This window comes from Photorhabdus aballayi (genome assembly GCF_026153155.1).
GTDB lineage: Bacteria > Pseudomonadota > Gammaproteobacteria > Enterobacterales > Enterobacteriaceae > Photorhabdus > Photorhabdus luminescens.
Map to the genome: position 1 here is coordinate 1 of NZ_JAPFCD010000043.1, position 41,838 is coordinate 41,838.

A 41,838-nucleotide genomic window follows, 5' to 3' on the forward strand; every position below is an offset into this window, starting at 1 on the left:
CCCGCAGGAAGGAAAGAAAAACATGCGCATACCCCGCATATATCACCCGGAATTACTCTCATCGAATACTGAAATTTATCTGAGTGATGAGGCGGCTAACCATGTTGGGCGGGTACTCAGAATGAGTCATGGTCAACAGTTGCAACTGTTTGACGGCAGCAATCAGATCTTCAACGCTCAGATTACCGAAGCTAGCAAAAAATCTATCAAAGTACATATCAGCAATAGCGAACTTGCCGATAATGAATCACCACTTAATCTCCATTTAGGGCAAGTCATATCCCGCGGTGAGAAAATGGAGTTCACCATTCAAAAATCTGTAGAACTCGGGGTAAATGTTATTACGCCTTTAATTTCTGAACGTTGCGGTGTAAAGCTGGATGGAGAACGGCTGGCTAAAAAACTTCAACAGTGGCAGAAAATTGCTATTGCTGCCTGCGAGCAATGCTGCCGCAACCGTATACCTGAAATTCGCCCAGTGATGCAACTCGAACACTGGTGTGCGGAAGATGATGGCAGTTTAAAATTAAATCTACATCCACGAGCCAGCCAAAGCATCAATACCCTGCCTTTACCTGTAGAAAAAGTGCGCTTACTGATTGGCCCGGAAGGAGGATTATCGATAGATGAAATTGCTATGACAACTAATTACCAATTTACTGATATCCTGTTAGGACCAAGGGTACTGAGAACAGAAACGACAGCGCTCACCGCAATTACTGCATTACAAGTGCGTTTCGGCGATTTGGGTTAAGGAGAAAGAATGATCAAAATCGGCATCGTGATGGACCCCATTTCATCCATCAACATCAAGAAAGACACCAGTTTTGCCATGCTATTAGAAGCACAACGCCGCGGCTGGGAACTCCATTATATGGAGATGAGCGATCTTTATCTGCACCAAGGGGAAGCACGCGCACGTACCCGCTTATTGCAGGTAGAAAACCGTCCACAGCAATGGTATCAATTCGATAGAGAACAAGATCTGGCATTGGAAACATTGGATGTCATCCTGATGCGTAAAGATCCGCCATTTGATACTGAATACATTTACGCCACTTATATTCTGGAGCGCGCAGAAGAGAAAGGCGCTCTCATTGTCAATAAACCACAAAGCCTGCGCGATTGTAACGAGAAACTCTTCACAGCTTGGTTCCCTGATTTAACACCAGATACATTAGTCACTCGCAACGCGGCTCACTTGCGTGAATTCCACCTGAAACATGGCGATGTCATCTTTAAACCACTAGATGGTATGGGCGGTGCATCAATATTCCGCCTGAAAAAAGATGACCCAAACGTTGGCGTAATTATCGAAACCTTGACGGAACATGGCAGTCGCTTCTGCATGGCGCAGAATTTCTTACCGGCCATCAACGAAGGCGATAAACGGGTATTAATTGTCGATGGCGAACCTGTTCCTTATTGCCTGGCTCGTATCCCTGCCCAAGGTGAAACCCGAGGTAACCTTGCTGCGGGCGGCCGTGGTGAAGCTCGCCCGCTTTCAGAAAGTGACTGGGCTATCGCCAGAGCTGTTGCTCCGACTTTAAAAGAAAAAGGGTTAATTTTTGTCGGCCTGGACATCATTGGTGACAAACTGACTGAAATTAATGTCACCAGCCCAACCTGTGCACGCGAGATAGAAGCCGCTTTCCCTGATATTTCAATCATTGGCATGTTAATGAATGCGATTGAACAACGGTTAGAGAAATAAAAAATTCTTTTTGCGAATTTGCCTGTCAGGGTTTGTCATTTATACTTTTAGCCCACATACTGTGGGCTAAATAATCCTTACACAGCAAGGTTAATTACTAGAAATAAAATGAATCTACAGCACCATTTTCTTATCGCCATGCCCTCATTATCTGATCCCTATTTCAAACGCTCAGTTGTTTACATTTGTGAACATAATGAAAATGGGGCAATGGGATTGGTGATAAATAAACCTATTGAGCAAATCTCCGTTCGGAAAGTTTTACAAAAGCTGAAAATATCACCAGAAGATCGGGATGAAAGCATCAGTCTAAACAAACCTGTCATGACTGGCGGCCCACTGGCTGAAGATCATGGTTTTATATTGCACACTCCCAGACCCGGTTTCAGTTCAAGTATTAAAATTTCCGATGACACAATGATCACCACATCCAAAGATGTCCTGGAAACCTTGGGTACACCACGCCAACCAAAACAGATATTGGTCACGTTGGGGTATGCCAGTTGGGAAAAAGGCCAGCTTGAAAAAGAGATAATGGAGAATAGCTGGCTAACAGCAAACGCTGATCCACATATTATTTTCAACTCACCCATTGCGGACCGCTGGCGTGAAGCCGCCTCTTTGCTTGGTATCAATATCTATAATATTGCGCCACAGGCAGGACATGCATAGATGAGTAACCGTACAATAATGGCTTTTGATTTTGGCACTCGCAGCATAGGCGCAGCCATTGGACAAGAAATAACAGGTACCGCCAGAGCATTAACCTCGTTTAAAGCCACAGAGGGTATCCCCAATTGGCAGCAAATCGAAAAATTACTTAAAGAATGGCAACCCGATCTGGTTATCGTTGGTCTTCCCCTTAATATGGATGGCACAGAGCAATTAGTAACAGCGCAAGCTCGTAAATTTGCAAACCGGCTGCATGGCCGGTTTGGCGTACAAGTCCAACTCCAGGATGAACGTCTGACAACCGTTGAAGCCCGCGCTCATCTGTTTGATCGAGGTGGTTATAAGGCCTTAAACAAAGGAAAAGTAGATGCTACTTCCGCTGTTATTATTCTGGAGAGCTGGTTTGAACAGCACTATTAAGCGTTATTAATAGCGATCAACTAACAGTAACAGCAATCAATTAACAGCAACCGTAAACCACGATTCGCGATTAACTGATAGCATTTTCTTTAATCTTCCTTTCCGTTTGCTCTGCCAGTAATCCCTGCAATTTACGCTGCTGCCAGCCCTGCTCATAGGTTTGCATCCCACTGGCAGCACCCGTCTGCATAAGCGTTGTTATTTGATAATTTTTTCCTTCTCGTATCAGATGACTCACAGCCTGATTAACCACCAATACTTCATATACAGCGACTCGCCCACCTCCCTGTGCAGAGACTAATTGCTGTGCTATCACGGCTTTCAAACTGCCTGCTAGCTGACTACGTACCCATCCTTTTTCTTCAGCAGAGAAAATATCTACCAACCGGTCAATTGCTTGTACAGCACCTCTGGTATGCAAAGTCGATAATACCAGATGCCCAGTCTCTGCCGCAGTTAACGCCAAGCGTATTGTCTCCTTATCCCGCAACTCCCCCAACAGTAATACATCAGGATCTTGCCGGAGAGCCCCTTTTAACGCTTCCTGATAACTGGGTGAATCCAATCCAATTTGTCGCTGTTGTATCAGACAATTGCGGCTATGGTGGATAAATTCCACGGGATCTTCCAATGTAATAATGTGCTGACAACTGTGGCTGTTCAGCATATCCACAATGGCCGTTAACGTTGTCGACTTCCCGCTGCCTGTAGCGCCGGTTACCAAGATCAACCCACTTTCTTCCCGCAAAGCCATTTCACGGATAATTTCAGGTGCTTTTAGCTGTTCCAGAGTTGAACACTGAGAGTGAATTAAACGCAAAGCGGCTGACAACCCGGAGTGCTGACGAAAGATATTGCCTCTCAATCGCTGGCCATTTTCTGTTTCCAGCGCAAAATCCACATGTCCACCCGTTAATAGCTGTTGTCGCTGACTTTCTGATAAAAACTGTCTACTCCACTCTTCCAACAATAGATTATTTACCGATGACAGTTGAGTTTGCGGGCAAAGCACTCCATTTATACGTAATACAGGAACTTGTCCAATACAAAGATGCAGATCTGAAGCATTATGCTTTACACTAAGGGCCACTAGCTTATCCATATTCATTTTTTTAATCTCCTGAGTCACCATGAACAATATTGAACAAAATTTACAAGATGTCAGGACCCATATAGCCATTGCCGCACAGAAATGCGAACGCGCTCCAGAAGAAATTACCTTGCTTGCAGTCAGTAAAACCAAACCTGTGGAAGATATCGAAAAAGCAATCGCTGCCGGGCAACGCCAGTTTGGTGAAAATTATGTGCAGGAAGGTGTGGAAAAAATTACTTATTTTGCAAATCGTAACGATTTGATATGGCACTTTATCGGTCCGTTACAGTCTAATAAAAGCCGGTTGGTAGCAGAAAATTTTAACTGGTGCCACACCGTTGACCGCTTCAAAATAGCACAACGCCTGAGCGAACAACGCCCGGAAGGAATGGAACCGCTGAATATTCTTATTCAAATAAATATCAGTGATGAACAGAGCAAATCAGGTATTCGACTTGATGAACTATCAACGCTGGCTGCCGAAGTGAACAAACTGCCGAATGTAAAGCTCCGGGGTTTAATGGCAATCCCGGCACCAGAACCTGACTATGAACGTCAATTGGCGGTTTTCAGGAGAATGGAGCAAGCCTTCCTTAACCTGAAAACTAAATATTCTCAAATAGATACCCTCTCAATGGGGATGACTGATGATATGGCTGCTGCTATTAATTGTGGTTCCACATTAGTACGAATTGGAACAGCCATTTTCGGTGCGCGTCAGTATCACAATTAACCATTTCAACGCTACGAGGTATTTAATGGAAAAACGTAAAATTACCTTTATTGGTGCCGGTAATATGGCTCACGCCATCATCGCCGGATTAATAAAAGGAGGGTACCCTGCCGAGCTAATTAATGTCTGCTCGCCAAGTAATGCCCGTCGTGACGCACTAACAAAAGAGTATGACGTTAACAACAGCAGTGACAATATTCGCTACGCACAAGAAGCCGACGTTATCGTTCTGGCGGTAAAACCGCAAGTGATGGCAGAGGTTTGTCAGCCGCTGAAAGAAAACGTAGATTTCAGTAACAAACTGGTTCTGTCTATCGCCTCAGGTATTTCTGTTGCGCGCTTTGATGCTTTATTACAAGATAAACTCAATATTGTCCGTATCATGCCAAACACTCCGGCATTAATTGGTCAAGGGTTAAGTGGATTATTCGCATCTGAACAAGTCAGCCAGTCTGACCGTGATTTCACTCAAGCATTAATGAACAGTGTCGGTAAAACCTACTGGGTAAAAGATGAAAACGGCATCAATGACATTATCGCCGTAGCAGGTAGTGCGCCCGCTTATTTCTTCCTATTTATGGAATCAATGCAACAGGAAGCGGAACGTTTAGGTTTCGATAGCCAAACAGCCCGTGAAATTGTTTTGCAAACGGCAATAGGTTCTGCGGCACTGGCCGCATCAAATGTAGATCTCCCTTTTGCAACCCTGCGTGAACAGGTAACATCTAAAGGCGGTACTACTGCGGAAGCATTACGTATTTTTTATGAAGGCAAATTGCCGGAAACCATATCCAACGCTATGCAGGCAGCTATTCGCCGGGCACAGGAAATGGAAAAACAATTTTAATTTTATCAAGGCTGCTAAATGCAATTTTTAACTTTTATTCTATTCACAGTTCTGGATTTATACATCGCTGTTTTATTACTTCGTGTATGGATGCAATGGGCTCGTTGTGATTTTTATAACCCGTTCGCCCAATTTATTGTGAAAATGACGCAACCGATCATTCGCCCATTACGCCGAGTTATACCGGCTATTGGCTCGCTCGATACTGCCTCCATTGCTGTCGCTTACGTTCTGGTATTGTTTAAATTAATCATGCAACTTTGGTTCAGTACCGGTACGGTTGCTTTCCTCACACTTTTCATCCCTATCGGGTTAATCGAATTGCTGACAGCAGCAGGTAAATTGGTATTCTGGTTAGTGCTGGCACGTGCTTTACTGAGCTGGATAAGTCAGGGGCGCAATCCGATTGACTATGTTCTGATGCAACTGACAGAACCGTTGATGGCGCCTATCCGCCGTATTATCCCAACAATGGGCGGCCTTGATTTCTCCGCAATGATCGTCATCTTGATCCTCTACGCACTGAACTATCTTCGTGCTGATGTTCTTTCATGGTTGATACAGTAAATAAGAATTAAATTGGATTCAAAATAATGCAAAAAGTCGTTCTGGCAACCGGCAACCCCGGAAAAGTTCGTGAACTGGCGCAATTACTGGCTGATTTTGGTCTGGATATTGTTGCTCAAACTGAATTAGGCGTAGATTCAGCCGAAGAGACTGGGCTGACATTTATTGAAAATGCTATTCTTAAAGCTCGCCACGCCGCGCAAATTACCGGCCTACCGGCGATTGCGGATGACTCTGGTCTATCCGTAGACATCCTTGGCGGCGCTCCAGGCATCTATTCAGCGCGCTATGCAGGTGAAAACAGCACCGATCAGCAAAATCTAGAAAAACTGCTAGATACGATGAAAGATGTTCCTGATGATCAACGTCAAGCTCAGTTTAACTGTGTGCTGGTTTATATGCGCCACGCGGAAGATCCAACACCGCTAGTATTTCACGGCCGCTGGCCGGGGATTATCGCACGTAAACCTGCCGGTAATGGCGGGTTCGGTTATGATCCCATCTTTTACATACCGGAATTAGGTTGTACCGCGGCTGAATTAACTGGTGAACAAAAAAATGCCGTTTCGCACCGTGGTCAGGCACTAAAGATGATGTTGGATACACTAGGTAATGCTTAAACTTCCACCACTAAGTCTTTACATCCATATTCCGTGGTGTGTACAAAAGTGTCCTTACTGTGATTTCAACTCTCATGCATTGAAAGGTGATGTTCCGCACCAGGAGTATGTTGACCATTTATTGGCAGATCTGAAAACGGATCTGCCAATGGTCAATGAACGGGAAATTACCACTATCTTTATTGGCGGCGGAACACCTAGCTTGCTTAGTTCACAGGCAATGCAACAATTGCTGGATGGTGTCCGTGCTCTCCTACCGGTATCGCCGCAAGCTGAAATTACTATGGAAGCCAATCCAGGTACTGTGGAAGCCGACCGCTTTAGTGGTTATCAGCAAGCGGGTATTAACCGAATATCCATTGGCGTGCAAAGTTTCAGCCCGGATAAACTAGCACGCCTTGGTCGTATTCACGGGCCGGATGAAGCCAAACGGGCAGCACATTTAGCCGCTAGTCTGGGGCTACGCAGTTTTAATCTGGATTTGATGCATGGTTTGCCGAACCAAAGCCTTGATGAGGCGCTGGATGATTTACGTCAGGCAATCGCATTATCACCACCGCATCTTTCATGGTATCAGTTGACTATTGAACCTAATACCAGCTTTGGCTCTCGCCCTCCGGTTCTGCCCGACGATGATGCTTTATGGGATATCTTTTCACAAGGTCACCAATTGCTGACAGCAGCAGGTTATCAGCAATACGAAACTTCTGCTTATGCCAAACCAGGCTATCAATGCCAGCATAATCTTAACTACTGGCGTTTTGGGGATTACCTTGGTATTGGCTGTGGCGCTCATGGAAAAATCACATTTGAAGATGGCCGTATTCTGCGTACAGTGAAAACCAAACACCCCCGCGGATATATGCAAGGACGCTATCTGGATAAACAGAATCAAGTAGAAAATGAAGATCGGCCATTTGAATTTTTTATGAACCGATTCCGTTTACTGGAAATGATGCCCAAACAAGATTTCAGTGATTTCACTGGGTTATCTGAGGCTTCAATCCGTGTTCAAATTGAACAAGCCTTAGCAGCAGGCTATCTCTCTGAAACAGCAACACACTGGCAAATTACTCAGAAAGGCAAACTGTTCCTAAATTCATTATTGGAACTATTTCTCTAGCACAAAAATTGCTTTCGGAAAATTCATGTTTCACAAAGATCGTCTCGTGTCATCTCGTGCATAGGCTTGTATGCCGCTATTGGTTTTGAGTTTATTTATAATACATTGCCCCTTACTGAACTTCAGTAAGGGCTTCTCATTAGATGGTAGCGACTGATTATCCAGTATCGAATTCCTGCTCCTTTCAGATGGCTGATTATCCATTTCAGATTTAAGTAATATATAAATTACAAATTAATCAAGGCATTAATATTGAAATAATAATTCACAATTTAATTTTTAATAATAAAAACTCAATGTGTAGAAAAACAAATTAACAAATATAATATAAAAATAATAATATAAATATTTGTGAATCTTTCCTATAAATATATTTACTCATATAGATAATAATTAACATCGATCATCAATAAGCGAATTGATTAAAATTTAATAAAAAAACATTCCACATAATATTAATTTTTAATATATGTGAATTACGACACAATAATATCATTTAAGTTTTCTCAAATACGACTATATTTAATTTTTGCTTGGTTGCATTTCTATTTATAAGCACGAACATTTAAAAAATTATTTTTAATTTCACTTTGATTGGGGTAATAAATGAACATTGAAAATAAAGAAATGTTATATACTTTATCTAAAGAAGACCTCGCTACAGCACTGACTCCATATTATAAAGATTTTTATGATCAACTTTCCGACCATCAAAAAGAAAATATTAGTTTTGACATGGTTGTAAATGATGCTTACAAGAGATTGCATTTCAATAATTCAGCTCCAACTAACACTGATAGAATATTAAAACCAACAGAGTATGCAGGTGTATCTCAATGCGTTCTTGCAATTGGTACAGTTGTCGCTGGTGCTTTTAGTCTTGCATTCAAATTCATGGGCATACATGAATCTGAAAGGCATTCAGCCACACAAGTATTATTGAAAAAATTAGGTCATGATGCTATACATGAATTACTTGCTATAGTTAAAGACCTTAAAAACTCTCCTTCTATTATTGATAAATCAAAAAATACTTGGTCATTAATCTCTGAAGTTAAGAATGATATAGGTATTTCTGGAATAATTAACTCCTTAAAGGAGTCAATGCATTGGTACGACTGGGTTATTACTGGGATAACCGCCATAGCGCAATTAACTATATGGTTTGCTACAGATGGAGTTGCATTTATTGCAGAAATAGCACTGGAAGGTCCTGCTATAGCCACATTGGTGCTTGACTCTGTAAACGCAGTTGATGTTTGTCTGTAAGACCTTTATCTGCAATCTAATCAAATTATTAAGGAACTTATTATTTATTATAAGTTCCTTTCAATATAAATATACCCGTCATCTTTCAAGTTGCCTCTTTGTTGGCTGCACTCACCCCGGTCACAGAGTTATCTATGCTCCCGGGGATTCGTTCCCTTGCCGTCGCGATGCATCTTGAAATCTATTGGATATATCATTATTCATATTATAAACTCGAATAAATCAGACACTTAAATATAAAACAAATAATGATTTCACCTTGTAATCTCAATATAAAAATCACCATTAGCATCTAAAAAAACTTTTCTGTTCAATTATATACAACAGAAATATATTTATAACTTCTTAATAGCCACATTAGTTTATATATCATATATTATAACAGATTAAAGTTCTATTTTATGAATAAATAAGACATTATTTCTAATAGAAAAATTCATCTATCTTTTTAATTATTAATTCTGGGAATAAGAATAATAAGCTAACTATTCATAGAATAATGCACCCATCGGGCAAGATGTAAACACAATAACCAAACGACAAATCATTGTTGTACGATAGTAACTTCATTTAAACCAAAAACCTGACAGCCACCAGCATAAATAACCGATAACTGTCAGATCAAACCTAAAACAATCCATTGTGGAACTTCAATCACTATTTACTATTCAAATTCAAAATGGCCCATGACCTGATTAAAGGGCATCAGCTACAGCATTAACTTGTGCAGCTAAGCTTTCCAAACCACCACCCGACAAATACCACAGATCAGATTTCAGATAAGTGATTTTGCCATTCTTATACGCTGAAGTAGATTTTATTTTATCATCTTCAAATTTTTGTTTGTCCAACTTACCTGCACCAATTGCTTCACTACGGTCAATAATGAGAATCACACCAGGATTAGCTTTAGCAATCATATCAGGAGTCACTACAACGAATTTGTTTTTATCTTCACCAGCAGGAATAGATAATTCTGCTTTCTGTGCCTTAACCACGTCATACACTACGCTCTGGTCATTCAGCACTAATTTACCTGCGTTATGCAGCAATACTAAAACTTTTGCATCAGAAGATTTAGCTTTATCCTGAGCTTTAGCAATAGTTTTTTCCAGCTCAACAATCTGCTCTTTCACTTCACTCTGTTTATTAAACAATTCACCTAATAACGTTATGTTATTTTCAACTGAAACCAGATAATTTTTGCTATCAATACCCAAATTAATTGTTGGTGCTATTTTTGACAGCTTTTCATAGAAAGGAGTTTGACGCCCGCTAATAACGATTAAATCAGGTTTAAGTTGCGCCAGTTTTTCCAGATTTGGCTCTTTCATACCCCCCGCATTTTCTACCCCTTTAGGTAAGCTATTACGGAGATATTCAGGCGTATTACCAGTAGGTAATGCAACAACCCTATCTGATAAACCTAATTTAACTAATGAATCATAAATACCGAAATCAAATGAAACAACTCTCTGAGGATTCTTTTTGACCTCAGTTTCACCGGAAAGGTGCTTAACTGTGATCTTATCATTAGCCTGAGCGGTAACTACATTAGGCGTAACTACAGCAGATTTCTGACTAAATGCGGAATGGCTTGCAACAGCAAATAACGATACCAGAACGACAGGGATTATCTTTTTCATATATCGCACTCCAAGAAAGGATATTTAGTAAACATTTGCATTCTAGGTAGCGAAAAAAATATGTCAATCTAAATAAGAATCAATTTCAAATTGATTCTTATTTGTAATTATTAGCAACTATTTAATAGAATTCAGTAACTCAATTCTTTGTTGCTCAAGGCCACTGACCTTACCACAAACCTCTTTGCCAAAACGCTGGAAATCTTCTTCCTGAACCCGCCATTCAGCTTTCAAATCATTCTGCAATCCACCCAAACTACCAAGCAATGATTGTAATGCCTGATTATTATCACCATTCAGGCTAAATTGTTTATTGCCAATCTCATTAATACTATCCTGTAACACCCCACCAAGACTTTGCTCGATTAAGCGACGGCTATCTTTTTCAACCTGCTTAATCGCTTGATGGTGGAATGCCATACCATCGGAGCGAGTTTCAATAATTCGGTTTATTTGCTGATTAAGCTCTGATTCAAGATCAGACAACCGATTACGCACATTGCTATCCTTACCAATAGTATCTACTACCACTTTATCCAAGGATTTACGGGCCGTTATCAGGCGTTTTCCGGTTTCTTGTTTTATCCAAGGCAAATCCTGCCGCAAAGCCTGCTGATAACGTTGTGCTTTCTGACGCTGTTCAGTATTTAAACTTAAGTTCTTACCATCGCGAATTACTGAACCATCAGGTGAAATCTGGAGATTGCCACTTGCCCCCACAACTTGAACTGATTGAGAAGTAATAATAATGTCATTCTGTGGATTTACCTGGCATTCATAACCTGCCTGAGTCTGAGCAGCAAATAGCAAAGATGCAGCAATAATAATTTTGCGTAACATGTTTTCTCCTAAGAAAATCACCTAAGAATTAAAAAACAGATCGACCAACACGATCGGCTAACAATTCTAGGGCAGCACAACCCGCTAAAGAGTTCCCCGATCGATCCAATTCCGGTGACCAAACAGCAACTGTGAACTCTCCCGGCACGACACACACAATCCCACCACCAACGCCAGATTTTCCCGGCATACCGATTCTGAATGCAAATTCACCAGAACCATCATACATACCACAGGTCATCATCAGCGCATTAATCTGTCGGGCCTGACGTGGACTGAGAATCTGCTGCTCAGAACCTATCGTACTCCCCTGATTCGCCAAATAAATAAAACACTTAGCAAGCTCAATACAATTCATTTTCAAAGCGCAATAATGAAAATAAGTTTGCAGTACCGCGAGTACATCATTATCGAAATTACCGAAGGATTTCATTAGATAGGCAATCGCCGCATTGCGGTGAGAATGCTCCATTTCAGAACGGGCAACTTTGTTGTCGTAACAAATATCAGGACAACCAGCAAGTTTGCGCACCACTTCCAACATACGCTGTTTAGGCGCACTCAATCGCGACTGCAACATGTCACATACAATTAATGCGCCTGCGTTAATAAAAGGGTTACGGGGTTTGCCTTTTTCCAGTTCCAACTGAACTAATGAGTTAAATGGCTGACCAGAAGGTTCCTGCCCGACCCGTTGCCAGATCTCTTGTTCCTGATAGCGCGTCATGGCTAAAGTCAGGCTTAATACCTTAGAAATAGATTGAATCGAAAAACGCTTCTCAGCATCTCCAGCATGAAATATCCGCCCATCGATGGTACAGATAGCTATTGCCAAGTTATCAGCAGGAACTTCCGCCAGTGCAGGAATATAATTTGCCACTTTCCCTTGGCCAATCAGGGGACGAACTTGTCGCAAAATATCCGACAATAACGTATTAGAGAACGTTGTACTCACTGATTTTACTCCAGACAGGGGTACTCATTAACCACCAGTAACCCCTGTTGTAATTCATGCAAGCTATTTTATAGCGATATACCCGTTATCTTTCAAGTTGCCTCTTTGTTGGCTGCACTCACTCACCCCGGTCACATCGTTCTCTATGCTCCCGGGGATTCGCTCCCTTGCCGTCGCGATGCATCTTGAAATCTATAGGGTATAGATTAATCAATCCCACCAAACATCAAATAGTTCAGAGGTCATGACATCTTCCATACCGCGATCCTTCAACCACTTTTCAACCAATTGGCGATGCTCTTCTGTACACATACCAATTTTTTGCAAACAGATTAAGCCTTCCCAATGCAGATAACCGCTGGCATCCAATGCTAAGCCATTAGATTCGATCAATTCATCAATAAACGCATCGACAGTGCTATCGATAATATCTACAGGTGTATTAGACGGGAAACTCCACTTAACAGAAAAGCCTAATTCTTTAAATTCATCAATATGCATCTTTTTACGCAAACGACGACTGCGGTTTTTAGCCATTACTTAATCCTCTTAAACATTATGTCCCATACGCCATGCCCCAACCGCTGACCGCGCAATTCAAATTTCGTTATCGGGCGTGAAGATGGACGCGGTACATAATCACCATTTTCAGACAAATTAAGGTAATTATCTACGCCATTCATCACTTCCAACATATGCTCAGCATATGGCTGCCAGTCAGTCGCCATATGGAATACGCCACCCACTTTCAACTTGCTTCTTATCAGTTCAGCAAATGGCGGCTGTACAATCCTGCGTTTGTTATGACGTGCTTTATGCCACGGATCTGGAAAGAAAAGCTGTACCATTTCCAAACTATTATCCGGGATCATGTTTTCCAGCACTTCAATCGCATCATGGCACATCACCCGCAAATTACCGATATTTTCATCTTCTGCGGAAGCCAGACAAGCGCCGACGCCAGGTCCATGAACTTCAATCCCAAGGAAATCTTTTTCTGGATTCTGACTTGCCATTGTGACAAGCGATGCCCCCATGCCAAAGCCAATTTCCAGCACTACAGGAACTTCTCGCCCAAAAAGCGCTGCCAGCTCCAGCTTTTCTGCCTGATATTCAACACCTATTTTTGGCCAAAGATTATCAAGTGCTTGTTGTTGACGATTAGTTAACCGGCCCTGACGACGAACAAAACTCCTAACACGGCGCAATGCCCTGCCATTTTCATCAAATTCCGGCGAAATTACGTTATTTATCATGGTATTTCTGTCAGTTTTAAAGGCATTTATTCAGCCGTCTATGGCTGCTTTACCAGCAAACCACCTAAAGAGAGCGCATTATCCAAAGATGGGCGATTTTAGCAAGTCCGATCGTGACAAGTACAATTTTAATACGAAATTGCGTAGCGCCGCGAAAACAAAGTTCCGGTTTACAGCGAGGTTACACTATGTTGCAATCCTATTCACGAAACACTGATTTTCCCTAAAGACAATTATCCCAATGATGGAAGCAAAGCAATTCTCCACAGTGGTACTGGATTGGTACCATCGTTACGGTCGTAAAACCCTGCCTTGGCAATTGGAAAAGACCTCCTACCACGTCTGGCTTTCAGAAGTGATGTTGCAACAAACTCAGGTTGCGACGGTCATTCCCTATTTTCAGCGCTTTATTTCACGTTTTCCCGATGTGACTTCACTTGCCGCAGCCCCTCTTGATGAAGTCCTTCATTTATGGACCGGCCTGGGTTACTACGCTCGCGCCCGTAACTTACATAAAGCGGCACAACAGATTGTGGAACAGCACCAAGGTAAATTCCCGACAACTTTTGAAGATGTTGTCGCTCTACCTGGCGTTGGTCGTTCAACAGCAGGCGCAATCCTTTCACTTTCTCAAGGTAAACATTTCCCAATTCTTGATGGCAATGTTAAACGGGTATTGGCCCGCTGTTATGCCGTGGAAGGTTGGCCGGGTAAAAAAGAAGTTGAAAGCAGCCTCTGGCAAATCAGCACCAATGTAACGCCGGTACAAGAGGTAGAATATTTTAATCAGGCGATGATGGATTTAGGTGCAATGGTTTGCACTCGCAGTAAGCCGAAATGTGAAATCTGCCCATTAAATCAAGGATGTATTGCTTACGCTAACCATAGCTGGACAAAATACCCAGGCAAAAAACCTAAACAGAGCATTCCTGAGAAAACAGCTTATTTCCTGCTGATGCAAAATCATGACTCTGTCTGGTTAGAACAGCGCCCACCAACGGGGATCTGGGGTGGTTTGTTTGCGTTTCCTCAGTTTGAAAGCATCGATTTGCTAAATGGCTGGTTAGCACAATCAGGTATTTCTCACAGTGAACATGAACAACTTACCGCATTCCGCCATACATTTAGCCATTTTCATCTGGATATTGTGCCGATAAAAATAAATATCTTATCCTTTGCTGCCTGCATGGATGAAAATAAAGGACTTTGGTATAACTTACAGCAACCCGCGACTGTTGGGCTAGCAGCACCAGTTGAATATCTATTACAACAACTGAGCTGAATCCCATACCCGCTATTTTGAGGATTTATTATGAGCAGAACTGTTTTTTGTACTTTCTTACAACGTGAAGCCGAAGGACTGGATTTTCAGCTTTATCCGGGCGAATTGGGCAAACGCATTTTCAATGAAATTTCCAAAGAAGCATGGGGACAATGGATGAGCAAACAAACCATGCTGATCAATGAGAAAAAACTCAGCACCATGAACCCGGAAGATCGTAAATTGCTTGAACAGGAAATGACTAAATTCCTGTTCGAAGGTCATGATATTCAAATTGATGGATATACCCCGCCAGAAAAATAATATTTCGTTTTCATCAGGGCCCACTGGCTCTGATGTTGTATTCAACACCAAATGGCAATGTAAGATGAAAAAACTGTTAGCGCTGTTTGTTATTGCCCCAATTCTTGTTTCCTGCACCAGCCACAAAAATCGTGAATACCGTGAAGAATATATAAAAGATACCAATGGTTTTGATATTTTGATGGGCCAGTTTGCTCATAACATTGAGAACATTTGGGGCTTGCATGAAGTATTAATTGCCGGTCCAAAAGATTACGTAAAATATACCGATCAATACCAGACTCGCAGCCATATCAATTTTGAGGCTGGAACAATCACGATTGAGACAATTTCACCAACTGACTCCACAACCTATTTACGTAAGGCCATTATCACAACCTTATTAATGGGTGATGATCCAGGTTCCGTTGATCTCTATTCTGATACTAACGATATTCAGATCAGTAAAGAACCCTTTCTTTACGGACAAGTCATGGACAATAACGGCCAACCGATTCGTTGGGAATGGCGAGCAACGCACTTTGCAGATTATCTGATTGCCAACAAATTACAAAAACGCCAATCCGGTTTACATGTCATTTGGTCTGTCACTATGCAACTGGTCCCAAACCATTTGGACAAACGTGCTCATAAATATCTGCCACTGATTCGTCAAGCCTCCATTAAATATGGCATAGATGAATCCTTAATCTTGGCAATTATGCAAATAGAATCCAGCTTCAATCCCTATGCAGTCAGCCGTTCTGACGCACTTGGATTGATGCAAGTTGTGCAACATACTGCTGGCCGTGATATCTTTAAGCTGAAAGGTAAATCAGGGCAACCAAGTCGTAGTTATCTATTTGATCCAGAAAATAACATTGATGCCGGCACAGCATATTTATCAATATTACAAAACAGTTATCTGGGGGACATCACTAACGCAACATCTCGTCGTTACGCGGTAATAACAGCTTACAATGGTGGTGCAGGTAGTGTATTACGAGTATTTTCTAGCGATAAGAAAAAAGCGGCTCAAATTATTAATAAAATGGCGCCGGGTGATGTTTATGAAACCCTGACAACCAAACATCCATCGGCAGAATCACGTCGTTACCTGATGAAAGTCAATACTGCCCAGAAAAACTATCATCATTAAAATATTAAGAAAATAACGGAGAGCAGTTTTTCTACTTTCCGTTATTGTTTTGCCTATATTCCTAGCTAATTGAATAATTTCAAAACACAAATCACTATTTCCAAAGAAATCTATTGACGAGTTCTACCGAATACGGTTTAATGCGCCCCGTTGCCCGGATAGCTCAGTCGGTAGAGCAGAGGATTGAAAATCCTCGTGTCGGTGGTTCGATTCCGCCTCCGGGCACCAATTCAAAGAGCGCTTGTTGGGAGATGAAAGTAAAAACTCAATGGGCAACCAATACAAGAACCCGAATGTATAACTGTAGTTAGTTTAGCTTTTCAGTACTTCAATATTGAATTGAACATAAGGGTTGCCAAGCTAGGATACCTAAAACTTTAGGTGTCATTTTTGCTCTGGAACGCAATACTTACAAGTTCTATTGCAACTGTCAAACAGCCCAAACCAAAATCAATGAATTAATTAACACGATGTTGTATATCGGTTATTCAGATTTCCTGATTGATCAGAAGACGGTTAATTATGGAAGATTGTATCGGTTCAAAAAAATTCCCCATCTTGCAACAGGGAATTATTTATGTAGAAAAAGGCAAATTCAGACAACAGCGAGAATATTCTGTTTTATCCGATTAGCATTTCGCCTCTTTCTGGCTCAACATCAATATACAGCATCAACTCACGCTCCAGCGCACGCCCGGCAATATCCAGATTGATATCAATATATTCCATCGTCGTGGCAATACTGCGATGCCCCAGTAATCCGCGCACCATTTGCAAATTACGATCAGGCGCTTTCATCAGTTCAGTTGCCAAAGTATGCCGGAAACGGTGGGGGCCCACATCAAATCCACACTCCTTTGACAAGCACAACGTATCCAGTACCGTCAGCCAATCAGGTCGGATAATGCACAGCGGGCACGATGGTTATCCCTTGTCTGCCGTTCCCGCTCTTCAAATTGCCCCATATTAAATCAGTGTGTAATTACACTCTCATTAAGACATTTCTGCCACATTGTCCGTTGTTTTACCGGACAGAGAAGTCGATCCGGATATTGCGTTTATACGTCCATTTATCCAGTATTTTGCCCGCAAATTCAGAGCCATTATCCGTTTTCGATAATACAGGTAACGGATGACTGAACGCGATCTTATTCAGCCTGTCCGTCACTTCCATTGTTGCCACAAAATCTCGGCCTGGAGCTGTCTGACCTTCAGCTCTGACCACCTAGTCAGGAAACCGGGGCACGTAACATCTGCCACAGGACGTTGCTGTCACCGCTTAATCATCGCCAATACGGCGCGGCCGGTATGCTTACGTCAAATAAATATATTATAAGCATTGACGTATTTTATCTTTAATCCTATACCTTTTGTAATGTTATACAAGACCTGAAATAAGACACAGCCATTCCCTTGCAGAGTAGAAAAACCTTTTTCTATAGGCATTTACCAGCCAAACACCAACAACAAACGGGGAGAAAAAACAATCCAAAAGAGAGATATCGACGACAAAAATCATTAATAATATTTAATATTAAAACCACTAACACAACTGAAGTCCATTTCATGGACAAGACAGACACAATCAGGAAACAGTCATGCCACTAACACATATAGAAGCTAAGTACATATCTGATAATAATCTCGGGTGCCGCTATGGCACTACGACTGGGGGAGCGGCCTACGCCTTCATGGACATTGAAGGGGAAGGTAAAAATGGAGGCGCGCTGATCCCGCCAACGTCGGTAATCCTGGGTTGGCTTAGAGATCCTAACCAGCCCGCTTATGAGCCCCGCTGGCATAACCGACTGTGGAACTCATGTGGATTAATCGTCTCATTGAGCGCCGCGGGTACAGTACTCCTGGTGACAAAAGCGCCGCCCACCGCTGAACGGTACCTGTTCGATAATGAAGCTGCACGAGGTGATCACTATACGTTTCGCAAGTGCAACCGTATTTCACCGGACAGTAAAATTGTGGCGACAATCCATTATGGCGGGAGAAAAGGAGAGCTGGAAGACGGGGAGATCGCTTCCCCTGTCAACGCTGCGCTGGTTAATATTGCTACCGTTGAGCAATTGTATAACGCGATTCTTGCAGAGTTGAAGAAACTTGCGGGCAACAAGGTAAACTGACCGCTTAGCGGCCAATGCTGACAACATGATGCAAAAACAATGGCTGTGAGAGATCACGGCCATTCAGACAGCCGACAAACCTCGCTGAAAATAACGAGGTTTGTTTCTTTCATGATGAAGAATTATGCAATCCATCTTCCTCATTAATCCGGTTTTATCACCCGGCAGGGCGTTTTGATTAGCTGTATTTACCCGATCATATGCTTTAGATGTTGCCGCATGAGTTTCATTATCACTACAATAAAATAGCATATGGTCAAATATAATTTTTTATCTCAGTTTATTGATACACCTATCAGTTAAACTCATCCAATAGTGGTGCTTATGGACAAGTTAAGAGCAATCAGCGTTTTCCGACGTGTTGTGGAACTAGGCAGCTTTAAAGCCGCCGCCCAGGATCTAGGCTTATCCAAGGCTGCTATCAGTAAGAATATCAATGAGCTTGAAGCGCATCTTAAAAGCCCCCTAATTAACCGAACGACCCGAAGCATGCACATAACCGCAAGCGGCAAGAATTACTATCATCAGGTGTGCAACATCCTGGATGAGCTGGAAAACGCTGACTTATCCGTTATGGAAACTTCTCACGCTCTGACAGGCTCAATAAAAGTGAGTATTCCAATGTCTATAGGGCTAAAGGAATTAAATCCACTGATATGCCAGTTTATGCATGCCCACCCCGGTATTTCTGTCGAAGTTGTCATGATTGATAAATATATCGATCTTATTGAGCATGGAATAGATGTTGCGATACGTGGGGGAGGTGAATTAAGCGACTCCAGCCTTCGCTCCAGGAAGCTGATAAAAGTGCCCCGAGTCTTGTGCGCCTCACCGACATATATTGAGGCTTCTGAAAAAATACTCATCCCTGAAAATCTCGCTTCTCATAACTGTCTCATCTACAGTTTATCTTCTTCTCCACGACGCTGGATGTTTCACAATCAAAGTAATGTGAAAGTCGTTGACCTTAAGCCCGGAACCTATATGGTGAATAACGGACTAGCGCTCAAACAGGCAGCCCTTTCCGGACATGGCGTGGTTTTACTACCTGAATTACTAGTCATTGATGAGCTACAGTCAGGCGAACTTGTCAGACTGCTTCCTGAATGGGAAGCGGACACGCAAGCACTTTATGCCATACAACCTTTTCATAAAGAACGTTCTATCAAGGCAAGGGCCTTTATCGATTTCCTTGTCAATGCGCTGGACGAAACCAGCTAATATCTCGTGATCTTAACGGACGCTCTATTACAGAATCACAGCCCTCTCCTTGCGTAATGGTTATATCAGATAGGGGATTAAAATTGTTTACTACCAGTGCATAATATTTTCACATAATAGACATTTTAATAAACTATTCATCTCCCTATACTCGGTTTTGCAAATGAATTTACCGGTTACATCAAAATTGAGAAGGTATAAATATGAACAATTCCGTTATTTCAGCATCAGAAAATCTTGTCCTGTCTTATCTTGACGGACGTCAGCCGACCATTGGCATTGAGAACGTCAACAAAATTTTATTTTCCATCGGTGTCCGGGTCAGTACAACACCAATCCCCGAAGAAGCCAAACCTATTCTTGAAGCATCAAAAACGCGCGCGATCACTGGGGAAGAGAGCGAGAAGCTGATTTCGCTATTCCCTTTACACCGCGGAGAACTCCTGGAGCAAATCCGACTGGCTGGTCGCCAGCCGGAAGCTCATCGCGGCGGTTTTCTATCGACGTCGGAAGTAGGTGTTGCCCCTTATCCCAAGGTCTACGATATGAAAGCAATTACGGTTGAAGCCAGAAAAACCGTTCTCGAAAAATTCGGCAGACTGCACGTAAACAGCTCTGAAGACGGGATGGGTATTGATGAAGTCATGACGGTTGTGGCTGGCGGTCCGTGGACTTGGTTCTTCCGTCTGCCGGACGGCGCGATTGCGAAGCTGTCGCTAGGACGCGTGGAAGCTAGCGATCCTGCCTGGCGTCTCAGCTATCCCGGACTCGGAATGCACGCTGGGTTCCTGGATGCCGAGGATGGATTGATTGTGGCATTTGCCCACGGACCGAAGCATTTCGTTATGCGTTATGATGAGCCAAGTGTTGACGGTGCAGAAATGTTGGGTACTAACCCGTGGGTTGATTTCAGCGGTGATATCCCGAAATTAGTCAAATAAAAGCTCATTTTCCGGCTGGCGCTTCATGCGCAGCCGGTTTGTTATTTCTGAAATGATTTGTTACTTCTGAAATAATGTAACTATAGTGGATCGACAATATCTATCTTCAATTAAAATGGGGCTGACCATTTGATGCGGTGACCCCACCATCTATCGGTAAGTTCACCCCATCAATGAAGCTGGCATCTTCGCTCGCTAAAAATGTAATGGCTGCCGCAACTTCGGCTGGTATCGCTGCCTTTTGCAACGGAATTCTGCCGTTAAACCGATGCAAGATCTCATCGCCAAAACGTTCAGTCATCAGCATAAGCCCCAGACTTGGGCAAACAGAATTGACACGAATACCTCGTGAGCCATACTCCACCAGATTTGACTGTGGGAAATAGCGCTATGTCGTTATTACTATTTCATATGGATAACAAACAGGCTCCTGATGATATTTCAGCAATTAGGATAATCGTCGTGTAGTGAAAAAATAATATCCGTTGAAATAACAACATTGCCGCTGAAAGAAACTAACAAAAAAATATGTCCATTGTCAGCCGTATGACCAAAATAGGTTTCCCACCAAAAGATGTGAGATTTATTCTCTCCACTCTTCGACAGGACAGATCAAATGCTGAGAAACTATCTGCAATGATAGGAGATCGAACTCAAATAGTAGAATGTCAATCATTACAGTCTTTTTTGCCACTTCTCAACATTGTACATGACCTAATTTTTCATTACGTAACTTACTGGCTATTTCGACGTCACTTAATCAGATAGAACCACTAAACGCACACACCAGATAACACAGATTAACCTCTGTTAACACAGTGGTTCCGGCCCAATTAATTTCCCCTATGACTAAAACTGTGATTAATGATTTTGACGATGAAATATACAGCCACATCAATAGCAATAGAATATCCGAATTAATAATAAGACAAAAATGAATCAATTTGTCTAATTTATATCATGATGAAAAATAAGACATTAAATAAACATCATTATTATTTCTTGATTGAATTAACTCAATCAATCGATTAATTTAATCTTATAACACAATGAAATAGAAAGAAATTTTAATTAATTGCAAAAAAAATACTATTTTTTTATTTAACTTGTTGAAAAAGATCATATTTTAGTTAATACTGTTTTCCGTCGAGTGAGAATAGACCTAGAGCAAAGACGAAACTCTGAATTGGAAATCAACTTAAAATCCTAAGAAAAATAAGAAGAAACTCTCGTTATCTTAATCGTGGTTAAGATGGCAGTTTACCCGATCGTATTAATATAGTTAATACGATGGCATTACATATTACGGTTTACCCAATCAGAATATTCACTTTCTTTGAGTAAGATACTAGTGCGTTGAGTAGCTATAGATTACTTTTATTAATATCGCTATTGAATCTCCATTTCAATAAAAATAGTGAAGATAAGTTTATCCATATGTGCTATACACCTTGCCTATAAGAGTTTTACACTGTTATTAGCAATCCTTTACAAGAATTTTGCTATCAATATGGTACTTATCATGCTATAGGATTCCAAACACTTAAATAAAAATAAGAATCGTTATTAATAACACGAATAATCTTACAGTAATAGATGACATTTCAGAGAAAAAACCTTTCTTTTCTGTAAAAGAATCAATATCAGACATTTATTATCAACAATATGAATAATAAATACACAGACTATAACATGGTGAGAAATAATGACTAAATCAGGATAAACTAAAGATATATGTAAAAAATGGTTAAAAATGCAATTGCGTTATATACCATGATGAAAATGACTTCGATTATATTATCAACCATTAAACTATCATGATGGCTAGATATATATTTTTATTGTATAAACAGGACTAAAACACATATTTATTAAGGTATTTTTAAATGAAAAAGAATTTTATTTTGGCTTCTTTAGTGACAATATTAGGGATTTTTAGTAGTTTCAGTGCGTTATCTTATGATGGAACAATTAAATTTAGAGGTACTATTCTTGAGAACGGCTGTACTATTAGCAGTGGTAGTAGCGGAATTCAAGAAGTTAATTTTGGTAAAATACCAAAAGAAAGATTTAAGGGCACAAAAGGAACCATAGCTGCCTCTCAATCATTTACAATTAATTTAACTAATTGCCCCGGTTCAACTATAGGTATCAAGTTTTTTGGAGCGACAGATTCTAATGATAGTACTTTGTATTCTAGCAATGTTTCTGGGGTTGGTATTGAACTGACTAAAGATAGTAAAGAGAAAATAGACGCCAATGCAGAAGTATCTGGTTATTCAATTACAAAAAAAAATGCTAATATCCCTCTTATAGCAAATTTAAAATCAACCCATGCTACTGTCGGTAATGGTGATATTAGGTCAGACGTAAACTTCACACTTATATACCCATAAAACCAGTTAAATAATTTATCAAAGCTAACTTATAAAAAAATATTATTTATAACTAAAGGAGTAAAAATGCTTCGCTTTATTACTCCCTTTTTGCTTGTCTTTTTTATGGGACAAGTACAAGCAGGGATTACTTTAGGCGGCACTCGCCTGATCTATAACGGCTCACAAAAAGAAGCCACGATTTCTATCACCAACTCGGATACAGAAAGACCTTATCTTGTACAGTCGTGGGTAGATAATATCGATAACAGTCAAAATAAAGTACCGTTCGTTATTACACCGCCATTGTTTAAGATGTCGAAAGAGAGCGAACACCAGATTCGTGTTTCATATATCGGCAATCAACTGCCAGCAGATCGGGAATCGATATTTCTACTCAATGTCAATGCGATTCCAGCGGTTGAAAAAAATGACAATAGCAAGATGATCATCACGATAAAAAACATTATCAAATTGATTTATCGCCCATCAGGGTTATCTGATAACGATGCTAATGATGCCATTAATCGTTTGGAAGCATCACGTCATGCCAAGGGTGTTCAACTAACTAACCCCACGGCTTATTACATTAATCTTAATGAGATGAAAATTGACGGAACATTAATACCTAGACCCGGATTTATTCCCCCTTTTAGTCAAAAGGTATTTTCAGCCAAAAATGGCATAAAAAACGTGACTCTGACTGCTATCAACGATTACGGTGGCACAACAGAAGAGCGCCAGTTTAATTTCTGATAATATTGTCTGATGAGTGTATTGTGAAAAGAGTAATCAGTTTTGCTTTAATGATTTGTTGTTTATCGTTGCCAGCATATGCAGATCTATATTTCGATATCAATGCATTACAATTATCAGATGAAGACAGAGAAAATATTAATCTGGAGAGCCTGGCAAAAACAGATTCCCAAATTCCAGGTGTCTATAAAGTTAACATTATCGTCAATAAAAAGGATATTGGCATCAAAAGCCTATCCTTTATTGACTGTGGTGAGAAACTTTGCCCTGAATTATCTATCAGTTTACTGAAAGAAATCGGGGTAAAAATAGCAAGCTTTCCTGAATTAGCATCCCTTGCTGAACAAGAGATCATTTCTCAACCTGAGAAATATATTAAACAGGCGTCAGCAGAACTGGATTTAAGTGCTCTTACGCTGATGTTGAATTTTCCACAAGCTGCCATGCAATCGCAAATCAGGGGGGATATCTCTCCTGATCAGTGGGATGATGGTTTGCCTATGTTTTTCACCAATTATCATCTGACAGGAATGCAATCCTGGAATAAAAATCAAAGTGAACAGAATCAATATCTGAATTTACGTAGCGGCTTTAATTTAGGCCCGTGGCGAATTCGCCATAATAGTTACTACAACCATACGGATACAACATCTGAATGGAAATCACTTAAAGCCTATGCTGAACGAGATATTCGCCCATTAAGATCCCGTCTGGTATTGGGTGAAACGTCCACCGATAGCATGGTATTCGATAGTTTCACTTTTAATGGCGTTAAATTGATGTCTGATAGCCAAATGTTGCCAGATAGCCAGCAAGGGTTTGCGCCTGTCGTCCGCGGTATTGCTATGACTCACGCAAGAATAGAAGTGCACCAGAAAGATAATATTATTTATCAAACTTTTGTTCCACCCGGTGCCTTTGAAATTACCGATATTTACCCCAGTAACCTGAATGGTGATCTGGAAATATCCATTTATGAGGAAAATGGCAATGTCAGAAAATTTACCCAACCTTTTGCTGCCTCACCATTAATGATCCGTGCCGGCCAAATGAAATATTTTGCTAATATTGGTAAATTCAGCGGTGGCAAACAAGCCAGTAAAAAAAGATTTATTCAGACAGAAGCTATTTACGGGTTATGGGATAGCACCACCATTTATGGTGGAGTCATTGTTTCTTCTGACTATCAAAGCCATGCATTAGGTTTAGGGCATAATCTGGGAAAAATTGGCGCAGTATCAATCGATGTCACCAATGCAGCAACCCATTTCCCAAACGGAGAAAAGAAAACCGGACAATCTTATCAGATACGCTACAGTAAAGGTTTTACTGAAACCAATACAACGGTGACATTAGCGGGTTATCGCTATAATACCAATGGTTATTACAGCTTTAGCGATGCCAATAATAACGACCAATTTACTGATAATAACAGAAATAGCGCGCCTAAAAACCGGATGCAAATAACGATGGGCCAAAGCTTAGGACAATATGGCAGTCTTTCATTATCGGCCTGGCAGCAAGATTACTGGCAAGATAAAACCAGTAAGAATCAGTCATATTCCATGTCCTATAATACCAATATTCGTGATATCTCTTTGTCATTGAGCTACAATTACCACCGTAATCGCTCAAGCATTAATAACGATCAAGTGTTTTCATTTAATATCAGTATTCCTCTGGATAAATGGCTGCCATCAAACAATCACAGTGCATCGGTAGATTATGATACTTCTTATAACACCCGCGGTAGCAGCCAGCATTCAATGACATTATCCGGTTCTTTATTGGAACAACAGAATCTGAACTATACCATTTCTCAAAATTACAGCTACGAAAAATCAGAGAAAGAAAAAGAATCAGGTAATGCCGCCAGTTTATATTACAGAGGCTCATATGGTTCAATGAATGTAGGTTACACCACTGATCATAGAAAAAATCAGCGGGTTAACTATGGATTAGAGGGAGCGATTATTGCCCATCCCTATGGCGTTACCCTGGCGCAAAATATTAGCGAAAGCGGTGCCAGCGCCTTAATTCGCGCCCCTGGGGCAACCAATGCCAAGGTACTGAATAATACTTCTATCAGTACAGATTGGCGAGGATATACCGTTGTGCCTTATATATCGCAATATCGGGAAAATATGTTATCTCTTGATACCAATACATTCGGTGATGACGTAGATATTGATAATCCAACCACTAAAGTCATTCCAACCAAGGGAGCTTTGGTATTAGCGGATTATTCTATTCGTGTTGGTCATCGAGTATTTTTAACTTTACAACATCACGGTAAAAAACTCCCATTCGGCACAATAATCACGGGCCCAAATGGTGTTAATGGTATGGCGAATGAAAAGGGAGAAGTTTTCCTGAGTGGTGTGAGTGACACAGCAAAATTAACGGCTGATTTAGGCAATAAACAAAGCTGTCATATTCAATTCGATAGTAAATTATATCAAAAAATTAATGGTATTATTCTGACTTCATTACGTTGTCAGTGATTAAAATAGTATTTATCCAGAGAAAGTATGAAAAATAGATTAATTATATTAGCAACATTATTACTAACACTACTCAATATTACAAAATCAATTGCCTCATGCAAATTAAGTAATAAATTTAAAGCAATTGATTTAAATGTTGAGATAAATGAAATTATCAATGCAGACTATAATATTCGAAGACATATTACCATCGCTGAATACGGTCCTATGGAAATGGCTAACAAAATAGATATTAAAGCCGATTCAATCATTGCTATCTGTAATAATAATGAAAATATATCTTTCGAAACAACCTCAGGTAGAATAGGATTCTCTAAAAAGAGTGGTGATATAAAAACCAGTGTAGATAATTTATATTTTTCTATATCTTATGATGGGGATGGGAAGGGTAGCCCTCATGATAGCATCAATAGAAAGATAACTTTAAGAGATATCGGTAAAATAACAATTAATCTTATTCAAACAAGTGATATCAAATCAGGCTCCATACTAAAAAGAGGGCTGATATCTTCTTTATCAACAAGTGATGGTAAAAAATTAATAAATATCAGATATAATAAGGACAATATAATTGGCAGTCAAAGCTGTATGACATCCACACCCTATAAAGAAATAAAACTTGGAAGAATCAATACTTCTTCATTTAAAGGAAGAGGCTCTACTGCTGGCCGTAATGACTTTTATATTCTCATTCAATGTAAAGATAAAAATATTCCCACTATTAAGTTCACAGGAGACAAAGTAAGCTCAAGCATTGTTAAACTACATCAATACAGCGAGGGAAAAACAGCCAGAGGTATTGGTGTCCAATTATTACATAACGGTAAACCTGTTCATATGGATACACCTCTTACTATAACTGAATGGGGAAGTGAAAAAGATCTTTATTATTTACCTCTTACTGCCCACTATTACCAAATAGATGATAAAGTAACCGGCGGAAAAGCTAATGCAACAATACATTTTACAATTGAATACAAATAGCTTTACAAACCATCTAATTTAACTTAAAGTATTAACATCACATTAACATGAGAAAAAAAGAGAAATTTTCCTCAGTGATGTTAATAATACAGCAGAATTAAAACCTGATTTAGACGATAAATAAAGCTGACATATTAATTTCACTAATAAACTATACCGGAAATATAATGGCACTACTCTTGCTTAACTTCTGTTATTAATAAATGGAGTTATTAGTAAATGGTGTTGTCAGTAATTAAGAATAAATCTCAACAGGCATAGATATGAAATCTTATTTACGGTTATTAATTTTTGCTGTTTTACTTTTCAATATCAATAAAATACATGCTGCTTGTGTTTTAGAATCCACAACGAGTAACGGCACTGTCTTTTTTGATTTAAATTCACTTAAATTAAACTTAAATACATCAAACACTAAAAGTATTCATGTCGCCAGATTCAGTGCCGAACAATTAGCTAGCAGTATGGGGCTCAATATAAATGACCCTATTTTTTCATGTGATGACAACGGATATTTGGTTTTTGGTGAAAGTATCTATCTTGGCATGTCAGGTAATACAGAGCATGGGACAGGAAAGTTAACAACAGGTATAGATAATCTCTATTTATATTTTGTTGCTCCTACCGGGAACCTAAATAATATGAGATATCCCACAACGAATGGCAGAACTTATATATATTACCCGCCAGAAAAGAAAAAAATCACTTGGAAAGATATCGGTGATATTGATGTTTATCTCTATAAAGAAGGTGAAATTAAATCGGGAAAATCATTGCATGCTGGAATAATTGCCATATTACAAACATCGAACGGCATCCGCCTAATAACAATAAAAAACAAAACAAGATATCATGTTACTGCTCAAGGTTGCATGGCTCTATCTGGCGATCAAACCGTTAGATTTCATGATGTTTACAGTTCTGCGTTTAAAGGAATAGGAACAACCGCGGGTCATGCTGATTTTAATATCGGCGTTGAATGTACAGAAAAAATCAAACCGACAATTACATTTTCAGCAAGAACAATCAATGGCACGCCAGAGAGTATTATTCAATTAGACAGAGCTAATACAACAAATACAGCCAAAGGGGTTGGTGTGCAAATCTTATATATGGGAACTCCCGTTCCTATTGGAAAACCATTTGTTGTAGGTTATTCTGACAGAAATTCTCGTTATAATTTACCTTTCACTGCCCGCTATTACCAGACCGAAGATCGAATAATAGGTGGAAAAGCTAACGCAATAGCACATTTTACCGTTCAATATGAGTGATATTAAGTATAAACTGTCTAGTATTTTCTTACCTGGATAATCAACATGGAACAAACAGTTATACACACTAAACAAGCACCGCTGCCAAAAAAAGATGGCAGTGGATTTATCACGCAAATCGAGTATGGAACGGTTGTTAAACACCCACAAGTGCATTTCTGGCAAGCTCGCTTTGAACTTTCACATTATCACGATGAATTGTTCAATCAATTAAATCTCCCCTTCCCTGACACATTAGCTAAAGCCGTCAAGAAACGGCGAGCTGAATATCTGGCAGCACGTTATTGCGCCAGACAACTTTTAGCGCAATTAGGGCAACCTGAATTTAATTTGATCTCTGGTAATGATCGCGCGCCAATCTGGCCGGAAGGTATTTGCGGTTCTGTTTCTCATTCAACTTATTGTGCAATTGTGCTGGCCGCGCCGCAAATTAATAACAGATTAATTGGTGTCGATGTAGAAGCTATCGTTGATCGTCAAAATATAGATGAAATCACAAAAATGATTGTGAATGACAGGGAAATTCAACTTCTGAAACATTGTCATTTACCATTTGAACAAGCGTTTACTCTTGCCTTTTCAGTAAAAGAGAGTTTGTATAAAGCGCTTTATCCACAAGTAAAACGATTCTTTGGTTTTGAAGCGGCTGAAATTACTGCCCTATCCCTCGAAAGTAATGAAATAACATTAGTGTTGCGGGAAAATCTCACCCATCATTACCCAACAGGTACAATATTTCGTGGGCAATTTATTATCTACCCACAGGAAATATTAACGCTAATTATTCAATAGCTAAAACTGATAATTGCTGATTTTGCTCAGCAATTTCACTATTATTCATTACCATCATTTTCAATAAAGACTCTATTTATTTAATATCCTTTTCTGTATTTATCAGCGAGTTATTGCCCACAGCAATTAATTCTTCCAGCAAAGCTGAAAGCTGAACTAGCTTTTCCGGCGAAAAGGCTTTTTCAATAGCCTGATATCCCTGCTCTACCTGCTCTTTCGCCTTGTCATAAAGTTTCTGACCATCCGGTGTTAAAGAAACATAAAGTTTGCGCTGGTCATTCATCGGTTTAAGACGAAAGATCAAGCCATCACGCTCCATGCGAGTCAATATCCCAGTCAAACTTGGGCGAAGAATACAGGTCTGGCAAGATAAATCATAAAAATCAATCGACCGATTATCAGACAGTACACGAATAATACGCCACTGCTGTTCAGTCAAATTATGACTCTTAAGGATTGGGCGAAAAAAACCCATCGCGGTTTCTCGCGCCTGAAGTAGTGCAATTGTCAGAGATTCATGCATGGGTAATGAAGGCTCTTATCTTAGAGCCTATCCCATTAGGCTATTTTATTTGCCATTGTTTGCAATAAATATGTTCATTCATAAGAATGGTCTGCAACAATAACGCCTATTGGGGTAGGCAGTTAATCACTGATTTACTCTCTGTCGAGAGTGCTATCTCACTCTATAACCACAATAAAAAGACTAGCACGTCCCCCAATCAACCACAAAGAAAAAATCATAAAAATATTAATAAGTAAATAAAAATAAACTCTGAAAATCAAGTTAATAAAAGGTTAATGTAGAAGCAATCGCTTTATCCAAAAAAACATTAATTAGTTGATTAATAAAGATAAAAAATAAATTTAGTAGAGATATTGTTACTGAGATCACAATTAAAATTAACAAACACATTAACATATTGCAACAATGCGTCTTGTGGTTTATTAATATATTAATAAATGCATCTCATACCTAATAGATTTCGAGTTGCAGCGCGGCGGCAAGTGAACGAATCCCCAGGAGCATAGATAACGATGTGACTGGGGTGAGTGAAAGCAGCCAACAAAGCAGCAGCTTGAAAGATGAAGGGTATAAAACCACCCGTTTAAGTTCATGAGGAATCGTTAATGAAAGGCACTGTCTTCGCCGTAGCCCTCAACCATCAGAGCCAAGTAGATTTCTGGCATGACTCATTTCAGCAAGCACCTTATAACACTTTACCTAAGACACCGGTGTGGTTTATTAAACCACGGAATACCGTTATCACCTCCGGTGAAGCGATTCCCCATCCTGTCGGTGAAGAGGTTCAAAGCGGTGCGACGCTGGCATTAATAATAGGTAAAACCGCCCGCAAAGTTGCTATTGAAAACGCAGCCGAATATATCGCAGGTTATGCATTAGCGAATGAAGTCAGCCTGCCTGAAACCGCTTTCTATCGTCCAGCAATAAAAGCTAAGTGTCGTGATGGTTTTTGCCCTATAGGCCAAATGACCAATCCTGAATCAATTGATGCGTTAGATATTATTACCGAAATCAATGGTCAGGAAGTCGATCGCTGGTCAACAGCCGATCTGGTGCGTTCAGCCACAGAATTAGTTGCAGCATTAAGTGATTTCGCCACCCTTAAAGAAGGAGATGTGATCCTGCTTGGGACTCCACACCAACGTGTTGCTATCAAACCAGACGACAAAGTTGTTATTCGGGCAGCAGGTTTCCCATCACTGGAAAATCAGGTTGTGCAAGCGGGAGAAGAAGCATGAAACACGCAAGAGTTCACTATCAAGGTTGCGATTTAATCGTTACTGTCGACGAACAGGAAAATGTCTGCCTGCCAGATGGCAGTAAAGTCAGCGGCGAATCCGTTCAATGGTTGCCGCCCGCAAACGGCACCCTGTTTGCTCTCGGTTTGAATTACGCTGATCACGCCACTGAGCTGGAATTCAAGCCCCCCGAAGAACCTTTAGTTTTTATCAAAGCCGCTAATACGCTAGCCGGTCATCGTCAGGTTTCTGTTCGTCCTGATAATGTGGAATACATGCATTATGAAGCTGAGCTGGTTGTTATCATCGGCAAAACCGCCCATAAGGTCACCAAAGAACACGCGATGGATTACGTTGCCGGCTACACCGTTTGTAACGATTACGCAATCCGTGACTATCTGGAAAATTATTATCGCCCTAACCTTCGGGTAAAAAGCCGCGATACATTAACCCCCATCGGTCCGTGGTTCGTTGATAAAGAAGATGTATCCGATCCGCATAATCTGACATTAAGCACCTGGGTTAATGGCGAATTACGTCAACGCGGTACAACCGCGGATCTGATCTTCAATATTCCATTCTTGATCGCTTATCTAAGCGACTTTATGACGCTGCAACCGGGAGACATGATCGCCACCGGCACGCCTAAAGGGTTGTCTGATGTGGTACCGGGTGATGAAGTTATTGTTGAAGTTGAAGGCGTTGGGCGTCTGGTTAACCGTATTGTCAGCCAGCAAGAGTATGAGGAGAGCCTGTCATGACCATAATTAATCATTGGATCAACGGCAAAAACGTCAGCAGTAAAACCTATTTTGAAACCACAAACCCAGCAACCGGCGAAGTGCTGGCTGAAGTCGCTTCCGGCGGGCAGGAAGAAATTGATCAAGCCGTCGCCGCCGCAAAGGCAGCCTTCCCTAAATGGGCAGATCTGCCGATGAAAGAGCGTGCGCGTCTGATGCGCCGTTTGGGTGAGTTGATCGATGAGAATGTGCCTGAAATCGCCGCAATGGAAACCAAAGATACCGGTCTGCCCATTCATCAAACACAAAATGTCCTGATCCCACGCGCTTCTCACAACTTCAACTTCTTTGCTGAAATTTGTCAGCAAATGAACGGCCATACCTATCCCGTTGATGACAAGATGCTCAACTATACGCTGGTGCAACCCGTTGGCGTCTGTGCGCTGATTTCTCCGTGGAACGTGCCATTTATGACCGCAACCTGGAAAGTTGCACCCTGTCTGGCGCTAGGTAACACCGCAGTGCTGAAAATGTCAGAACTTTCCCCATTAACGGCAAACCGTTTAGGAGAATTGGCTTTGGAAGCCGGTATCCCTGCCGGTGTGCTGAATGTGGTTCAGGGATATGGCGCTACCGCGGGTGACGCGCTGGTGAAACATCACGATGTACGGGCGGTTTCGTTTACCGGCGGCACAGTAACCGGTCGTCAGATTATAAAAAATGCCGGCCTGAAAAAATATTCAATGGAGCTAGGAGGGAAATCTCCGGTTCTGATCTTCGAAGATGCGGATATTGAACGTGCTCTGGATGCCGCCCTGTTCACCATTTTCTCTATCAACGGTGAACGTTGCACCGCAGGTTCACGTATTTTTATTCAGGAAAGTATCTACCCAGAGTTTATTAAACGTTTTGCTGAACGCGCCAATCGTTTACGGGTTGGTGATCCACAAGATCCAAATACTCAGATCGGCGCACTTATCAGCAAGCCGCATTGGGAGAAAGTCTCCGGTTACATCCGTCTGGGAGTAGAAGAAGGCGCAACCCTGCTGGCCGGCGGCCCAGATAAACCGATTGATTTGCCGGCACACCTAAAAGAGGGCAATTTCCTGCGCCCAACGGTGCTGGCGGATGTTGATAACCGGATGCGGATTGCTCAAGAGGAAATCTTCGGCCCTGTCGCCTGCCTGCTGCCATTTAAAGATGAAGCAGAAGGTCTGCGTCTGGCAAATGACGTGGAGTACGGTCTGGCTTCTTATATCTGGACGCAGGATGTCAGCAAAGTCTTACGTCTGGCCCGTAATATTGAAGCCGGCATGGTATTCGTCAACACCCAAAACGTCCGTGACCTGCGTCAGCCATTCGGCGGCGTGAAAGCCTCCGGCACCGGCCGCGAAGGCGGCGAATACAGTTTTGAAGTGTTTGCTGAGATGAAAAACGTTTGTATCTCGATGGGGGATCATCCAATCCCGCGTTGGGGGATATAACCGTTTCATCAGCGTTAACCACGGCGAATTCCGGTTCGCCGTCCTGATATCAAATGAGGATTTTATGGGTAAGTTAGCGTTAGCAGCCAAAATTACACATGTGCCATCCATGTATCTGTCTGAACTACCGGGGAAACATCACGGTTGCCGTCAGGGAGCCATTGATGGTCACAAAGAGATCAGTCGCCGTTGCCGTGAAATGGGGGTCGATACCATTATTGTGTTTGATACGCACTGGCTAGTGAATAGCGCCTATCACATCAATTGCGCCGACCATTTCTCCGGCATTTACACCAGTAATGAATTACCCCACTTCATCCGGGATATGAGTTACGAATATGACGGCAATCCCGAATTAGGGCAAATAATCGCAGAAGAGGCGCGCAATCTCGGCGTGCGTGCTCAGGCGCATGAAATCCCGAGCCTGAAACTGGAGTACGGCACGCTGGTGCCGATGCGTTACATGAACAGCGACCGGCATTTCAAAGTCGTCTCGGTCTCCGCATTCTGTACGGTCCACGCTTTTGAAGATAGTCGTCGTCTTGGGGAAGCGATTCTGAAAGCGATTGAGAAATATGATGGTACCGTGGCGGTCCTCGCCAGCGGTTCCCTTTCTCACCGTTTTATTGATGATCAACGCGCTGAAGAGGGCATGAACAGCTACACCCGAGAATTCGACGAACAGATGGATCATCGGGTGGTTCAGCTCTGGAAAGAGGGCAAATTCAAAGAGTTTTGCAAGATGTTGCCGGAATATGCAGATTATTGTTATGGCGAAGGCAATATGCACGACACCGTGATGCTATTAGGCCTACTCGGTTGGGATAAATATGACGGTAAAGTGGAATTTCTGACCGAACTGTTTGCCAGTTCCGGCACCGGACAAGTCAACGCCGTATTCCCGCTGCCTGACTACATCGCCAATAAACCCGCTATCGCCTGATTAGGAGCAACCTATGCCACATTTTTATGCTGAATGTACAGAAAATATCCGTGAACAAGCCAACTTGCCAGAATTGTTTGCCAAAGTGAATCAGGCGCTGGCGGATACTGGCATTTTCCCATTAGCCGGCATACGCAGCCGCGCCATCTGGCTGGATACCTGGCAAATGGCCGATGGTCAACATGATTATGCCTTTGTCCATATGACGCTGAAAATCGGCGCAGGACGCAGCCTTGAAAGCCGCCAACAGGTTGGTGAGATACTGTTTCCCCTGATCAAACAACATTTTGCCTCGCTGATGGCGCAACGTTACCTTGCTCTCTCTTTTACAATGGAAGAATTAGATCCGGTATTGAACTACAAACAAAACAACGTCCACGCCCTGTTTCGTAAGGAGTAGTGATGCCGAAGCCTTTTCATCAGCATCCTCCTCGTTGGTTAATCCCTTTATTAGGCGCATTGGTGGCCTTCGGGCCTCTGTCGATTGATATGTACCTGCCAGCCTTGCCGGAAATGGCAAGGCAATTACAGGCAACACAAGGGCAAATGCAACATACCTTGGGCGTATTTTTCGCCGGTTTCTGTATTGGCATGTTGTTATACGGCCCACTGAGCGACCATTTAGGACGAAGAAAACTGCTACTCAGCGGTATCGCATTATTTGTCGTTGCCAGTGCGTTGTGCACATTGGCGACACAAGTTGAACACTTGATTTTACTGCGCGCATTACAAGCATTTGGCAGCGGCGCCGCCGTGGTCATGGGCCGAGCTATCGCCCGTGATATTTATGGTCCACAGCAATTACCACGCGTGCTATCCCTCATGACTTTAGTGACCATGATAGCGCCGCTTATCGCCCCATTACTTGGCGGCTTACTGTTAACCTATTTCAATTGGCAGGCCATATTTACGCTATTGAGCCTGTTTGGCTGTATCAGTGGAATATTATTACTATTTTTATTGCCAGAAACGCTACCTGCTCAGAGTAACAATGGAAAACTTATCACCGCTTTTAAAAATTACGGCAAGTTACTGACTGACGGCGAAGCTATGGCAACTATCGGCACATTGGCATTCACTTGTGCCGCCATGTTCGCATTTATCAGTGGTTCCCCTTTCGTCTATATCAATTACTTTCAGGTTCCGGCGAATTACTACGGCTTACTGTTCGCCTGTAATGCGCTAGGCATGATGGCAATCGTGCTGCTCAATGTCCGTTTACTAAAAGTCTACGATCTTTCTCGTCTGTTATTTATCCAAACCAGTGCTCAATTACTGTTTGGTATCTTACTGGTTATCTTTTATCAGCAAAGTCTGACTGTGATCGTCATTTTGGTCGTACTGTTTATCTCGCTAGTTAATGCCATTGGCACTAACAGCCTCTCTTTATTACTTCAACATCGCGGTCAACTTGCCGGTAGCGCCAGCGCGCTCGCTATTTCCGCACAATTCGCTATGGCGGCATTCGCCAGTGTCGCCGTCTCTTTACTACAAGATGAAACCCCTTTTGCTATGGCCCTTGTGATGGCAGTTTGCGCTGGATTGTGTTGGTTATGCCAACAACTAGCCACTTTCTACCAGCGAAAACCACTCACCCAAGCGTCTTCAGGAGAAAAAAATTATGACAAATAATGTAAATACAGAATTTAATGTAAATATAGAATTATTACGTCAACAAGCTTATATCAACGGACAGTGGGTTGATGCCGATAACCAAGCAACTTTTAAGGTGACTAACCCGGCAAATGGTGAAGTTATCGCACACGTCAGTAATATGGGCGCCGCTGAAACAGAACGCGCAATTACCGCCGCGCAACAAGCCCTGCCTGCCTGGAGAGCAATGACAGCCAAACAACGCAGCCAGATTCTGCAACGTTGGTTTCAGTTAATGATGGCAAATCAACAGGCACTGGCTGAATTGTTGAGCCGGGAGCAAGGGAAATCGCAAGCAGAAGCAATGGGCGAGATCGCTTATGGCGCCAGCTTTATCGAGTGGTTTGCGGAAGAAGGTAAACGTACCTACGGTGAAACTATTCCAAGCCCGATGCCCGGCCGACGAATCGTCACGATCAAACAACCTATCGGCGTTGTGGCCGCCATCACACCGTGGAACTTCCCCAATGCCATGATCACCCGCAAAGTTGGCCCTGCTCTGGCCGCTGGCTGTACGGTGATCCTAAAACCGGCCTCAGAAACCCCGCTTTCCGCTCTGGCTCTGGCCGCGTTGGCGGAACAAGCTGGCGTTCCTGCTGGCGTATTCAATGTAGTGACAGGCGTCGATGCGAAAACCATCGGCGGGGTGCTGACTCAAAGTCCGATTATTCGCAAACTCTCTTTTACTGGTTCAACCCGTATCGGCAAGCTATTGATGGCACAAAGCGCCGACACCGTGAAAAAGCTATCGCTGGAATTAGGCGGCAATGCGCCATTTATCGTCTTTGATGATGCTGATATTGATGCCGCTGTACAGGGGGCGTTAATAGCTAAATTCCGCAACAGCGGTCAAACCTGTGTTTGCGCTAACCGAATTTTGGTGCAGGAAACCATTTATGACATTTTCGCCGAACGTCTGGCGCAAGCCGTTAATCAGTTGCAGGTTGGTCCGGCCAGCGATGCCAAATCACAACAAGGCCCACTGATCAATCAAGCCGCCGTCGATAAAGTAGAGGAACATATCAATGACGCCATTTCCCACGGCGCACGCATATTAGCAGGAGGTAAACCACACGCTCTGGGCGGTCTGTTCTTCGAACCTACCGTACTGGCTGATGTCAATGAATCCATGCTTATCTCCCAAGAGGAAACATTCGGGCCTATTGCGCCGCTCTTCAAATTCCGTGATGAGGCAGAAGCCATCCGTCTGGCAAATGATACTGAATTTGGTCTGGCGGCTTATTTTTATTCCCGCGACATCGGTCGAATCTACCGTGTGGCCGAAGCGCTGGAAAGCGGCATGGTCGGGATCAATGAAGGTTTGATTTCTAATGAAGCTGCCCCATTCGGCGGCATTAAACAATCGGGCTTGGGACGTGAAGGTTCACGTTACGGCATCGAAGATTATCTGGAAGTGAAATACCTCTGCTTTGGCGGCATCGAGGACACAGGAGTTTAACTGCATGTTACAGAAAGAAGTCGTATCACAGGTTGCGCATCGTCTGCATCAGGCAGAAAAAAGCCGTGAACAAATACGCCAGATCTCACTGGATCACCCTGAAATCACCATTGATGATGCTTATGCGATTCAGCGTCACTGGGTGGATTTGAAAATTGCCGAAGGTCGTGTCCTCAAAGGTCATAAAATTGGCCTGACCTCAAAGGCCATGCAAGCCAGCTCACAAATCAGCGAGCCAGATTATGGCGCTCTGCTGGATGATATGTTTTTCCCTGATGGTAGTGATATTCCATGCGATCGCTTTATCGTGCCTCGTATTGAGGTCGAACTGGCATTCATTCTGGCAAAACCTTTACGTGGCCCGAACTGCACACTGTTTGATGTTTACAATGCAACCGATTACATCATTCCAGCATTGGAATTGATCGATGCCCGTTGCCATAACATCGATCCGGAAACCAAGCGTCCACGCAAAGTGTTCGATACGATTTCTGACAATGCCGCCAACGGCGGCGTCATTATGGGCGGCCGCCCAATTAAACCCGATCAGTTTGATCTGCGCTGGATCAGCGCCCTGCTCTATCGCAATGGCGTGATTGAGGAATCCGGCGTCGCGGCTGCGGTACTTAATCATCCGGCTAACGGCGTCGCATGGTTAGCCAACAAACTGGCCCCACATGGCGTTCAGCTTGAAGCGGGACAAATCATTCTCAGTGGATCTTTTACCCGCCCGGTTCCAGCCAATAAAGGGGATACCTTCCATGTGGATTACGGCCCCATCGGCGCTATCAGTTGCCGTTTTGTTTAAGGAGAAAAAATATGGATCGGTTAACCAACACATTTAAACAAGCGTTAAAAGCAGGCCGCCCACAAATCGGCCTATGGTTGGGGCTTTGCAGCCCCTATAGTGCTGAATTAGTGGCTGGAGCCGGTTTCGACTGGCTACTTATTGATGGCGAACACGCACCGAACGATATTCAGACGATTTTAAGCCAATTGCAAGCCATCGCCCCTTACCCAAGCCATCCCATTGTGCGCCCGCCCTGGAATGATCTGGTCATCATCAAGCAGCTACTGGATATCGGCGCTCAAACGTTATTAATCCCCATGATACAAAACGCCGAGCAGGCGTATGAAGCTGTTCGCGCAACCCGTTATCCACCGGAGGGTATCCGTGGTGTGGGTAGCGCTCTGGCAAGAGCTTCCCACTGGAACAGAATTCCTGATTATCTACATCGCGCCAACGATGAAATCTGCGTTCTGCTTCAAGTGGAAACCCGTGAAGCACTCCGTAACCTGCCGGAGATCCTCGAAGTAGACGGTGTGGATGGCGTCTTTATCGGCCCGGCGGATCTGAGCTCCGATATGGGCTTTACCAATAATCCGCACCATCCTGAAGTGAAAGCCGCAATTGAGCAGGCAATCGCTCAAATCAAAGCGGCGGGCAAAGCGCCAGGCATTCTGATGTCAGCACCCAATGTTGCTGAACATTACCTAAAACTCGGCGCCCTATTCGTTGCTGTCGGTATTGATACAACTTTACTGGCTCGGACAGCGGAAGCGCTGGCGGCACGATTTATTGCGGACAAAGAGTTGCCGGCAACACCTTCATCCGGTGTTTATTAATCTCAGCAATCACCATTTAACAACCGATTTACTCAACAAGCTTTTAATTTCCTAAACAACGTAATACACATAAAACAGTAATTAAGGAAAATGATAATGAGCGATTCATCAACTGCCGTACAACAGCCGGATCTTCCGGTCGGTCAACATAAACCGTTAACGGCACAACAGCAATCCGTCATTAACAAGCTATTCCGTCGCCTGATTATTTTCCTATTCGTCTTATTTGTATTTTCGTTTCTGGATCGAATTAATATCGGGTTTGCCGGCCTGACAATGGGTAAAGATCTTGGATTGAACGCCACAATGTTCGGTCTGGCAGCAACGCTGTTCTATGTCACTTATGTTATTTTCGGTATTCCTAGCAATATCATGCTCAGCATTGTCGGAGCGCGACGCTGGATAGCCGCGATCATGGTGCTCTGGGGGATTGCCTCCACCGCCACTATGTTCGCCACCGGACCAACCAGTCTGTATATCTTGCGGATGCTGGTCGGTATCGCCGAAGCAGGTTTCGTGCCGGGTATCCTGTTGTATCTGACTTACTGGTTTCCAGCTTACTATCGCGCCCGCGCCAATGCGCTGTTTATGGTGGCAATGCCGGTGACGATGGCGTTTGGTTCTCTGGCTTCCGGTTATATTCTGGAAATGGATGGCTTATTGAACCTTCACGGCTGGCAATGGTTATTTCTGCTAGAAGGTTTTCCTTCGGTATTATTGGGAATTGTCGTTTGGTTCTATCTTGATGATTCACCCAAATGCGCTAACTGGCTAACAGATGAAGACAAAAAATGCTTACAAGAGATGATGGATAACGACCAGTCCGTTCAAATTCAACCGGCAAGTTCATCAACTCATCAAGCAATGCAAAAACGCAGTATATGGAGTGAGATTTTCGCGCCGATCATGTTGATGTATATCCTGGCCTACTTCTGTCTAACCAATACTCTGAGTGCGATTAATATCTGGACGCCACAGATTGTGCAAAGCTTCAATCAAGGCAGCAGTAACATTATGATCGGCATTCTGACTGCCATTCCTCAATTTTGCACCATCATCGGGATGGTTTACTGGAGTCGCCGTTCAGACCGATTACAAGAACGTAAAATGCATACGGCTCTACCCTATTTGTTCGCCGCCGTGGGCTGGATATTAACCTCATTGACCAACCATAGCGTCATTCAGCTCATTGGAATTATTATGGCTTCAACCGGTTCATTTACCGCAATGGCGGTCTTCTGGACCACGCCGGATCAAGCTATTAGCTTACGGGCAAGAGCAATCGGCATTGCGGTTATTAGCGCTACAGGTAATATAGGTTCAGCCCTCAGTCCGTTGTTAATCGGCTGGCTGAAAGATCAAACAGGAAGCTTTAATACCGGTCTCTATTTTGTCGCCGGGTTACTGGTCATTGGCGCAGCCATTATCTGGCTAATTCCGATGAAACACGCCAGACAGAGAATAACGCAGTAATTTCAATAAAAAGGAAAAACCATCATGACTGAGCCTATCATAGCCAATATTGATATCAGCAAGGATTATGATGAAACCCAAGGCACTGATGATGTGCATTATCAGACCTTTGGCCGGATGGCGGCATTTTTTGGTCGTAATATGCAAGCTCATCGTCACGATGGTTTCTTCCAACTTCATTTTTTAATCACCGGCCATATTGAATTACAGTTGGATGCTCAACATTATTCTGTACAAGCACCGTTGTTTATCCTGACTCCTCCCTCTGTTCCTCACGCTTTTTTCACTCAAGATGATAGTGACGGATATGTCCTCACCGTGCGGCAAGATCTGATATTACCGTTATTAGAATCGCTCTATCCGGCTAATAAAGATATTCTTGATATTCCGGCTATTTGCCTATCCGTTGCTGATAAACCGGAAGAGCTAGCCGCTTTTAATCACTATTGGGCGTTAATCGCCCGCGAATCATCTAACAACTTTATTGGTCGAGAGCAATCGCTGACATTTTTAGCGCAAGCCATATTTACCCTGTTATTGCGTAATATTCCTCTTGATGATCACCCGACAAATGGCGTGCGAGGAGAAATTAAATTGTTTCAGCGCTTTAACCAATTAATAGACAATCATTATCATCATCATCTTTCCGTACCGGAATATGCCCATAAGTTAGGTATTACAGAATCGCGATTAAAAGATATGTGCCGTCGGTTTACCAATCGTCCGCCGAAACGACTCATCTTCGATCGTCAACTGCGTGAAGCCAAACGACTATTATTATTCAGTGATTGCCCAGTATTTGAAGTTGCTTATCAGCTCGGATTTAAAGATCCCGCCTATTTTGCCCGCTTCTTTAATCGATTAGTCGGCAGCCCGCCTAGTTATTGGCGAGAAAGAAATATTCACGAAAAATAAATATCCATGCTAATTATACCAAGCCCGGCATTTTATTCTGCTTGTTCAGCAAATCTCGTGCTATTAATTCGTGCTAAACTTACTCATTTTTATTACGAAATCACTTCCAAGAATTAAAATTCTGAATATACTGAGACTCTGTAACTCACTGGAACTTTTTGAAGGATAAATGATGGCAACCGGAGTGCCGATATAAATAAATTTATTTAAGAAAAGGAAACACAACACATGCAAGGCCCTCACTATACGGCAGATAAATTCAGATCCCCACGTTTTGGCGTCACCGATTTCATACGTTATAAATGGCGATCCAGCAAT

General features: G+C 42.3%; 42 protein-coding genes, 1 tRNA gene and 1 pseudogene. 34 read left to right on the forward strand and 10 right to left on the reverse strand.

The genetic code is table 11. The features are described from left to right. The first annotated feature begins 22 nt into the window (after positions 1-22). The 4 genes from rsmE to ruvX all read left to right on the forward strand — a co-directional run bounded on the left by rsmE (position 23) and on the right by ruvX (position 2,806). A complete protein-coding gene (gene rsmE, locus OO184_RS18125) occupies positions 23-754 on the forward strand; it encodes a 16S rRNA (uracil(1498)-N(3))-methyltransferase (RefSeq protein WP_265380410.1) in 732 nt (243 codons plus the stop codon). 9 nt (positions 755-763) lie between these two features. Then, positions 764-1,714 carry a glutathione synthase gene (gene gshB, locus OO184_RS18130; protein ID WP_265380376.1) on the forward strand — a complete coding sequence of 317 codons (951 nt, stop codon included), beginning with the start codon at positions 764-766 and terminating at the stop codon, positions 1,712-1,714. Between the two features lie 108 nt (positions 1,715-1,822). After that, a complete protein-coding gene (locus OO184_RS18135) occupies positions 1,823-2,386 on the forward strand; it encodes a YqgE/AlgH family protein (RefSeq protein WP_036814730.1) in 564 nt (187 codons plus the stop codon). Then, positions 2,387-2,806, forward strand: a complete 420-nt coding sequence (gene ruvX, locus OO184_RS18140) for a Holliday junction resolvase RuvX (RefSeq protein WP_265380377.1) — start codon at positions 2,387-2,389, stop codon at positions 2,804-2,806. Positions 2,807-2,876: 70 nt separating this feature from the next. Here the strand turns inward: ruvX and OO184_RS18145 are convergent, their stop codons facing one another. Continuing rightward, positions 2,877-3,914 (reverse strand): type IV pilus twitching motility protein PilT, encoded by a 1,038-nt coding sequence (locus tag OO184_RS18145; RefSeq protein ID WP_265380378.1) that lies wholly within the window; start codon positions 3,912-3,914, stop codon positions 2,877-2,879. A gap of 22 nt (positions 3,915-3,936) precedes the next feature. Between OO184_RS18145 and OO184_RS18150 the strand changes: the two genes are divergently transcribed. The 6 genes from OO184_RS18150 (at position 3,937) to OO184_RS18175 (ending at position 9,058) form a co-directional block, all read left to right on the forward strand. Continuing rightward, positions 3,937-4,632: a YggS family pyridoxal phosphate-dependent enzyme gene (locus OO184_RS18150; RefSeq protein ID WP_265380379.1), complete on the forward strand. Its 696-nt coding sequence runs from the start codon at positions 3,937-3,939 to the stop codon at positions 4,630-4,632. Between the two features lie 25 nt (positions 4,633-4,657). Beyond that, entirely contained in the window at positions 4,658-5,479 is an 822-nt protein-coding gene (gene proC / locus OO184_RS18155) for a pyrroline-5-carboxylate reductase (protein WP_265380380.1), read from the forward strand. Between the two features lie 18 nt (positions 5,480-5,497). Further along, positions 5,498-6,046, forward strand: coding sequence for a YggT family protein (locus OO184_RS18160; protein ID WP_265380381.1), 549 nt, complete (start codon positions 5,498-5,500; stop codon positions 6,044-6,046). Positions 6,047-6,072: 26 nt separating this feature from the next. Further along, positions 6,073-6,666 carry an XTP/dITP diphosphatase gene (locus OO184_RS18165; protein ID WP_265380382.1) on the forward strand — a complete coding sequence of 198 codons (594 nt, stop codon included), beginning with the start codon at positions 6,073-6,075 and terminating at the stop codon, positions 6,664-6,666. Further along, positions 6,659-7,789, forward strand: coding sequence for a radical SAM family heme chaperone HemW (gene hemW / locus OO184_RS18170; protein WP_265380383.1), 1,131 nt, complete (start codon positions 6,659-6,661; stop codon positions 7,787-7,789). The genes OO184_RS18165 and hemW overlap by 8 nt, the downstream gene beginning before the upstream one ends. A 606-nt stretch (positions 7,790-8,395) precedes the next feature. Then, positions 8,396-9,058, forward strand: coding sequence for a hypothetical protein (locus tag OO184_RS18175; RefSeq protein ID WP_265380384.1), 663 nt, complete (start codon positions 8,396-8,398; stop codon positions 9,056-9,058). A gap of 695 nt (positions 9,059-9,753) precedes the next feature. On the opposite strand, the gene OO184_RS18180 is transcribed toward OO184_RS18175, so the two are convergent. The 5 genes from OO184_RS18180 to trmB all read right to left on the reverse strand — a co-directional run bounded on the left by OO184_RS18180 (position 9,754) and on the right by trmB (position 13,755). Beyond that, a complete protein-coding gene (locus tag OO184_RS18180; protein WP_265380385.1) occupies positions 9,754-10,704 on the reverse strand; it encodes a siderophore ABC transporter substrate-binding protein in 951 nt (316 codons plus the stop codon). A 117-nt stretch (positions 10,705-10,821) separates the two neighbouring features. Then, on the reverse strand, positions 10,822-11,544 hold the full coding sequence (locus OO184_RS18185; protein ID WP_265380386.1) for a YggN family protein: 723 nt from the start codon (positions 11,542-11,544) through the stop codon (positions 10,822-10,824). Between the two features lie 28 nt (positions 11,545-11,572). Next, on the reverse strand, positions 11,573-12,499 hold the full coding sequence (gene glsB / locus OO184_RS18190) for a glutaminase B (protein WP_265380387.1): 927 nt from the start codon (positions 12,497-12,499) through the stop codon (positions 11,573-11,575). Positions 12,500-12,709: 210 nt separating this feature from the next. Continuing rightward, on the reverse strand, positions 12,710-13,036 hold the full coding sequence (locus tag OO184_RS18195; protein WP_049583164.1) for a YggL family protein: 327 nt from the start codon (positions 13,034-13,036) through the stop codon (positions 12,710-12,712). Beyond that, a complete protein-coding gene (trmB, locus tag OO184_RS18200; RefSeq protein WP_132346720.1) occupies positions 13,036-13,755 on the reverse strand; it encodes a tRNA (guanosine(46)-N7)-methyltransferase TrmB in 720 nt (239 codons plus the stop codon). The genes OO184_RS18195 and trmB overlap by 1 nt, the downstream gene beginning before the upstream one ends. Before the next feature lie 241 nt (positions 13,756-13,996). Between trmB and mutY the strand changes: the two genes are divergently transcribed. From mutY to OO184_RS18220, 4 genes are all read left to right on the forward strand, one after another. After that, positions 13,997-15,037: an A/G-specific adenine glycosylase gene (gene mutY, locus OO184_RS18205; RefSeq protein ID WP_265380388.1), complete on the forward strand. Its 1,041-nt coding sequence runs from the start codon at positions 13,997-13,999 to the stop codon at positions 15,035-15,037. A gap of 30 nt (positions 15,038-15,067) precedes the next feature. Then, positions 15,068-15,340: an oxidative damage protection protein gene (locus tag OO184_RS18210; protein ID WP_049583168.1), complete on the forward strand. Its 273-nt coding sequence runs from the start codon at positions 15,068-15,070 to the stop codon at positions 15,338-15,340. A 64-nt stretch (positions 15,341-15,404) separates the two neighbouring features. After that, complete coding sequence (gene mltC, locus OO184_RS18215; protein ID WP_265380389.1) at positions 15,405-16,478, forward strand: membrane-bound lytic murein transglycosylase MltC; 1,074 nt, start codon at positions 15,405-15,407, stop codon at positions 16,476-16,478. Positions 16,479-16,630: 152 nt separating this feature from the next. Then, a tRNA-Phe gene (locus OO184_RS18220) sits at positions 16,631-16,706 on the forward strand. Positions 16,707-17,099: 393 nt separating this feature from the next. On the opposite strand, the pseudogene OO184_RS18225 reads toward OO184_RS18220, so the two are convergent. Together OO184_RS18225 and OO184_RS18230 are read right to left on the reverse strand one after the other, a co-directional pair. Then, positions 17,100-17,342 (reverse strand): annotated as a pseudogene (locus OO184_RS18225) (site-specific integrase); the annotation flags it as partial. 160 nt (positions 17,343-17,502) lie between these two features. Then, positions 17,503-17,703 carry a hypothetical protein gene (locus tag OO184_RS18230; RefSeq protein ID WP_265380390.1) on the reverse strand — a complete coding sequence of 67 codons (201 nt, stop codon included), beginning with the start codon at positions 17,701-17,703 and terminating at the stop codon, positions 17,503-17,505. 373 nt (positions 17,704-18,076) lie between these two features. Here OO184_RS18230 and OO184_RS18235 point away from each other — a divergent pair, with 373 nt between their 5' ends. From OO184_RS18235 to OO184_RS18245, 3 genes are all read left to right on the forward strand, one after another. Beyond that, positions 18,077-18,613 (forward strand): Rossmann-fold NAD(P)-binding domain-containing protein, encoded by a 537-nt coding sequence (locus OO184_RS18235; RefSeq protein ID WP_265380391.1) that lies wholly within the window; start codon positions 18,077-18,079, stop codon positions 18,611-18,613. 324 nt (positions 18,614-18,937) lie between these two features. Then, positions 18,938-19,834 carry a LysR family transcriptional regulator gene (locus tag OO184_RS18240; RefSeq protein ID WP_265380392.1) on the forward strand — a complete coding sequence of 299 codons (897 nt, stop codon included), beginning with the start codon at positions 18,938-18,940 and terminating at the stop codon, positions 19,832-19,834. 203 nt (positions 19,835-20,037) lie between these two features. Then, positions 20,038-20,775: a hypothetical protein gene (locus OO184_RS18245; RefSeq protein ID WP_265380393.1), complete on the forward strand. Its 738-nt coding sequence runs from the start codon at positions 20,038-20,040 to the stop codon at positions 20,773-20,775. A 106-nt stretch (positions 20,776-20,881) separates the two neighbouring features. Here OO184_RS18245 and OO184_RS18250 read toward each other — a convergent pair whose 3' ends face one another. Next, positions 20,882-21,139 carry an SDR family oxidoreductase gene (locus tag OO184_RS18250; RefSeq protein WP_265380394.1) on the reverse strand — a complete coding sequence of 86 codons (258 nt, stop codon included), beginning with the start codon at positions 21,137-21,139 and terminating at the stop codon, positions 20,882-20,884. Between the two features lie 1,522 nt (positions 21,140-22,661). On the opposite strand from OO184_RS18250, the gene OO184_RS18255 reads away from it, so the two are divergent. From OO184_RS18255 to OO184_RS18280, 6 genes are all read left to right on the forward strand, one after another. After that, a complete protein-coding gene (locus OO184_RS18255) occupies positions 22,662-23,171 on the forward strand; it encodes a fimbrial protein (RefSeq protein WP_265380395.1) in 510 nt (169 codons plus the stop codon). A gap of 66 nt (positions 23,172-23,237) precedes the next feature. Beyond that, positions 23,238-23,906 (forward strand): fimbrial biogenesis chaperone, encoded by a 669-nt coding sequence (locus OO184_RS18260; RefSeq protein WP_265380396.1) that lies wholly within the window; start codon positions 23,238-23,240, stop codon positions 23,904-23,906. 23 nt (positions 23,907-23,929) lie between these two features. Then, complete coding sequence (locus tag OO184_RS18265) at positions 23,930-26,410, forward strand: fimbria/pilus outer membrane usher protein (RefSeq protein ID WP_265380397.1); 2,481 nt, start codon at positions 23,930-23,932, stop codon at positions 26,408-26,410. Between the two features lie 27 nt (positions 26,411-26,437). Further along, the gene (locus OO184_RS18270; protein ID WP_265380398.1) at positions 26,438-27,397 is read left to right on the forward strand and encodes a fimbrial protein; all 960 of its coding nucleotides are present in this window, start codon (positions 26,438-26,440) and stop codon (positions 27,395-27,397) included. Between the two features lie 263 nt (positions 27,398-27,660). Further along, the gene (locus OO184_RS18275) at positions 27,661-28,671 is read left to right on the forward strand and encodes a fimbrial protein (protein WP_265380399.1); all 1,011 of its coding nucleotides are present in this window, start codon (positions 27,661-27,663) and stop codon (positions 28,669-28,671) included. A gap of 45 nt (positions 28,672-28,716) precedes the next feature. Further along, positions 28,717-29,463 (forward strand): 4'-phosphopantetheinyl transferase family protein, encoded by a 747-nt coding sequence (locus tag OO184_RS18280; RefSeq protein WP_265380400.1) that lies wholly within the window; start codon positions 28,717-28,719, stop codon positions 29,461-29,463. A gap of 76 nt (positions 29,464-29,539) precedes the next feature. On the opposite strand, the gene hpaR is transcribed toward OO184_RS18280, so the two are convergent. Next, on the reverse strand, positions 29,540-29,986 hold the full coding sequence (gene hpaR / locus OO184_RS18285) for a homoprotocatechuate degradation operon regulator HpaR (protein ID WP_049583181.1): 447 nt from the start codon (positions 29,984-29,986) through the stop codon (positions 29,540-29,542). Positions 29,987-30,594: 608 nt separating this feature from the next. On the opposite strand from hpaR, the gene OO184_RS18290 reads away from it, so the two are divergent. The 11 genes from OO184_RS18290 (at position 30,595) to hpaA (ending at position 41,520) form a co-directional block, all read left to right on the forward strand. After that, positions 30,595-31,227, forward strand: a complete 633-nt coding sequence (locus OO184_RS18290) for a fumarylacetoacetate hydrolase family protein (RefSeq protein WP_265380401.1) — start codon at positions 30,595-30,597, stop codon at positions 31,225-31,227. Then, complete coding sequence (locus tag OO184_RS18295) at positions 31,224-31,988, forward strand: fumarylacetoacetate hydrolase family protein (RefSeq protein WP_265380402.1); 765 nt, start codon at positions 31,224-31,226, stop codon at positions 31,986-31,988. The genes OO184_RS18290 and OO184_RS18295 overlap by 4 nt, the downstream gene beginning before the upstream one ends. Then, entirely contained in the window at positions 31,985-33,451 is a 1,467-nt protein-coding gene (gene hpaE / locus OO184_RS18300) for a 5-carboxymethyl-2-hydroxymuconate semialdehyde dehydrogenase (protein WP_265380403.1), read from the forward strand. Before OO184_RS18295 ends, hpaE begins: the two co-directional genes overlap by 4 nt. Positions 33,452-33,515: 64 nt before the next feature. Further along, positions 33,516-34,394, forward strand: a complete 879-nt coding sequence (hpaD, locus tag OO184_RS18305) for a 3,4-dihydroxyphenylacetate 2,3-dioxygenase (protein ID WP_088374659.1) — start codon at positions 33,516-33,518, stop codon at positions 34,392-34,394. 13 nt (positions 34,395-34,407) lie between these two features. After that, complete coding sequence (locus OO184_RS18310) at positions 34,408-34,794, forward strand: 5-carboxymethyl-2-hydroxymuconate Delta-isomerase (protein WP_049583185.1); 387 nt, start codon at positions 34,408-34,410, stop codon at positions 34,792-34,794. Between the two features lie 2 nt (positions 34,795-34,796). Next, complete coding sequence (locus OO184_RS18315) at positions 34,797-36,026, forward strand: Bcr/CflA family multidrug efflux MFS transporter (RefSeq protein ID WP_265380404.1); 1,230 nt, start codon at positions 34,797-34,799, stop codon at positions 36,024-36,026. Next, on the forward strand, positions 36,016-37,506 hold the full coding sequence (locus OO184_RS18320) for an NAD-dependent succinate-semialdehyde dehydrogenase (RefSeq protein WP_265380405.1): 1,491 nt from the start codon (positions 36,016-36,018) through the stop codon (positions 37,504-37,506). Before OO184_RS18315 ends, OO184_RS18320 begins: the two co-directional genes overlap by 11 nt. Positions 37,507-37,510: 4 nt before the next feature. Then, positions 37,511-38,314, forward strand: a complete 804-nt coding sequence (gene hpaH, locus OO184_RS18325) for a 2-oxo-hept-4-ene-1,7-dioate hydratase (RefSeq protein WP_265380406.1) — start codon at positions 37,511-37,513, stop codon at positions 38,312-38,314. A gap of 11 nt (positions 38,315-38,325) precedes the next feature. Then, on the forward strand, positions 38,326-39,132 hold the full coding sequence (hpaI, locus tag OO184_RS18330) for a 4-hydroxy-2-oxoheptanedioate aldolase (protein ID WP_265380407.1): 807 nt from the start codon (positions 38,326-38,328) through the stop codon (positions 39,130-39,132). 96 nt (positions 39,133-39,228) lie between these two features. Next, positions 39,229-40,605: a 4-hydroxyphenylacetate permease gene (hpaX, locus tag OO184_RS18335; protein ID WP_265380408.1), complete on the forward strand. Its 1,377-nt coding sequence runs from the start codon at positions 39,229-39,231 to the stop codon at positions 40,603-40,605. A 24-nt stretch (positions 40,606-40,629) separates the two neighbouring features. After that, positions 40,630-41,520: a 4-hydroxyphenylacetate catabolism regulatory protein HpaA gene (hpaA, locus tag OO184_RS18340; RefSeq protein WP_265380409.1), complete on the forward strand. Its 891-nt coding sequence runs from the start codon at positions 40,630-40,632 to the stop codon at positions 41,518-41,520. Positions 41,521-41,838: the final 318 nt, after the last annotated feature.

Excerpts from the sequence above, each read along its gene's own strand:
- rsmE (WP_265380410.1), top strand. The coding sequence starts at position 23 with ATGCGCATACCCCGCATATATCACCCGGAATTACTCTCATCGAATACT.
- gshB (WP_265380376.1), top strand. The coding sequence starts at position 764 with ATGATCAAAATCGGCATCGTGATGGACCCCATTTCATCCATCAACATC.
- OO184_RS18135 (WP_036814730.1), top strand. The coding sequence starts at position 1,823 with ATGAATCTACAGCACCATTTTCTTATCGCCATGCCCTCATTATCTGAT.
- ruvX (WP_265380377.1), top strand. The coding sequence starts at position 2,387 with ATGAGTAACCGTACAATAATGGCTTTTGATTTTGGCACTCGCAGCATA.
- OO184_RS18145 (WP_265380378.1), bottom strand. The coding sequence starts at position 3,914 with ATGAATATGGATAAGCTAGTGGCCCTTAGTGTAAAGCATAATGCTTCA.
- OO184_RS18150 (WP_265380379.1), top strand. The coding sequence starts at position 3,937 with ATGAACAATATTGAACAAAATTTACAAGATGTCAGGACCCATATAGCC.
- proC (WP_265380380.1), top strand. The coding sequence starts at position 4,658 with ATGGAAAAACGTAAAATTACCTTTATTGGTGCCGGTAATATGGCTCAC.
- OO184_RS18160 (WP_265380381.1), top strand. The coding sequence starts at position 5,498 with ATGCAATTTTTAACTTTTATTCTATTCACAGTTCTGGATTTATACATC.
- OO184_RS18165 (WP_265380382.1), top strand. The coding sequence starts at position 6,073 with ATGCAAAAAGTCGTTCTGGCAACCGGCAACCCCGGAAAAGTTCGTGAA.
- hemW (WP_265380383.1), top strand. The coding sequence starts at position 6,659 with ATGCTTAAACTTCCACCACTAAGTCTTTACATCCATATTCCGTGGTGT.
- OO184_RS18175 (WP_265380384.1), top strand. The coding sequence starts at position 8,396 with ATGAACATTGAAAATAAAGAAATGTTATATACTTTATCTAAAGAAGAC.
- OO184_RS18180 (WP_265380385.1), bottom strand. The coding sequence starts at position 10,704 with ATGAAAAAGATAATCCCTGTCGTTCTGGTATCGTTATTTGCTGTTGCA.
- OO184_RS18185 (WP_265380386.1), bottom strand. The coding sequence starts at position 11,544 with ATGTTACGCAAAATTATTATTGCTGCATCTTTGCTATTTGCTGCTCAG.
- OO184_RS18195 (WP_049583164.1), bottom strand. The coding sequence starts at position 13,036 with ATGGCTAAAAACCGCAGTCGTCGTTTGCGTAAAAAGATGCATATTGAT.
- trmB (WP_132346720.1), bottom strand. The coding sequence starts at position 13,755 with ATGATAAATAACGTAATTTCGCCGGAATTTGATGAAAATGGCAGGGCA.
- mutY (WP_265380388.1), top strand. The coding sequence starts at position 13,997 with ATGATGGAAGCAAAGCAATTCTCCACAGTGGTACTGGATTGGTACCAT.
- OO184_RS18210 (WP_049583168.1), top strand. The coding sequence starts at position 15,068 with ATGAGCAGAACTGTTTTTTGTACTTTCTTACAACGTGAAGCCGAAGGA.
- mltC (WP_265380389.1), top strand. The coding sequence starts at position 15,405 with ATGAAAAAACTGTTAGCGCTGTTTGTTATTGCCCCAATTCTTGTTTCC.
- OO184_RS18235 (WP_265380391.1), top strand. The coding sequence starts at position 18,077 with ATGCCACTAACACATATAGAAGCTAAGTACATATCTGATAATAATCTC.
- OO184_RS18240 (WP_265380392.1), top strand. The coding sequence starts at position 18,938 with ATGGACAAGTTAAGAGCAATCAGCGTTTTCCGACGTGTTGTGGAACTA.
- OO184_RS18245 (WP_265380393.1), top strand. The coding sequence starts at position 20,038 with ATGAACAATTCCGTTATTTCAGCATCAGAAAATCTTGTCCTGTCTTAT.
- OO184_RS18255 (WP_265380395.1), top strand. The coding sequence starts at position 22,662 with ATGAAAAAGAATTTTATTTTGGCTTCTTTAGTGACAATATTAGGGATT.
- OO184_RS18260 (WP_265380396.1), top strand. The coding sequence starts at position 23,238 with ATGCTTCGCTTTATTACTCCCTTTTTGCTTGTCTTTTTTATGGGACAA.
- OO184_RS18270 (WP_265380398.1), top strand. The coding sequence starts at position 26,438 with ATGAAAAATAGATTAATTATATTAGCAACATTATTACTAACACTACTC.
- OO184_RS18275 (WP_265380399.1), top strand. The coding sequence starts at position 27,661 with ATGAAATCTTATTTACGGTTATTAATTTTTGCTGTTTTACTTTTCAAT.
- OO184_RS18280 (WP_265380400.1), top strand. The coding sequence starts at position 28,717 with ATGGAACAAACAGTTATACACACTAAACAAGCACCGCTGCCAAAAAAA.
- hpaR (WP_049583181.1), bottom strand. The coding sequence starts at position 29,986 with ATGCATGAATCTCTGACAATTGCACTACTTCAGGCGCGAGAAACCGCG.
- OO184_RS18290 (WP_265380401.1), top strand. The coding sequence starts at position 30,595 with ATGAAAGGCACTGTCTTCGCCGTAGCCCTCAACCATCAGAGCCAAGTA.
- OO184_RS18295 (WP_265380402.1), top strand. The coding sequence starts at position 31,224 with ATGAAACACGCAAGAGTTCACTATCAAGGTTGCGATTTAATCGTTACT.
- hpaE (WP_265380403.1), top strand. The coding sequence starts at position 31,985 with ATGACCATAATTAATCATTGGATCAACGGCAAAAACGTCAGCAGTAAA.
- hpaD (WP_088374659.1), top strand. The coding sequence starts at position 33,516 with ATGGGTAAGTTAGCGTTAGCAGCCAAAATTACACATGTGCCATCCATG.
- OO184_RS18310 (WP_049583185.1), top strand. The coding sequence starts at position 34,408 with ATGCCACATTTTTATGCTGAATGTACAGAAAATATCCGTGAACAAGCC.
- OO184_RS18315 (WP_265380404.1), top strand. The coding sequence starts at position 34,797 with ATGCCGAAGCCTTTTCATCAGCATCCTCCTCGTTGGTTAATCCCTTTA.
- OO184_RS18320 (WP_265380405.1), top strand. The coding sequence starts at position 36,016 with ATGACAAATAATGTAAATACAGAATTTAATGTAAATATAGAATTATTA.
- hpaH (WP_265380406.1), top strand. The coding sequence starts at position 37,511 with ATGTTACAGAAAGAAGTCGTATCACAGGTTGCGCATCGTCTGCATCAG.
- hpaI (WP_265380407.1), top strand. The coding sequence starts at position 38,326 with ATGGATCGGTTAACCAACACATTTAAACAAGCGTTAAAAGCAGGCCGC.
- hpaX (WP_265380408.1), top strand. The coding sequence starts at position 39,229 with ATGAGCGATTCATCAACTGCCGTACAACAGCCGGATCTTCCGGTCGGT.
- hpaA (WP_265380409.1), top strand. The coding sequence starts at position 40,630 with ATGACTGAGCCTATCATAGCCAATATTGATATCAGCAAGGATTATGAT.